The organism is Pseudomonas sp. HP_01 (genome assembly GCF_055284355.1).
This window is the reverse complement of sequence record NZ_JBTOPV010000034.1, coordinates 230,686-274,519: the sequence shown is the minus strand read 5'-3', so window position 1 is coordinate 274,519 and position 43,834 is coordinate 230,686. Positions and strand designations below refer to the sequence as shown.

At 61.5% G+C, this 43,834-nt stretch carries 32 protein-coding genes and 2 pseudogenes (1 of these 34 cut by a window edge); 15 read left to right on the top strand and 19 right to left on the bottom strand.

What is annotated here, in order from left to right:
• Positions 1-150: 150 nt before the first annotated feature.
• Entirely contained in the window at positions 151-1,440 is a 1,290-nt protein-coding gene (locus ACYAR8_RS18635; protein WP_463580693.1) for an MFS transporter, read from the bottom strand.
• A 337-nt stretch (positions 1,441-1,777) separates the two neighbouring features.
• Here ACYAR8_RS18635 and uxuA point away from each other — a divergent pair, with 337 nt between their 5' ends.
• Positions 1,778-2,821, top strand: a complete 1,044-nt coding sequence (gene uxuA, locus ACYAR8_RS18630; protein ID WP_463580692.1) for a mannonate dehydratase — start codon at positions 1,778-1,780, stop codon at positions 2,819-2,821.
• 248 nt (positions 2,822-3,069) lie between these two features.
• Here the strand turns inward: uxuA and ACYAR8_RS18625 are convergent, their stop codons facing one another.
• From ACYAR8_RS18625 to ACYAR8_RS18615, 3 genes are all read right to left on the bottom strand, one after another.
• Positions 3,070-3,777, bottom strand: coding sequence for a FadR/GntR family transcriptional regulator (locus ACYAR8_RS18625; protein WP_074883023.1), 708 nt, complete (start codon positions 3,775-3,777; stop codon positions 3,070-3,072).
• A 343-nt stretch (positions 3,778-4,120) separates the two neighbouring features.
• On the bottom strand, positions 4,121-5,251 hold the full coding sequence (locus ACYAR8_RS18620) for a mannitol dehydrogenase family protein (protein ID WP_463580691.1): 1,131 nt from the start codon (positions 5,249-5,251) through the stop codon (positions 4,121-4,123).
• 11 nt (positions 5,252-5,262) lie between these two features.
• The gene (locus ACYAR8_RS18615; RefSeq protein ID WP_463580690.1) at positions 5,263-6,273 is read right to left on the bottom strand and encodes a zinc-binding alcohol dehydrogenase family protein; all 1,011 of its coding nucleotides are present in this window, start codon (positions 6,271-6,273) and stop codon (positions 5,263-5,265) included.
• 289 nt (positions 6,274-6,562) lie between these two features.
• Here ACYAR8_RS18615 and ACYAR8_RS18610 point away from each other — a divergent pair, with 289 nt between their 5' ends.
• Positions 6,563-6,964, top strand: a complete 402-nt coding sequence (locus ACYAR8_RS18610) for a hypothetical protein (RefSeq protein ID WP_178086298.1) — start codon at positions 6,563-6,565, stop codon at positions 6,962-6,964.
• Between the two features lie 54 nt (positions 6,965-7,018).
• Here the strand turns inward: ACYAR8_RS18610 and ACYAR8_RS18605 are convergent, their stop codons facing one another.
• The gene (locus ACYAR8_RS18605) at positions 7,019-7,870 is read right to left on the bottom strand and encodes an urea carboxylase-associated family protein (RefSeq protein ID WP_463580689.1); all 852 of its coding nucleotides are present in this window, start codon (positions 7,868-7,870) and stop codon (positions 7,019-7,021) included.
• A 217-nt stretch (positions 7,871-8,087) separates the two neighbouring features.
• Here ACYAR8_RS18605 and ACYAR8_RS18600 point away from each other — a divergent pair, with 217 nt between their 5' ends.
• Positions 8,088-9,113 carry a LacI family DNA-binding transcriptional regulator gene (locus tag ACYAR8_RS18600; protein WP_463580688.1) on the top strand — a complete coding sequence of 342 codons (1,026 nt, stop codon included), beginning with the start codon at positions 8,088-8,090 and terminating at the stop codon, positions 9,111-9,113.
• Positions 9,114-9,171: 58 nt separating this feature from the next.
• Positions 9,172-10,170, top strand: a complete 999-nt coding sequence (gene iolG, locus ACYAR8_RS18595) for an inositol 2-dehydrogenase (RefSeq protein WP_463580687.1) — start codon at positions 9,172-9,174, stop codon at positions 10,168-10,170.
• Between the two features lie 56 nt (positions 10,171-10,226).
• On the opposite strand, the gene ACYAR8_RS18590 is transcribed toward iolG, so the two are convergent.
• From ACYAR8_RS18590 to ACYAR8_RS18555, 8 genes are all read right to left on the bottom strand, one after another.
• On the bottom strand, positions 10,227-13,328 hold the full coding sequence (locus tag ACYAR8_RS18590; RefSeq protein WP_463580686.1) for an error-prone DNA polymerase: 3,102 nt from the start codon (positions 13,326-13,328) through the stop codon (positions 10,227-10,229).
• Positions 13,325-14,752 carry a Y-family DNA polymerase gene (locus tag ACYAR8_RS18585; RefSeq protein ID WP_074883000.1) on the bottom strand — a complete coding sequence of 476 codons (1,428 nt, stop codon included), beginning with the start codon at positions 14,750-14,752 and terminating at the stop codon, positions 13,325-13,327. Before ACYAR8_RS18585 ends, ACYAR8_RS18590 begins: the two co-directional genes overlap by 4 nt.
• 7 nt (positions 14,753-14,759) lie before the next feature.
• Positions 14,760-15,377 carry a translesion DNA synthesis-associated protein ImuA gene (gene imuA, locus ACYAR8_RS18580; RefSeq protein ID WP_074883792.1) on the bottom strand — a complete coding sequence of 206 codons (618 nt, stop codon included), beginning with the start codon at positions 15,375-15,377 and terminating at the stop codon, positions 14,760-14,762.
• The gene (gene lexA / locus ACYAR8_RS18575) at positions 15,377-15,994 is read right to left on the bottom strand and encodes a transcriptional repressor LexA (RefSeq protein WP_074882998.1); all 618 of its coding nucleotides are present in this window, start codon (positions 15,992-15,994) and stop codon (positions 15,377-15,379) included. The genes imuA and lexA overlap by 1 nt, the downstream gene beginning before the upstream one ends.
• 108 nt (positions 15,995-16,102) lie before the next feature.
• Positions 16,103-16,906 (bottom strand): isocitrate lyase/PEP mutase family protein, encoded by an 804-nt coding sequence (locus ACYAR8_RS18570; protein ID WP_074882997.1) that lies wholly within the window; start codon positions 16,904-16,906, stop codon positions 16,103-16,105.
• Positions 16,907-16,997: 91 nt separating this feature from the next.
• Complete coding sequence (locus ACYAR8_RS18565; protein ID WP_463580685.1) at positions 16,998-17,537, bottom strand: methylated-DNA--[protein]-cysteine S-methyltransferase; 540 nt, start codon at positions 17,535-17,537, stop codon at positions 16,998-17,000.
• Between the two features lie 148 nt (positions 17,538-17,685).
• Positions 17,686-18,606, bottom strand: a complete 921-nt coding sequence (locus tag ACYAR8_RS18560) for a DNA-3-methyladenine glycosylase family protein (protein WP_463580684.1) — start codon at positions 18,604-18,606, stop codon at positions 17,686-17,688.
• A gap of 760 nt (positions 18,607-19,366) precedes the next feature.
• On the bottom strand, positions 19,367-20,002 hold the full coding sequence (locus tag ACYAR8_RS18555; protein ID WP_463580683.1) for a hypothetical protein: 636 nt from the start codon (positions 20,000-20,002) through the stop codon (positions 19,367-19,369).
• A 491-nt stretch (positions 20,003-20,493) separates the two neighbouring features.
• Here ACYAR8_RS18555 and ACYAR8_RS18550 point away from each other — a divergent pair, with 491 nt between their 5' ends.
• The 7 genes from ACYAR8_RS18550 to ACYAR8_RS18520 all read left to right on the top strand — a co-directional run bounded on the left by ACYAR8_RS18550 (position 20,494) and on the right by ACYAR8_RS18520 (position 28,646).
• A complete protein-coding gene (locus tag ACYAR8_RS18550; protein WP_108119399.1) occupies positions 20,494-21,480 on the top strand; it encodes an aliphatic sulfonate ABC transporter substrate-binding protein in 987 nt (328 codons plus the stop codon).
• Positions 21,477-22,349 (top strand): ABC transporter permease, encoded by an 873-nt coding sequence (locus ACYAR8_RS18545; protein WP_463580682.1) that lies wholly within the window; start codon positions 21,477-21,479, stop codon positions 22,347-22,349. Before ACYAR8_RS18550 ends, ACYAR8_RS18545 begins: the two co-directional genes overlap by 4 nt.
• A gap of 1,045 nt (positions 22,350-23,394) precedes the next feature.
• Positions 23,395-24,378 carry a LacI family DNA-binding transcriptional regulator gene (locus ACYAR8_RS18540; protein ID WP_108119511.1) on the top strand — a complete coding sequence of 328 codons (984 nt, stop codon included), beginning with the start codon at positions 23,395-23,397 and terminating at the stop codon, positions 24,376-24,378.
• Between the two features lie 106 nt (positions 24,379-24,484).
• A complete protein-coding gene (locus ACYAR8_RS18535) occupies positions 24,485-25,306 on the top strand; it encodes a sugar phosphate isomerase/epimerase family protein (protein ID WP_463580681.1) in 822 nt (273 codons plus the stop codon).
• Positions 25,299-26,264 (top strand): sugar kinase, encoded by a 966-nt coding sequence (locus ACYAR8_RS18530; protein WP_463580680.1) that lies wholly within the window; start codon positions 25,299-25,301, stop codon positions 26,262-26,264. The genes ACYAR8_RS18535 and ACYAR8_RS18530 overlap by 8 nt, the downstream gene beginning before the upstream one ends.
• 70 nt (positions 26,265-26,334) lie before the next feature.
• Positions 26,335-27,651, top strand: coding sequence for an MFS transporter (locus ACYAR8_RS18525; RefSeq protein ID WP_074889408.1), 1,317 nt, complete (start codon positions 26,335-26,337; stop codon positions 27,649-27,651).
• A 14-nt stretch (positions 27,652-27,665) separates the two neighbouring features.
• Positions 27,666-28,646 carry a 2-hydroxyacid dehydrogenase gene (locus tag ACYAR8_RS18520; RefSeq protein WP_463580679.1) on the top strand — a complete coding sequence of 327 codons (981 nt, stop codon included), beginning with the start codon at positions 27,666-27,668 and terminating at the stop codon, positions 28,644-28,646.
• A gap of 345 nt (positions 28,647-28,991) precedes the next feature.
• On the opposite strand, the pseudogene ACYAR8_RS18515 reads toward ACYAR8_RS18520, so the two are convergent.
• Both ACYAR8_RS18515 and ACYAR8_RS18510 read right to left on the bottom strand, forming a co-directional pair.
• Positions 28,992-29,591: pseudogene (locus tag ACYAR8_RS18515) on the bottom strand (methyl-accepting chemotaxis protein); the annotation flags it as partial.
• 255 nt (positions 29,592-29,846) lie between these two features.
• Positions 29,847-30,602: pseudogene (locus tag ACYAR8_RS18510) on the bottom strand (MCP four helix bundle domain-containing protein); the annotation flags it as partial.
• A gap of 424 nt (positions 30,603-31,026) precedes the next feature.
• Between ACYAR8_RS18510 and ACYAR8_RS18505 the strand changes: the two are divergent.
• Positions 31,027-31,290, top strand: coding sequence for a DUF1652 domain-containing protein (locus ACYAR8_RS18505; protein WP_425438869.1), 264 nt, complete (start codon positions 31,027-31,029; stop codon positions 31,288-31,290).
• 18 nt (positions 31,291-31,308) lie between these two features.
• Here the strand turns inward: ACYAR8_RS18505 and ACYAR8_RS18500 are convergent, their stop codons facing one another.
• The gene (locus ACYAR8_RS18500; RefSeq protein WP_463580702.1) at positions 31,309-33,750 is read right to left on the bottom strand and encodes a UvrD-helicase domain-containing protein; all 2,442 of its coding nucleotides are present in this window, start codon (positions 33,748-33,750) and stop codon (positions 31,309-31,311) included.
• Between the two features lie 373 nt (positions 33,751-34,123).
• On the opposite strand from ACYAR8_RS18500, the gene ACYAR8_RS18495 reads away from it, so the two are divergent.
• Entirely contained in the window at positions 34,124-34,819 is a 696-nt protein-coding gene (locus ACYAR8_RS18495) for a pirin family protein (RefSeq protein ID WP_108119513.1), read from the top strand.
• Positions 34,820-35,760: 941 nt separating this feature from the next.
• On the opposite strand, the gene pgm is transcribed toward ACYAR8_RS18495, so the two are convergent.
• The 3 genes from pgm to ACYAR8_RS18480 all read right to left on the bottom strand — a co-directional run bounded on the left by pgm (position 35,761) and on the right by ACYAR8_RS18480 (position 41,988).
• Entirely contained in the window at positions 35,761-37,404 is a 1,644-nt protein-coding gene (gene pgm, locus ACYAR8_RS18490; protein ID WP_463580678.1) for a phosphoglucomutase (alpha-D-glucose-1,6-bisphosphate-dependent), read from the bottom strand.
• Positions 37,405-37,578: 174 nt separating this feature from the next.
• Positions 37,579-39,849 (bottom strand): ATP-dependent DNA helicase, encoded by a 2,271-nt coding sequence (locus ACYAR8_RS18485; protein WP_463580701.1) that lies wholly within the window; start codon positions 39,847-39,849, stop codon positions 37,579-37,581.
• Positions 39,850-40,581: 732 nt separating this feature from the next.
• The gene (locus tag ACYAR8_RS18480) at positions 40,582-41,988 is read right to left on the bottom strand and encodes an aminotransferase class I/II-fold pyridoxal phosphate-dependent enzyme (protein WP_463580677.1); all 1,407 of its coding nucleotides are present in this window, start codon (positions 41,986-41,988) and stop codon (positions 40,582-40,584) included.
• A gap of 88 nt (positions 41,989-42,076) precedes the next feature.
• Between ACYAR8_RS18480 and ACYAR8_RS18475 the strand changes: the two genes are divergently transcribed.
• Complete coding sequence (locus ACYAR8_RS18475) at positions 42,077-43,225, top strand: tyrosine-type recombinase/integrase (RefSeq protein ID WP_463580676.1); 1,149 nt, start codon at positions 42,077-42,079, stop codon at positions 43,223-43,225.
• Positions 43,215-43,834, top strand: the beginning of a protein-coding gene (locus ACYAR8_RS18470) for a hypothetical protein (RefSeq protein ID WP_463580675.1). The gene runs 1,753 nt beyond the window's last position; the window shows 620 of its 2,373 coding nt (coding positions 1-620); its start codon is at positions 43,215-43,217; the stop codon falls past the right edge of the window. Before ACYAR8_RS18475 ends, ACYAR8_RS18470 begins: the two co-directional genes overlap by 11 nt.

The following is a 43,834-nucleotide window of genomic DNA, read 5'->3' as shown; positions in this document are numbered from 1 at the left end:
CTGGCCTCTTCCCGGCTAAAGCCAGTCCCACTAAAGCATCCGCGTGCATTCAATGGGACTGGCTGGAACGCCGACTTGTGGGACCGGCTTTAGCCGGGAAAGCGTCAGTGGGCACAGCACAGAAAGTGAGGCCCGCATCCGTTTCAACACTCAAGTGCGTTGGGCGACTGCCGACGCATCCAGCGGCGCGGCATCGTCCGGCGTGGTCGAAAACGGCTCGATCTTGCCGACAATGAACAGATAGCTGAACGCCCCCAACAGCGCAAACGCCCCGGCGGTGAGCAGCGGCGCGGTGAACGAGCCGTTGCCGATCACTAGCATAAAGCCGGTGAAGGTGGTGATGAAGATCCCGGCAGTGTTGGACGCGAAGTTCTGAATACCGCCGATCGACGCCACGTGGGCAGGCGACGGCGCCACGTCAGCTGGCAGGCACCAGATGCTCGCGCCGGCGAACGCCAGACTTGCATAGGCCAGACTGAAAAAGCCCAGCATCGCCCAGGTGCTATCCACGAACACTGACAGGGAAATGCTCGACGACATCAGCATGCCGCCAACGATGCAGGTCTTGCGCGCCGCAGTGAGGCTCCAGCCCCGGCGATACAGCGCGTCGGACGTCAGCCCGCCAATCCAGCCGCCGACGACGGACGCCACCGCCGGAATGGTGCCCAGCGTGCCAAGGGATTTCAGCGAGAAACCGCGTTCGGTGACCAGGTAGGTCGGAAACCAGGTGATGAAGAAATAGATCACGAAGTTCAGGCAGAAGAAGCCCAGCATCATCCCCCACAGGGTGCGGTGACGAAACAGCGACGCCCATTTCACTTTCGGCCGCGCGGCGAGTGTGGCCGCCTTGCCCGCTTCGTGTTGCTCGATGGCCGCAACGGCTTGAGGCTCTTTGTAGATCAGGAACCAGCCCACAACCCAGATCAGACCCACCGCGCCGGTGATGATGAACGACGCGCGCCAGCCCCACAGCTCGATGATCAGCGCCACCAGCGGGATGGACAGCGCCGAGCCGACCCGCGAACCGCTGTCGAAGATGCTGGTGGCAAAGCCACGCTCCTTCACGTCGAACCATTGGCTGACGATTTTTGCGCAGGACGGATAGGCCCCCGCCTCCCCCACGCCGAGCATCAGCCGGCAACCGAACATCGATGCCAGGCTGCTGGCCGCCGCCGTTGCCGCTGTGAACAGCGACCACCAGGCCACCGCGAGGGGCAGCGCGATGCGCGCGCCGACCTTGTCGACGAACCAGCCAAACGGCATTTGCATGAGTGCGTAGGTCCAGAAGAAGCCGCTGAGCAGCAGTCCCATTTGCCCTGAGCCAAGGCCGAGTTCTTTCTGGATGTAGGGGGCGGCAACCGCGAGGTTGGCCCTGTCGATGTAGTTGATGGCCACCGCGAGGAAGCACAGAAAAATTACCAACCAGCGCCCTTTCTGCATGGCGAGTCCTCCTAATTATTTTTATGAGTAAGACGTCGTTAGAGCTTCGTATAGCGCCCGGGCCCTGATTCACGCGCTGCTCGGCGAGGGATAACGCATCCCCTGGAGAACGGCAAAATTGGCCTGACCAAATATCCGAATGCAGCCGATACTAGACCCGCAAACCGGGTTAGGGAAATCGAAAAGGCGATTTATTTGCCAGTTTACGGCTCGACGGTCGGGGTTTGCATAATTTGGCCTGACCAATCTATGCTGCTGCGCACGCCATATCGGGCCGCTGGTGGTGAAGCACTGGCGGTCTCGAGCGGCCAGCCTCCATAACAACAAGGACTGCGCAATGAAGATGACCTTCCGTTGGTTCGGCGACAGCGATCCCGTCACCCTGCCCTACATCCGCCAGATCCCCGGGATGACCGGCGTGGTCTCGGCGATCTACGACATTCCGGTGGGCGAGGTCTGGCCGCTGGACAAGATCGCCGCTCTCAAGGCCACGGTGAATGCCCACGGGCTTGAGCTGGAGGTCATCGAGAGCGTGCCGGTCCACGAAAACATCAAGCGCGGCCTGCCTTCCCGCGATCAGTTGATCGACAACTACGGCCAGACCCTGCGCAACCTGGCGGCCTGCGGGATCAAAGTGGTCTGCTACAACTTCATGCCGGTGTTCGACTGGACCCGATCGACCCTGGCCATGGAGTTGCCGGACGGTTCGACCACCCTGGCGTTCGACGTGGCGGTGATCGAGCAGGCGAACCTCGATAACGGCATCACCCTGCCGGGCTGGGACGTCAGCTATGAGCCGCAAGTCCTGCGCGCGCTGATCAACGAATATGCCCAGGTCGATGAAGCCACTTTGCGCGAACGGCTGGCGTACTTTCTGGAGCGCATCATTCCGGTGGCCAAAGATGCCGGGATCAAGATGGCCCTGCACCCGGACGATCCGCCGCGTTCGATGTTCGGCATGCCACGGGTGGTGAAGAACCGCGAGGACCTGGCGCACATTCTGGCGATGGTGGATGACCCGGCCAATGGCTTGACCCTGTGTTCAGGTTCACTCGGCGCGGATCTGGGCAACGACATTCCCTCGCTCGTGCGGGAATTCGGCGGTCAGGGGCGCATTCACTTCGCCCATCTGCGCAACGTGAAGGTCAACGAAGCCGGTGATTTTTACGAGACCGCGCACCGCTCCGAAGACGGCTCGCTGGACATGGCCGAGATCGTCAAGGCATACGTAGAAACGGGTTTCGAGGGGTATTACCGCCCCGACCACGGACGCATGATCTGGGGCGAAACCGGCAAGCCGGGCTACGGCCTGTACGACCGTGCGCTAGGCGCGGTGTATTTGAATGGCTTGTGGGAAGGGATTCGCAAGACGATGGCGTGAGGCTCGTAGCTCAGGGCTCGCGATCCCGGATTGGAAACCGCCCTCAGAAGCGACACGACCTGTAGGAGCGCGCTTGCCCGCGAAATCGTAGGTACATTCGACGCATCTTCAGCGTCTGTACTCACGCGTTCGCGGGCAAGCGCGCTCCTACAGTTTGATCCGGATCACAGGTCATTCAGCGTTAAGCCAGAGTGAGAAGGCGTCCAGGGTGTCACGAAGCGCCGAGGGACTCGCCCGAGCCACTCGCTCTAACGCAACTCCGCATCCATCCCGTCCAGCCAGCGCGCTTCGGAGCGGCGGAGGTGTTCGCGCATGGCGGTCTGGGCGCCGATCAGGTCGCGGGTCTGAACCGCGTGCAGAATCGCTTCGTGCTCGGCCACGGCCATGGCCCAGGTTTCGGTGGTTTCGGAGTGTTCGCTGACGTGGGCGGTAAGCGGGCTGTAACGCTCTTCGAAAAGGGAGGTGATGATGCGCACGAGGGTCGAGTTGCCGCTCATTTTCGCCAGTCGCTGGTGGAATTTGCGGTCATCGTCCAGCGCCGGCACGCCTTTGAGCGCCCCTTCGCGCATCTTGTCGATGCACCCTTGCAGGTAGCGAAAATCAGCCTTGCTGCCGTGCAGACAGGCCAGCATCACACTCTCGCCCTCGATCAGCGCCCGGGCCTGCATCAGCTCGGAAGGGCTCTCGCCCAGCGTGCGGGTTTTGCCTTTAACGCCCAGCAGGTGCTCACAGACGTAGATGCCGGAACCCATGCGGATTTCGACGCTGCCTTCGATTTCCAGAGCGATCAGGGCTTCGCGCAGGGACGGACGAGAGACGCCGAGCAACTGCGCCAGATCGCGCTCGGGAGGCAGCCGCGCACCGGGGACGATGCCATGCTTGCGAATGTGCTCGCGCAAACGGTCGGCGGTGATCTGGTACAGGCGGCGTTCGGGTGCAGGGCTTGGCGCGGTCATCAATCACGTTCCATCAGGATGCGCCGGAGGATATCACAGGCATTGGGATGCCTTGCTGGGTGGCCTGCAGTCTGCGAACAACCTTAATTTATGATTCTTCCCCACGCTCCGCGTGGGAACACATCCCCTGACGCTCTGCGTCACACGAGGGGACGCTCTGCGTCCCGGGCGGCATTCCCACGCGGAGCGTGGGGACGATCATCAATGCATGCATCCCATTTAGTAGGACCGGCTTTAGCCGGGAAGAGGCCGGTGCGTTCACCCTCAATTTTGCGGTGCGCCAATTGCCGTCTTCCCGGCTGAAGCCGGTCCCACTATTTGGTGCGTGGTGTGCCAGCCGGCATCAATCGGCCAACGCACCCTTGAGCTTCGGCTGCTCCAGCCCGGCAATGCCCTGCCCCATCTCCACCACCGGCAAGAACCTGCGGCGTTTCTTCTCTTCGTGGTTCTGCGCGATGTCGGCAATCCGGTGCTGCAGAAACGGGTTGAGAAAACGGTCACGAACGCTGGCCAGATAATCCCGGGCCTGATCCCGTTGCCCCTTCGCTGCAAACACCGGCAGCACCTCCCGCTCCCACAGGTCCTCCAGACTCTCGCGCAGCAGCGGATCATTCATTGCCTGAAACACCGTCTCACCCTCAGGCCGGCCATCTTTCAACCAACGCTCCGCCAGCCAGGTGTGCCCGAGATTGAGCATGAACAGCTTGAACTGCTCGCACTGCTCCAACTCGTCCGTCACCACCAGGCAAGGGTGCGTACACGGCAGCACCAGCCCCGGCTGACGCTCAATCGCCCAGATCGCGTAAGGCTCGGCAATGGCACCCACCGGCTGGATGGGCTGCGAGACGATGCGATCGACCAAAGAATTCGCCCATCGACAGGTGTCGCGCAGATAGCGGGCAAATCCGGTGTCGATGCCCCACTCCGCCGCGAGCTGAATGATCAGGTCACGCAGCACGTCGCCGTTGCGTGAAACCAGCTCACAGGGAAACAGCGACAACGGCTCATCAGGATTCGTCTGCCAGCGGTCATGGAGCAACACCAGCAGTTTCGCCGGAAAACTCCGGGGCGTCGGCGCATCGGCAACCAGGCAAGACGCCGTGTCCGTCGCATCCAGCAGGTAGCCTCTGTCGCCCGTATTGGAAATCACCACCTGCACGTCGCGCCGTATCCCCTGACGTATAGCCGACCAATCGGGGCCGGCTTGCAGCGCCTCGGCAATCGATGTCGACCAGCGTTCTTCATCCACTGTGCGGCCGTTTTCTGCGCCTTGAATGCGCACCGGATAACCCGTGCCACCGGCCAGCGCCGCAACCCGCTGTGCGCTGTCGGCGCTGCCGGTGGTTTGCACGACGGTGATTCTGCCCAGCGCTTCGCCCTTCTCAAGGGCTTGGGAAATGAACAGGTCGGCATGGGCCTGAAGAAAACGGCTGGTACCGAACTGCAGGATGGGGGTGAACGGGGTTGCACTCATGCCCGCGTCTCCTAGCATTCGACGATGGCTTTGACGACGCGCTGCGCAGGGTCGAGCAGCGTGGTGAAGCGCTCGGTCACCTCGCTCAGGGCCATGCGGTGAGTATTCAGCGCGGCGTCCGGGATCAGGCCGTCGCGCAGGCACTGCTCGACGTAGCGAAAGTCTTCGACGGTGGCGTTGCGGCTGCCCATGAGCGTCGCTTCGCGCTTGTGAAATTCGGGGTCGGAGAAGCTGATGGTGTCGCGAACGATGGACACCAGCACGTATTTGCCACCGTGGGCGATGAACTCGAAACCGCGCTCCATGGCCTTGGCGTTGCCCGTGGCGTCGTACACCACATCGAAGAACTCGCCCTCGGTCAGTTGCTCCAGTTGCTGCTTGTCGTCTTCGCCAATCAGCACGGCCGAGTCGATCTGCAGGTGCTGTTTGCAGAACGTCAGGCGATCCTCGCGGGTGTCCAGCACGGTGACTTTGGCGCCCCGCAGGCGGGAGAAAATCGCCACGGCCATGCCGATCGGGCCTGTGCCGACCACCAGCGCGCGCTGGCCGGATTGCACGTCAGAGCGACGCACCGCGTGGGCGCCAATGGACAGAAATTCGATCATGGCCGCCTGATCCAGCGTGACCCCGTCGGCCTTGAGCACGAAGCCGTGGGGCAGGCTCAGGTATTCGGTGAATGCGCCGTCGCGGTGGACGCCCAGCACTTGAATGCGCACGCAGCAATTGGTCTTGCCCTGGCGACAGGCGATACAGTCGCCACAGGACAGGTACGGCATCACATACACTACGTCGCCAGGCTCAAGACCGCTGCCCGCCTCGCTTTGCTCGACGATGCCGGAGAACTCGTGGCCCATGACCCGGGGGTATTCGAGGAACGGCTGGTTGCCGTTGAAGATGTGCAGATCCGTGCCACAGACCCCGACCCGCTTGATGCGGACCAGCGTTTCGCCCGGTGCGCGTTCAGGTTTCGGACGGTCGAGGGCCAGCAGGGAACCGGGTTTTTCGCAGACGACGGTGAGCATCTTCTCTCTCCAGACCAGGCACGCCGACATTGCTGAAACGGCCAGAGCCGCAGGTTGCCGGGCAGTGATCTTGTTGTTGTGGGTGGCGGATGGATTCTGGAAGCACGGACCGCAGTTGCAATGGCGGGTCCGAGGGTGCAGGAAAAAACTACACAGCCCCACGGACATTGGCAAGACCAATTAGACAATTACAGCATTGGCCTTACCAGATCAGCGCTTCAACGTCTCGTCGCGATAGCCCACGCCATGGGCTGTAAATCCCCACGACCCATGGTTATGATCGCAGCCCATGACTTCCCCATTGCCGATCCGCTCGCCCTGCCCTCCCGGCGCCTGTAAATGCGACCGCGAGCGGCTGTTGGCGCTGGACGGTGCTGATGTGCGCATCCTTCGCCTGACCCGCCAGGAAGAGAAGCGGCTGCTCGAACGCCTGGAAAATATCGCCAGCCTGGAAGATCTGCAGCGCCTGCAAACGCGGATGTTCGACCAGCTCGGCATCCGCCTGGACATCGAGCCGGGCTTCAATGAGGTGCGCAGCATGCGCGGCATGGTCATCGATATCGCCGAACTGCCCGGCATGTGCCGCAAGACCCGCGCCGCCATCCCCGCCGCCATACGCCGGGGGCTCGAAAAGACCCCGGAGATCGCCTGGCGCCTGCTGGACGCCCACGACTTGTTTCGGGATGCCTGAACGCGGTGACCTGCCCGCAGGATCCGTCACTGCAAGACCCGCCTCACTACGGCCTCACTTCTCCCAGTCCGCCTTGTCGATCTTCAGGCCATGCAAGCCGTTGTAGGCAGCGCGTTTGGGCTGCTCCCAGCCTTGCAGCAGCGCCGCGTCAATGTCGTAGATCTCGACACCCAGCGGCCGGCAAACAGTCAGCGGGTCCTTGGCATCCGGGCCCCACATCGGCAGGGACAGGTCGCCGCCGGGGCACGTCGACAAGGCGCAGAGCAGGTCGATTTCGGCGAAGAACTCCAGGTAATCCCCTTGTTTTGCCGGGCAGGCTTTCATGAAATACAGGTCGTCGTGATTCAAGCCGGTGCATTGGAAGATATTCAGCACGTCGTGCACGTCAAATTCGGTCAGGCCATGGGGCAACACGGCGCGGGTCAGATTCGAATGGCAGTGGTGGTGAAAGTCTTCGCCGGTGAGCATCTTGTTGACGTAGGGATCGCAGCGCGTACCGAGCAGGTCATGCAGCCGACCGCCGTGTTCGTCGATGCCATAACTGGCGAGGCTGTCGTCGGTGATGGTGACCATCGGCCGCAGGAACGGCAGGTTCGACCACAGCCGGTCATGGGTGGTGACATGGGCGCCCTGCAATTGCCGGGTGCGCGCAGCCCACATGCGCTCGCGCGGATCATCGGCGCTCCAGACGTTGAAGTCGCCCACTTGCGGACCCACCGGAGTGGTCACGCGGAACACCTGTCCGGCCTTGACCTTCCACGCCCGGCCGGTGCGGATAGGCACTTCGAACTGCTCGACCAGGGTGCGGCTGTCCTGCGCCTCGCGGATGCGCTCATAAAACGCCGTGTCGACCTGAAGAGCCGAGCCTTTGCTGACCTGATACGCAGCGGGAAAGTCTTTGTACATAGGTGCTCCTGGCGAGTGAGTTTCATCTGACGAATTGAGCACAGCACAGCCCGTGCCAAGGGCATTGGGCGCTTCGATCAGCAGAACCACAGCCGGCTATTTGGAATTTAATTTCCATCTGTACAAGTAATAGAACAGCGATTAGCATTGCGACAGCCTCATCGAGGCCCCGAATCGACCTCAACAAGACCTCACCGAGAGGCTTCAGGGGATTCACATGCTCGACCGCGCCAGACGTTTCTCCATCAAGCAGATAGCGACTCAAGCCGGCGTCAGCAAGGCGACGGTCGATCGCGTCCTGCATCAGCGCGGCAGCGTGCATTACCAGACCCACCGGCGCATTCATCAAGCCCTCGAAGAACTCGAAGCCCAGGAAAAGTCCGGGCCTGCGGTGGGCCGCACCTTTCATATCGACGTCATCCTGCACACGCCCAAACGCTTCAGCGATGCGGTGCAGGAAGCGATTCTCGCGCAGCTCGGCAGTCTGGCGCCGTTTCGAATCTTTCCGCGCTTCCACCTGTACCAGGAAATCGGCACGCAGCAGATGTACGAGCTGATTCTGCGTTGCGTCGAAAAAGGCAGTCAGGGCCTGATCATCAAAGCGGCGGATGAGTTGCCGATCAACGAAGCGGTGAACGAAGCAACGGCAGCGGGCGTGCCGGTGGTGACGTTTGTTTCCGACCTGCCCCAGAGTGAGCGTATCGGTTACATCGGCATGGACAACCGCACGGCCGGGCAAACGGCGGCGTACCTGATGTCGCGCTGGCTGGACGAGCAAGCACAAGACGTGGCGGTGGTGATCAGCAGTGAGCTGTTTCGCGGCGAGGAAGAGCGGGAAATGGGTTTCCGCACCTGGCTGCGCAGCCGTGCGGCCCATCTGCGCGTCGTCGACGTCACCGGCGGGTTTGGCGTGCATGAGCCGACCTTTGTAAAAGTGACCAAAGCGCTGCGGGACAACCCGTCGATCAAGGCGATTTACAGCGTCGGCGGCGGCAACCGCGCAATCGTCGACGCCTTCGCCGCACTGGATCGCCCCCTGGATGTATTTATCGGGCACGACCTCGATCAGGAAAACCGACAACTGTTGGCGGAAGAAAAAATCGCCGCGATTATCGATCACAACCTGCACGTCGACGCCCGCAACGCGTTTCTGCACATCCTGCAGTTTCATCGCCTGTGGAAAGCGGTGCCGATTCCCGTTTCCCACGTGCAGGTCGTTACACCCTTCAATTTGACGCACTGATGTGCAGCCGCACCCGTTACGCCGATCACTCCATAACAACAATCCCGGAGATCCACCCATGCTACGCATCGCTGTCCTCGGCGCAGGCCGTATCGCCAACATTCACGCCGCCAACGTGGCCGCCAACCCCAACGTGCAACTGTCGGTGATCGCCGACCCATGGCGCGAAGGCGTCGACACCCTCGCCGGCAAGCTGGGCTGCGCTGCGGCCTACGATTGCGCCGAGGCCATTGCACGTGACGATGTGGATGCGATTGTCATCGGCACGCCGACCGACACCCACATCGATCTGATGCTGCGGGCGGTGAAGCTGGGCAAACCGGTGCTGTGCGAGAAACCCATTGACCTGGATTTCGCCAAAGCCGCCCGCGCAGTGGAAGAGATCGAGCGCCTGAACGGCAAGGTGATGCTCGGTTTCAACCGCCGTTTTGACCCGGACACCCTGCAGATGCGCAAAGCCATTACGCGGGGGGACATCGGCGAGGTGCGCCAGGTGGTGATCACCAGCCGTGATCCGGGGCTGGCACCGGTGGAGTACCTGACCCACTCCGGCGGCATCTTCCGCGACATGACCATTCATGACTTCGACACCGCACGTACGTTGCTCGGCGAAGAACCCATCGAAGTGATCGCCATCGCCAGCCGCCTCGTGGAGCCCGCACTGGCGCAGATCGATGACTACGACAGCGTGATGGTCTTGCTGCGCACCGCTTCCGGTAAACAGTGCCACATCAATTGCTGCCGCGAAGCGGTGTATGGCTACGATCAGCGCCTGGAAGTGTTCGGCTCAAAAGGAATGATCCTCAACGACAACCATCGCCCGAGCACCGTGCGCAGCTACAGCGCCACGCAAACCGAAGTGCGCGAGCCGCTGGAGAACTTCTTCCTCGAACGCTACGCCGCTTCGTATCGCATCGAACTGAACCAGTTCATCGATGCCGTGCGCGGCAATCAGACCCTGCCGACCAACGCCCGCGACGGGTTGAGGGCCTTGCATCTGGCCAACTGCGCCATCGAGTCGATCAAGACCGGTCGGGCTGTGAAGGTGGAGATCTGAATCCCAAGGTGTTCATCGCCGGTACCCGCTTGCCGGCACGATGAACGCCTTGCGGTTCACTTGAAATCCCGACTGCGCACGTCGAGCCCGGTGAGCATCGGCGTGAGGTCGAACAATCGCTGGGCGATGATGTGGCGCACGCCCTTCTGGAATTCGAACTTGCCGAACACCTGCATCAACTGCGACCCCACCAGCACCTTGCGTTGACGCTCGGCCAGATCACGCCAGACCACCACGTTGATCATGCCGTGTTCGTCTTCCAGGGTGACAAATGTAACGCCGCTGGCGGTGCCGGGCCGTTGTCGACCGACGACAAGCCCGGCGACGCTGAAGCTGCGGCCGTGCTCTTCATCCAGCAAATCCTTTGAACTGCGAAAACGCTTCGCCGCCAGTTTATGGCGCAGCAGGGCCAGCGGGTGCGGACCGAGTGTCGTGCCGAGGGTGTCGTAATCGGCTGCAAGGTCCTGGGCGACACTGGGCAACGGCAGCGCGACCTGGGCCTCTTCGCCAAAACAGTCGTCGCCGAACAACGGACGCTGCATCTCGACGCCGGCGATCTCCCAGCGCGCCCGATGCCGATGCCCCACCAGACCCCGCAGCGCGCCGGAATCCGCCAGCGCGGCACGGGCCCGATTGTCCAGTTCGGCGCGGATGCACAGATCGGCCACGTCCTTGAAATCACGTATGCCACGCGCCTGTTCGATACGCCTGGCGTCCTCCTCGCGGAAGCCGCGAATCATGCGCAGCCCCATGCGGATCGCCAGATTCTGGTTGTATTCCCGGCCAGCCACCGGTTCCAGCGAACAGTCCCAGTCGCTGTATCGCACGTCCACCGGGTGCACGTCGATCTGGTGGCGCCGCGCGTCCTGCAGCAGTTGATCCGGGCTGTAAAAGCCCATGGGCCAGCTGTTGATCAGCGCGCAGGTGAAAGCCGCCGGTTCGTGGCATTTGAGCCAGCAACTGGCGTAGGTCAACAAGGCGAAGCTGGCGGCGTGGGATTCCGGGAAGCCGTAACTGCCGAAGCCCTTGATCTGCTCGAAAATGCGCAGGATGAACTCGTCCGGGTAGCCCTTTTCCTTCATGCGCTCGCTGAGGCGAATGCGATGGGGCTCGAGCCCCCCATGGCGTTTCCAGGCCGCCATGGACCGGCGCAATTGATCAGCCTCGCCCGGGGAATAATCGGCGGCGACGATCGCCAGTTGCATGACCTGCTCCTGAAACAGCGGCACGCCCAACGTGCGTTCGAATACCACTTTCAGCTCTTCGGACGGGTACGTCACCGCCTCTTCGCCGTTCTTGCGGCGCAGGTACGGATGCACCATGCCACCCTGAATCGGCCCGGGGCGGACGATGGCCACCTCGATCACCAGGTCGTAGAACGTGCTGGGCTTCAACCGCGGCAGCATGGACATCTGCGCCCGTGACTCGATCTGGAACACGCCGATGGTGTCGGCGCGGCTGATCATGTCGTAGGTGGGTTTGTCCTCGGCGGGGATGGTCGCGAGAGTCAGGTCGTACCCTCGATAGCCCCTGACCAGATCGAAGGTACGGCGCAGTGCGCTGAGCATGCCGAGGGCGAGGATATCGACCTTGAGCAGGCCCACCAGATCGAGGTCGTCCTTGTCCCACTGAATGATGGTGCGGTCCGCCATGGCGGCGTTTTCCACGGGCACCAGGGTTTCCAGCGGATGCTCGGAAATCACAAAGCCGCCGGGGTGCTGGGACAGATGCCGGGGGAAGCCGATGAGTTCACCGGTCAAGGTCAGCACCCGGCGCAGAATCGGGCTGTCAGGCTCAAACCCGCATTCGCGCAGGCGTTCGGCGGGCGGCATGCTGTCGCTCCAGCGGCTGAAGCAGTCGGCCAAAGCGTTGATCTGGTCGGGCGGCAAACCGAGTACGCGCGCCACATCCCGGACCGCACCCGCACCGTGGTAGGTACTGGCAACCGCGGTGAGCGCCGCCCTGCCCCGGCCGTAGCGACGGAACACGTATTGCAGGACTTCCTCGCGCCGGTCGTGCTCGAAATCGACGTCGATGTCCGGGGGCTCGTCGCGCTCTTCGGAGATGAAACGCTCGAACAGCAGATTGCTTTTTGACGGGTCCAGCTCAGTGATGCCCAAAGCGAAACACACCGTCGAGTTGGCCGCCGAACCTCGGCCCTGGCAGAGGATGTGCTGTTCGCGGGCGAAGCTGACGATGTCGTGCACCGTGAGGAAGTAACTCTCGTACCGCTTGGCCGCGATGACCTTCAGCTCTTTTTCGATGTTGCTGCGGGCGACCTCCGGCACGCCATGAGGCCAGCGACGGCTGGCGCCCTGCTCGATCAGATGCCGCAGCCAACTGCTGGGTGACTGGTCAGGCGGCACCAGTTCGTGGGGGTATTCGTAGCGCAATTCACTGAGGTCGAAGGTGCAGCGCCGGGCGATGTTCAGGGTTTCAATCAGCAGGCTTGCCGGGTAAACCTCGCTCAATACCGAGAGCCGCCGCAGATGCCGCTCGCCGTTGGCAAACAGCCGATGCCCCGCTTCCGCCACGGTGGTGTGATGGCGGACGGCGCTCATGGTGTCCTGCAACGCCCGACGACCGCGGGCGTGCATGTGCACGTCGCCACTGGCGACGGTTGGAATCGCCATGGCCCGCGCCATGCCGAGCAAGGTATTGAGGCGCTTTCGGTCATCCGGACCGCAATGCAGCTCGACACTCAGCCACAGATTCTGCTGAAAGATCCCGCGCAGCCAGTTGCCTTGCTCCCGTCTGGTGGGGATGACCTGATCAAGATCCGGCAGCCACAGCGCCAAAAGCCCTGCGACTGGCTGCTGAAAGTCCTCGTGCAGCAAGCGGTATTCGCCTTTCTTGCTGCGCCGTCGGCCTTGGGTGATCAAGCGGCACAAGGCCTGGTAGCCGGCAAGATTCTCCACCAGCAAAACGATTTTCGGCCCGTTCTCGACGGTGATTTCGCTGCCGATGATCAATGGCAGCTCACATTCCTTGGCAGCCTGCCACGCACGCACGATGCCCGCCAGGGTGCATTCATCGGTGATGGCCAGCGCCTGATACCCATGGAGCTTTGCCCGCTCGAACAACTCCTTCGCACTCGATGCCCCGCGCTGAAAGCTGAAGTTCGACAGGCAATGCAGCTCGGCGTATCCCGCACTCATGCGAACCAGCCGTGCAGCAACAGGCTGCTGTCGCCAACGCTGCGGTACGCCCAGCCGCGCTGGCCGTTACGGGTTTCGACGAGGTAATAGTCGCGCCGCACGTCGCCGCCGTCCCACCAGCCCGACTCGATACGCTCAGGCCCGGCCAGCACGCGCAGGCCGGGCTCGGTCAGCAGTTCGGGCTCGGGCAATAGCCAGCCAGGACGCGGCACTTTATGGGTCAGCGCCAACGGTTTGCTCGGGGAAGCGGGCAACGAAGCGTGTTCCGGGCGATGGTCGGCATTGAAACCCAGGCCGGCCACCGCTTCATCCCCAAGCCGTGCACGCAGGCGCTCGCGCAACTGTTCCCACGGCATGGTCTGCTGCGGACGGTCGTCGAACAGCTCGCGGTGGGTGGGCACGAAGGCCGGCAGGTCCTTGGCCTGCAATCGCAACGCGCGTACCGGGGACGGCACTTCGACTTGCTCCAGACGCCCGCGCGCCAGCTCGAACAGCATATTGGCTTCGCGCTCGGCACTGAGCAGGCCGACGGGAATCTGCGTGTCCGGCGCAACGCTGCCCACACTCGGCACGTGCTCCAGATGAATCACGAAACGTTGCACGCCGCTGTCGCGCCCGGCCAGAAACACTGCCAGATCGGCAATCATGCGCTTGAGCGGGAACAGCAGCGCCTGGTGGGATTCGACGTCGAAGTTGAGCTCGATGCGCGTATCAAAACGGTCCGGCGGCACATAACACTCCAGCCCCATGGGCCTGCGCCCGAACAGCGTGTCGAGGTGTTGCAGCACGGCTGCCGGAAAACGCCGGGCCAACGTGTCACGGGGCAACGCCTGAACCTGCCGTACGCGATGCAGGCCCATGCGCGCCAGTGAGGTGGCCACCTCGGTTGGCAGGCCGATGCGGTTGACCGGCATCTCTGCCAGCACCTCATGCAGTGAGTCGCCATCGCACACGGCGAGACCATCATGGGCGTTGGCGAGCATGCGGGCCGCCAGCGGATTGGGCGCCGCGACGATGCGGTGGGTGAAGCCCAGCTCGGTCAGTTCCTGACGCAGAAGTGCTTCGAACACCGGCCACGGCCCGAACAGGCCAAAGCTGGATTCAACTTCCATCAACAGCACGCGCGGGTATTTGAGGCTGACATGGGAACTGAAACGGTAGGCCCAGGCCGCCAGCAGACGATGCCAGCGCTCGGTTTCGTCCGGGTCGTATTCGACGGTGGCGAATTCTCGGGTCATGGCATGGGCCGCGGTCAGAGACTGGCCGGCACGCAGGCCCATGGCGCGGGCGGCCGGGTTGACCGTCTGCAGCACCCGTCGCTGAGCGGTGCCGCTGATCAGCGCCAGCGGTTCTTCGGGGTTTTCGCGACGGCGCATGACGCCGTCCAGCGCCAGCTGCGGCAGGAGGACACAGGCCCAGAGCATGGCAACCTCAAGCGTCAGCGGTGAACGGAACGGGGGAGGACGGCGCCAGCCCGCCTCGACACTTGAGCACCCGCAACTGACTGGGGCGCGCGTCGATGGCAATACGCAGCGCGGCCGGAGACGGGTTGGCTGCCGCCTCATGCCCGCGGCAGGCAAAGGCCAGGGTTTCACCGGTTTCGGCGGCCACCTGCAACCGGCGCAAGGCACGGTCGTCGACCTTGGTCGGCCAGCACAACACCGCGCCGCAACTGCCCGAACGCAGGCATTGCTCGACCGCCCACAAGGCATCGCGCTCGCTGGCGTGAATGATGGACAACTGCCTCAGGTCGATGCCTGCCATCTGCCAGGCCTGGGCATAGGGCAAAAAAGGAGGCGCAACCAGCACGATGCGTTCGCCGCTGTCAGCGAGCCGGGCCAGGGTCGGCCACATCAGCCGCAGTTCACCGCTGCCGTTGGCCGCGACCAGCACTTCGGTCATCGCCGCAGGGGGCCAGCCTCCCATGGGCAACGCCGCATCAAGGGCGGCATGGCCGGTGGGCTGCGCGGCAACCGAAGGGACCTGCTGACGCCCCTTCCAGACGCGTCGCTCGTCCAGCAGCGCGTCGAGGCTGACCACCGCGCCCATCATTCCCGGCGCACCAGGCCACAGAACACGCCTTCGATCGCGAAGTCCTGATCGGGCCGAACAATGATGGGTTGATACGCCGGGTTGCGCGGCAGCAAGCGCAGCTGATCATCGCCGCGCTCCAGGCGCTTGATGGTCACTTCGCCGTCCAGCCGGGCCACGATGATCTGCCCGTCGCGGGCCTCGGCGCTTTGCAGGATGCCTACCAGATCGCCGTCGAAGATGCCGTCGTCGATCATCGAATCCCCGCTCACCCGCAACAGGTAATCCGGGACGCGCATGAAGGTGCGGCTGTCCAGGGTGAAGGTGTCGTGATTGTCGAGGTCGGGACCGATGGGTGCACCGGCGGCCACTCGACCGAGCACGGGAATGTCGAGCATTTGCGGCCGCGGACGGGTTTCCATCAGGCGGATACCGCGGGCCTGATTGGCGACGACTTCGATCAAGCCGGCGTCGGTCAGCGCCACGATGTGCTTGCGCGCAACGCTGCGGGAAGCAAAACCGAAGGCTTCGGAAATTTCAGCCAGGCTGGGAGGCTGGCCGTTGTGGGCGATGCGGTCACGAATGAACGTGAGGATGGCAGCGCGTTTTGGGGATAGGGTCGTCATGGAGCACATTTGTACTCTTTTCGACCAAACCTGACCAGCGCCTCCTGTCGATCCGGCTGCCATTTTTGTAACAGAGCGGCGAATCCCGGTAATTGCCACCCTGCTCAAAAGCCCTGCCTAGCGCTCAAACAGCGCCTGAATCTGCGGATACGCGAGGCTGGTCTCGATGACCGTTTCCGAACGCCCTTCCTCCAGAAAGCCCCTTGCGAGTTGCTCGGCCTGTCCCCACAAGGTCTGGGCGATGCTGGATCCGGCGCTCAAGCGGCGTACGCCCAGTTGCGCCAGCGCTTCGGCGGCAGGCAAGCCCTGTCGCGCCAACACATTGATAGGCAGATCAATGCCTGCAACGACGGCCTGGATCTGCTCGACGTCCACCAAGGCCGCCACGAACAGACCATCCGCCCCTGCTTCCCGGTACTTCTGGCCGCGCTTCAGGGTCTCTTCGACCCGCGCATGTTCAGGAACCAGACTCGCCAGATAAACGTCGGTGCGAGCATTGATAAAGACGTGCAGCCCGTTGCGGGCGGCCATGTTTTTAATCGCCTCGATCTTGCGGACGAGCAGCTCCGGCGCGTCTGAACCGTCTTCGATATTGATGCCGACCGCGCCGATATCCAGCACCCGCTTGACGTTTTCCGCGACGGTTTGCGGGTCGTCCGAGTAGCCGTTTTCGATGTCGACCGACAGGGGCACCTTGATCAGCCGCGCGATGCTGGCGGCGACGCTTACCGCGATGTCCACCGGAAACACCCGGCCATCGGCATAACCCTGCGCCCACGCGACTCCCGCGCTGGTGGTTGCGATGGCGGTGGCGCCAAGGCTTTCGAACAGTCGAGCGCTCCCCGCGTCCCAGGCATTGGGCAGGCGCAAAACGGTGGATTGGTGGTGCAGTGAGCGAAACGTCTGAGCGGAACCGGGCATGATCATCTCCATTGATTTAAGGGTCGGCCGTTGCGTACGTTTTCAAGCGGCGTGTTGCGTGAAGCTTTGCGTAAACCGTGAAGCGATTGATTCAGAACAGTGACGCCTGGGTCGAAGCCACCGCCTTGACGCGCTTGCCCCGCTGTACCGGCTGATAACCCTCAAGCGTCAGCAGCAGGTGCTTGGCGTCGAGGCCACCGGCAAAACCGGTCAGCGCACCGGAACTGCCGATCACTCGGTGGCACGGGGCAATGATGGAAATCGGGTTCTTGCCATTGGCGGCACCGACGGCGCGCACGGCGGCGGGATTGCCGATCTGCAGGGCTATGTCGAGATAACTGCGGGTTTCGCCGAAGGGAATAGTCAGCAGGGCCTGCCAGACTTTCTGCTGAAATTCAGTGCCATGAAATTCGAGCTCAAGCTCGAAACGCTGACGCTGCCCGGCGAAGTACTCAGCGAGCTGGCGCTCGGTCCGGTCCAGCACATCGCTGCCGGCGTCTTCACTCATCGCCCCGAGCAACACGCGGTTCGGGCGGTCGTTTTGCCAGAGCACGGCGGCCAGACGCGGGCCCTTGGCGATCAGCTTCAACTGACCGACCGGGGAATCAATAAAGCGGTAGGTGAAGGTCATCGTCTGGCTCCTGCTCTGTTTGTTGTTCTGGCTCTTGTCCGGGCAACTGCGCGCCGAGATCATCCGCGATCGTCCGGGCGCGCGAGTGACGACATACTACTCGCGCGCCCTGCACGAACCACCCGGTTCTTGCGCTCAAACTCCCCGGTCAGCCGCCCTTCTGCTTGCCCGCCACATCCGCCGCGGAATTCCAGATGTGAATCGCGGCGTAGGCGCGCCAGGGTTTCCAGGCTTCGGCCCGCGCCTTGTGCTGCGGCAGACGAAGCAGCGTCGGCTCCTGCAGGGTCATCAGATTCATCAGTACCAGGTCGGCGGCGGGCCAGGCGTCCGGGTCACGCCAGGCGCGCATGGCGATGTATTCCACGGTCCAGGGGCCGATGCCGGGCATGGCCAGCAACTGTCGCCGTACATCACCAATGTCGCCATGGCGAACGTCAAGGGACAGCTCGCCACTGGCCACCGACCCTGCGAGACGCTGCAGGGTCTCGACGCGTTTGCCGGGCATGCCGATCTTGTCCAGGTTCGCTTGCGCGAGGGCGTCTGGGGTCGGGAAGCGCCAGGCCAATTGTTCATGCAGACCTTCACTGACCTGAACTCCGGCCCGCTGGACGAGGCGACCGACAATCGTCGTCGCACCCTTGACGCTGACCTGCTGCCCGACGATCGTGCGCACGGCCAGCTCGAACCCGGAAAACGCCCCCGGCACGCGCATCCCCGGGCGACGCCGCACCAGTGAGGCCAGCCACGGGTCTTGGGAGAGGGCTTGGTCGATGATTTGCGGTTCGGCGTACAAATCGAACATGTGTGAAACCGGCGCGATCAACTGATCGATGTGCTGGCTCACCTCGCCGTGAGCGGTCGCCAGCAGATGCTGCCCGTCCGGCGCCAGTTCCACCGTCAAGGCACCTTGGCTGCCCTTGAACTCGATGTTGCGCATGTACACCCCATCGACCACCGCCTCCACACCCGCCGTCATCCGCGCCGCGAAGAAATCGAGCATGCGCTGCCAGTCAAACGGCTGATTGAAAGGGATCAGGCGCGAGGCGTGGGGCTGGAGAGGTTGAAGCATGGGCGAACCGCCGGCAGTCAGGGTCGGCTGACGCTAGCGTAATCAATGCAGGGGCACAAATTTTTCGGGCTGAAACGCAGATCGAGGGTGATCTGTCGGGCCTCTTCCCGGCTGAAACCGGTCCCACAAAGAGATCGCGTGCACTCAGCAAAACTGGATGTCTCCTCGACTGTAGCGACCGGCTTTAGCCGGGAAAGCGTCAGGGGTCACACCGCAAAATTGAGGTTGATCACACTGGCCTCTTCCCGGCTGAAGCCGGTCCCACATGGAATCGCGCTCTATCTGTAGGACCGGCTTTAGCCGGGAAAGCGTCAGGAGTCAAACCGCAAAATTGAGGGTGATCACACTGGCCTCTTCCCGGCTGAAGCCGGTCCCACATGGAATCGCGCTCTATCTGTAGGACCGGCTTTAGCCGGGAAAGCGTCAGGGGTCACACCGCAAAATTGAGGTTGATCACACTGGCCTCTTCCCGGCTGAAGCCGGTCCCACATGGAATCGCGCTCTATCTGTAGGACCGGCTTTAGCCGGGAAAGCGTCAGGAGTCAAACCGCAAAATTGAGGGTGATCACACTGGCCTCTCCCCGGCTGAAGCCGATCCCACCAAGAGATCGCGTGCACTCAGCAAAACTGGATGTCGCCTCGACTGTGGGACCGGCTTTAGCCGGGAAAGCGTCAGGGGTCACACCGCAAAATTGAGGGTGATCACACTGGCCTCTTCCCGGCTGAAGCCGGTCCCACTAAGAGATCCGATGGGTCCCCATCAGCTCGGGCAGCCCACGGCCCCGCCATCAAGGTTTTGCTTGTAGTTTTCATACTGCAGGGTGGCCTTGCCGTCGTTCCACTTGAGGGTCAGGACCAGCACTGAATCGAAGTCCCCGGCCATCCAGTCGTCAACCAGTTTGAGCTTCTTGCCCGACGCCTCCTCGGCGACTTTGTTGATGAGCTCCGGCAGGTAACCGTGGGACCACGCGGTGTAGATAGTGGCGTCGTGATATTTGTCGCGCATCAGCTCATCGGCCAGATCACCGGTGTCGTTGGCGGCGAAGTCGATATTGACCGGCAGACCCAGCTTGATCGCGCTAGGACCGACAGTCATGAGCGGGCGAAGGTAGCTGTAAGAATGATCGTGCTCGCCCTCTTCCACATGGCGGCTGGGGTTCGCCGCAAAGATAAAGTCGGCCTTGCCGAAGGTGTTCGGCAGCACAGTGGACAGGTCAATGGCGCGATTAAGGCCCTGGCAGTTCAACTGGCCCAGGCCGGTTTCGGGCTTTTCGGCGTGGCGTAGAAACACCAGCGTCTGGGTGCCGTTCTTGGGCTCGGCATGCACACCTTTACCCGCCGCGAACCAGAAAATAGCGGAAGCGATCAGCAGAGTCGGCAACAGAAAATAGGTCATGCGCTGCATCGCGCGGGACAACATAGGAGGCGTTGTAAGGCTCATATCGGCATGGAATTCTGATGGTTCGTGATGGGCGTGACGCCCGATGCAACGTCCTTGTCAGCGTGTGGCTCGGTGCAGTATGGCGAGCGAATATTTCCGTATAACGAATGCCAATCAGATCAGAAAACGCTCAAGAGGTTGCACGCAACCACCTGATTTGCCGAATTAATCGCCGAACGGTCAGAGACGTGTGTTCCTGAAGTTGAGTTGTGCAGAGCTTACATACCCCGGTGCGACTGTTTGGCCAGCAACATCGGATCAACAGACTGCTGTGTCATGCACAGCATCAAAAGCCATGAAGGCCCGTAAATCCGGCTCCCTACCGGCCCAAAGGCCATGGCACAAAGCCTGCAATATTCCAATCAAGCAGACCGATTCGCTCCGACTGCTGATTTCGTCATAAGCAGCCGTGTGCAGCTTCCACGCCCTTGATTGGACACTTACCCATGACCGCATTTTTCCGTCTGCCGACTTCCTTCAAACTACTCGCCGGTGCACTTGCACTGACGTTACAGCCGCTGGCTCATGCTGCCGAAGCGCCACCGGCCGAGGTGCACCTGGATTACGCCTATTACTCGCCGGTCAGTCTGGTGCTCAAGCACTTCGGCTGGCTCGAAAAAGCCCTGCCAAACAGCAAAGTCAGCTGGGTGTTCAGCCAGGGCAGTAACCGCTCGCTGGAATACCTCAACAGCGGCGGCGTCGACTTCGCGTCCTCCGCCAGTCTCTCCGCGGTGCTGGCGCGATCCAATGGCAGCCCGATCAAATCGGTCTACGTCTACAGCCGCGCCGAATGGACAGCGCTGGTGGTGCGCAAGGGCTCGACGCTGCAGAGCGTTGCCGACCTCAAGGGCAAGAAAATCGCCGCCACCAAAGGCACCGACCCTTACCTGTTTACCCTGCGAGCCTTGCAGCAGGCGAAGCTGACCAAGGACGACGTCGAGCTGCTGCATCTGCAACACCCGGACGGCCGTATTGCGTTGGAAAAAGGCGACGTCGACGCTTGGGCCGGGCTCGATCCGCACATGGCGGCGAGCGAAATTCAGGCCGGCTCGCGCTTGTTGTATCGCAACAAGGACTTCAACAGCTTTGGCGTCGTCAGCGTGACCGAGCTTTATGCGAAGGAGCACCCGGAAGCGATCAAAACCGTCCTAGGCGCGTACGAAAAAGCCCGGGAGTGGTCGCTGAAAAATCCGGACGAGCTGGCGCAATTGCTCGCCACCGAGTCAGGCCTGCCGCTGGATGTCGCCAAATTGCAGCTGACCCGCACTGACCTCGGCAGCCCTCTGCTGACCGACAAAGACATCACCGCGTCGAAGGCCGCCGCGCCGATTCTGGTTTCCGAAGAGCTGGTGCGCAAAGGGACGAACGTCGACCAGATCATCGATCAGTTGATCGACCCGAGCTTCGGCAACGCGGTCGTCGCCAAGCCATGAGCAAAGCGCGGGGCAGCGAAGCCAGTGGCGAGGTTAGCAGTGGCAGCGTCAGGGCGCAGGTGTTGAAGGACGAGGCATCTGACACGCAACCGTTTTTGCGGCGAGCACGTGGGAATTGGCGGAGCCGCTTGAAGGGCCTTGCCGTGCCGGTGGCCATTTTGCTCTTGCTGGAAATCGCCGTACGCGTGGGCTGGGTGCAGTCCTACCAGATGCCGGCGCCCAGCCAGATCGCGACGACCCTGACTGATCTGGCAGACGGCGCCCTGTGGAAACACATCGGCGCCAGTTTGACACGGGTGCTGTCGGGGTTCTTGATCGGCGCGGGGCTGGCGCTGGTGTTTGCGGCCTGGGTCGGGCTCAGCCGCGAGGCGGAAGCGTATCTGGAGCCGACGTTCGCCGGCCTGCGTTCAATCCCGAGCCTGGCCTGGGTGCCGCTGTTGTTGCTGTGGCTGGGGATTGGTGAGACTTCCAAGATTGTGCTGATTGCCATCGGGGCGTTTTTTCCGGTGTACCTGAACGGCGTCGCGGCCATCCGCAACATCGACCGCAAGCTGGTGGAGGTGGGCCAGATGTATCGCTTCAGTCGGTGGCAGATGGTTGTGCATGTCTTTTGGCCCGCCGCCTTGCCCGGCATCTTCACGGGCTTGCGATCGGGATTGAGTCTGGCGTGGATGTTTCTGGTGGCGGCAGAGTTGATCGCCGCGACGAAGGGGCTGGGGTATTTGCTGAGTGATGGGCGCGAGACGTCGCGGCCCGATATTGTGCTGACGGCGATCATTGTGTTGGCGGTGTTGGGCAAGTTGACCGATGGGGTCTTGGCGATGCTCGAACGGCGGTGTTTGGCCTGGCGGGATGCTTTTACAGGCTGAGATCAAGATCAAGATCAAAATCAAAATCAAAATCGTCGGCCTAACGGCCTCGGTTTCGCCTTCGGCGAGTTACTTGGAAAAGCACCCCAAGTAACCAAGGGTGCCTGCTCTCGGTTGGGCCCTTCGTTCCTCAGGGTTCCTTCACTCCGGTCCCGCTCCGTGGGCCCGCTGCCATCCGCCATCCATGGCGGGGGGCAGCTCTCGCCGCATCCATGCGGCTCGGCCCACTCCACGAGACCTCCGTTCAGCCTGCACCAAAGTCGCGTTGTGCGGTGTCTGAACTATCTCGGTTGAAGATCAAGATCAAAGGCTTCCCGGCTAAAGCCGGTCCTACGATTGGACCGCATGCTCTCGCGTGATGATCGTGCCCACGCTCCGCGTGGGTATGCATCCCAGGACGCTCCGCGTCACGTCACCCAGGCCTGAATGCGCGCTGTATTCGAGACGCGGAGCGTTCGGGGCGGCGTTACCACGCGGAGCGTGGGAACAATCAGAAATAGTGGCGGCGACCTCGACTGTAGGACCGGCTTCAGCCGGGAAGCCCTTGATCTGCTTTTGATGTGCTTTTGATGTGCTTTTGATCTTCGTACACAAAATGCCCAGACACCGCCAATCGCGACTTGGGTGCAGGCTGAGCGCAGGTCTCGCTCCGTGGGCCGAGCCGCATGGATGCGGCGAGAGCGCCGTCAGGACATGGATGTCCGTTCGGCGCGGGCCCACGGAGCGAGACCGGAGTGAAGGAACCCGACGAAGTCGGGCCCAACCGAGAGCAGGCACCCTTGGTTACTTGGGGTGCTTTTCCAAGTAACTCGCCGAAGGCGAAACCCGAGGCCGTTAGGCCGACGCCCTTGATCTAAAAAACGCCGCAGGCGAAATATCTGCCGTTAGGCAGATGCTCTAAACGCGATGTTGACGCAAGGCACCAATCTGGTGTCTCCTGAAACCGGTTTCAGAGCCAAAGAGCTCTCCCCATAAGCCTGCTGATAAATCCAATAAGGTCCAGGCCGTGAACAGCATCTCCACCCCGACGCGCACCCGCGTCACCATGAACGACGTCGCCGACCTCGCCGGCGTCTCAAAGGCAAGCGTCTCGCGCTTCATCGGCGATGACCGCCAACTGCTGTCCGAAGCCATCGCCAAACGCATCGAACAGGCCATCGACACCCTCGGCTACCGCCCCAACCAAATGGCCCGCGGCCTCAAACGCGGCCGCACCCGCCTGATCGGCATGCTCGTCGCCGACATCCGCAACCCCTACTCCATCGCCGTCATGCACGGCGTCGAAACCGCCTGCCGCAAGCACGGCTACAGCCTCGTCGTGTGCAACACCGACCGCGACGACGAACAGGAACGCCTGCACCTCGCGGCCCTGCGCTCGTACAACATCGAAGGCCTGATCGTGAACACCCTCGGCCATCACCTCGACGAACTGCGCGAACTGCACAGCGAACTGCCAATGGTGCTGGTGGACCGCAAGGTCGATGAACTGCGCAGCGACCTCGTCGGCCTCGACAACGTCGCGGCCGTCCGGCAGGCGCTGGATCATCTGCAGGACGCCGGTTACCGCGACGTGCTCATGGTCACCGAACCCCAGGACGGCACCAGCTCGCGGATTGAGCGGGTCGACGCCTTCAAACAACAGATCACCCAGCGCGCCGGCATGCGTGGCCAGGTCTGCGAAACCGGCGAACCACTGCGCGACCGGTTGCGTGACTTCCTCGCTCAGCAAGGCCCCGGCCCCAAAGCACTGTTCACCGCCAATGGCGTCGCCACCCTGATCACCACCCGTCAACTGCATGAGCTGGGCTGCCACCTGTTCGACGATATCGGCCTGATCGCCCTCGACGAGCTGGACTGGTACCCGCTGGTCGGCAGCGGCATCACCTCCCTCGCGCAGCCCACCCACGAAATGGGGATCACCGCCTTCGAGTGCCTGCTCAACCGACTGCGCGGGGATCAGGAGCCAGTGCGGCTATATGACTTCCCCGCGCAACTGATCGCCCGCGGCTCGACCCGACGACAGACCTGACATCCCCCTGACAGATACCGCAGGTCAACCCTTGCGCCCCGACGCGAACTATTACTCGATTCGCTCGTTCGAACAAAAATGTAACCGGTTTCAGAGGACAATAATAATGACCCTACCATCCGTTGCCATCAGCCTGGGCGCCTACGGTGCCGATCATGTACGTGGGCAAGGCCAGGCCAGTTTCATCCCGCTGCTGGCCAATGCTGGCGTCAAGCGCATCGAGCTGCGGGAAGAGCTGTTCAGCCCCAGCTTCCACGATCAAGACTACCCTGCCCTCGCCCGTGCCATTGCGGCTCAGGGCCTGGAATGCCTGTACTCGGCGCCCCTTGAGTTGTGGCTCGAAGGCGACACGCAGCCGAACCCTGAACTTCGACCGACCCTTGAGCGCGCCACCGCGTGCGGTGCGTTCTGGCTCAAAGTATCGCTGGGACATTTTGGCGAGCACTGCAACGTCGCCGCGCTGGCCGATCGTCTTGCGCCTTACGACGTTCACTTGCTGGTGGAAAACGATCAGACCGAACAGGGTGGCCGCATCGAGCCCTTCGTGGAGTTCTTCGCGCAGATCAACGCACTGCAAATGCCCATCGGCATGACCTTCGACATCGGCAACTGGCGCTGGCAGGAACAGTCCGCCCGCGACGCCGCGCAGCAGTTGGGCCGATACGTCGAGTACCTGCACTGCAAGGCGATCAGGGTCAATGCCGCAGGCAAACTCATCGCCGTGCCGCCAGCGCCGGCCGACCTGCAACAGTGGGAGCAGCTCATCCATCACATGCCGGTGAACCTGCCCCGCGCCGTTGAATACCCGCTGCAAGGCGATGATCTGCTGCAGGTGACCCGCGAACAGGTTGCCCTGCTCGCCCGCCTCGGCCAGTCGCGATCCACTCAATCCAACGCGACGGAAACGGAGGCGCTGAGCCATGTCTGAGATCGATATTCTCTCCTTCGGCGAAACCATGACTATGCTGGTGGCCGAGCAAACAGGTGACCTGGCCCAGGTTCGCCACTTCGAGAAACGCATCGCCGGCGCCGACAGCAACGTGGCGATTGGTCTGTCGCGGCTGGGCTTCAAGGTCGCGTGGCTGAGCCGGGTCGGCAACGACTCCATGGGCCGCTTCGTCACCGACAGCCTGCAACAGGAAGGCGTCGACTGCGCTCACATCACCGTGGACGCCTCGCACCCTACCGGTTTTCAGTTCAAGTCCCTGGAGCTGGAAGGCGCGGACCCTGTGGTCGAGTACTTCCGTCGCGGCTCGGCGGCGAGTCACCTGTCGGTCAACGACATCGTTCCCGAGCTGCTCAAGGCCCGGCATCTGCACGCCACCGGCATTCCTGCGGCGCTGTCCGACACCTGCCGGGAGCTTTCCCACGTGCTGATGACGCAAATGCGCGAGGCCGGTCGCAGCGTGTCGTTCGACCCCAACCTGCGGCCTTCGCTGTGGTCGAGCCAGGCGACGATGATCCGCGAAGTGAACCACCTTGCCAGCCACGCCCACTGGGTCATGCCGGGGCTGGCCGAGGGTGAACTGCTCACCGGCTTCGACACCCCGGCGGACATCGCCCGTTTCTACCTGGACATGGGCGTCGAGGCGGTGATCATCAAACTCGGCGCCAAGGGCGCGTATTACCGCACCCAGCTTAATGAAGCGTTCTTGCCCGGTGTGCCGGTGACCAAGGTGGTCGACACCGTGGGCGCAGGCGACGGCTTTGCGGTCGGCGTGATCAGCGCGCTGCTGGAAAACCTCGGGTTCGAACAGGCCACTGCCCGCGGCAACTGGGTCGGCAGCCAGGCCGTGCAAAGCCGTGGCGACATGGAAGGCCTGCCCTGCCGCGCCGCCCTCGATGCGGCCAACGTCTCGGCAGGCACGCGACGACAGAGCGCCTGAACCTCACTTTTATACACACCGAACCTCCATCACCTGCTGCGACAAAAACAACATGCTCAGGGAGCCTGAAATGGACAAGCTGCTCGAATCCGTGAAACACGCCGGCCTTAAACGTCGCTGGCTATTGATCATGCCCATCGTCTTCATCACCTACAGCCTGGCGTACCTGGACCGCGCCAACTACGGCTTCGCCGCTGCCTCGGGGATGGCCGAAGACCTGAATATCACGCCGGGCATGTCGTCCCTGCTGGGGGCGCTGTTCTTTCTCGGTTACTTCTTCTTCCAAGTGCCTGGCGCGATCTATGCGCAGAAGAAGAGCGTCAAAAAACTCATCTTCGTCAGCCTGATTCTGTGGGGCGGCCTGGCCACACTGACCGGCATCGTCTCCAACGCCTACATGCTGATCGGCATCCGGTTCATGCTTGGCGTGGTCGAAGCGGCCGTGATGCCGGCGATGCTGGTGTACCTCTGCTACTGGTTCACCAAGGCCGAACGCTCGCGCGCCAACACCGTGTTGATCCTCGGAAACCCGGTGACGATGCTGTGGATGTCGGTGGTGTCCGGCTATCTGGTGGCGCACTTCAGCTGGCGCTGGATGTTCATCGTAGAGGGCCTGCCGGCGGTGATCTGGGCATTTATCTGGTGGCGTCTGGTGGACGAGCGTCCAGCCCAGGCCAAATGGCTGACGGCTGAAGAGAAGACCGAACTGCAAGCGCGCCTCGACGCCGAACAGGTCGGCATCAAGCCGGTAAAAAACTACGCCGAAGCCTTCCGCTCCCCGCGGGTCCTGCTGCTGGCCGCGCAGTATTTCTGCTGGAGCATCGGCGTGTACGGCTTTGTGCTGTGGCTGCCGACCATCATCAAGAAAGGCATGCAGATGGACATGGTCGAAGCGGGCTGGCTCTCGGCCCTGCCGTACCTTGCGGCGGTGATCGGCATGGTCCTGGTGTCGTGGGCGTCGGATAAAACCCAGAAGCGCAAAGCCTTTGTCTGGCCGCCGCTGCTGCTGGCTGCCGTCGCGTTCTACGGCTCGTACGCCTTGGGCACCGAGCATTTCTGGTGGTCCTACTCGCTGCTGGTCATTGCCGGCGCCTGCATGTACGCGCCCTATGGTCCGTTCTTCGCCATCGTCCCGGAAATCCTCCCGGCCAACGTCGCGGGTGGCGCCATGGCATTGATCAACAGCCTCGGCGCGCTGGGTTCGTTCGCCGGTTCCTACCTCGTCGGCTACCTCAACGGTGTCACCGGGACGTTGAGCGCGTCGTACCTGTTCATGAGCGGCGCGCTGCTGGTGTCGGTGGTGCTGACGCTGCTGCTCAAGCCGGACAGCAAGGCCCGGCCTCTGAGTGACAAACCCGGCGTTGGTCCTGCGCCTGCCCATTCCTGATCCGGAGCCTTTCGATGACTCACCATGTTGTGCTCTACAAGAAACTATCGGCGCCGTTGATGCAGCGCCTCCAAGCCCAAGCCGAGGTCACGCTGATCGATGATCCGAAATCCAGCGCAGGCCTGGCCCGCCTTCGCGACGCCCTGCCCCACGCCGATGCCTTGCTCGGCGCGAGCGTGAAACTGGACGCCGAACTGCTGGACCTGGCGCCGAAGCTGAAAGCGGTGTCCAGCGTTTCGGTGGGGGTCGATAACTACGACATCGCCTATTTGACGCGGCGCGGCATTCTGCTTACCAACACCCCGGATGTGCTCACCGAAACCACCGCCGACACGGGCTTTGCACTGATCATGGCCACGGCCCGCCGCGTGGTGGAACTGGCGAATATGGTTCGCGATGGCCAGTGGAAACAGAACATCGGGCCGCCGCATTTTGGTTCCGACGTGCATGGCAAGACGCTGGGCATCATCGGCATGGGCCGGATTGGCGAAGCCGTCGCGCAGCGGGGTCATTTCGGGTTCGGGATGCCGGTGATCTATCACAGCCACTCAGCGAAGCCGGCGGTGGAAGCGCGGTTTGATGCCCGCTATCGCAGCCTGGAAGACTTGTTGCGCGAGGCTGATTTCGTCTGCCTGACCGTGCCGCTGACCGCTGAAACCGAGGGGATGATCGGTGCCGAGCAGTTCGCGCAGATGCGCCCGGAGACGATCTTCATCAACATCGCCCGGGGCAAGGTGGTGGACGAACAGGCGCTGATTGCCGCGCTGCAGAAGGGCCAGATCCGCGCGGCGGGTCTGGATGTCTTCGAACAGGAGCCGGTTAGCCCGGGTTCGCCGCTGTTGAAGATGGACAACGTCGTGGCAACCCCGCACATGGGCTCGGCAACCCACGAAACCCGTGAGGCCATGGCCCGCTGTGCCGTGGACAACCTTCTGGCGGCCCTGGCGGGCGAGCGACCGAAGGATCTGGTCAACCCCGCTGCGTGGCGCGGTTGAAGATCCAGACGGTAGGAGACGGCTCGAACATGGGCACAAAACTGTAGGAGCGCGCTTGCCCGCGAAAGCATTGGGTCAAACAACGCCGATGTCACAGATCCGCCGCCTTCGCGACCGTCGTAACCTCCGATTGCTCCTACAGGAGCGTTCGACGCAGTGAAAGGGTGAGCCGAAGATCCCACCCGAAGCCGGCTTGCTGCGGGCCGCGATCGGACGAATGCGATGGGTCAGGCTAAATGGCTGGCGCTGGCAGATCCCATTCGCGGGCAAGCGTGCTCCTGCCATGGATCTCGGCAACCCACGCAATCGTCGGCGCACACAAAATCCCGGCGCGCACCGTCTGCGTTAAACCACAAACCGCGCCACCATCGCTTTCAGATCAACCGCCAGCCGCGACAGCTCATGGCTGGCTGCGCTGGTCTGGTGGGCGCCCGCCGCCGTTTGCGCGGCAAGGTCGCGGATGTTGACCAGATTGCGGTCCACTTCCCTCGACACCTGCGCCTGCTCCTCCGATGCACTGGCGATCACCAGGTTGCGCTCGTTGATCTGCGCAATGGCTACGGTGATCACCTCCAGAGCATCACCCGCCGAACCGGCCAGACTCAACGTGGTGCGGGTGCTGTCGGTGTTGCGCGACATCGATTGCACGGCGTCGCCGGTACGGGTCTGAATCCCCGCGACCATCTGTTCGATTTCCTTGGTCGATTCTGCGGTGCGGTGGGCCAGTGCCCGGACTTCATCGGCGACGACGGCAAACCCGCGACCCGCCTCCCCCGCCCGCGCGGCCTCGATGGCGGCGTTGAGCGCCAACAGATTGGTCTGCTCGGCAATCGATCGAATCACGTCCAGCACCTTGCCGATATCACGGCCCTGGGCCGCCAGACCTTCGACCAATCCGGAAGTGGTCTGGATCTGCCGGGTCATGTCCTGAATAGACTTCACCGTCTCGATCACCCGATCACGGCCCTCACGCGCAGCCTGATTGGACTGCTGTGACGCCTCGGACGTCGACACCGCGTTGCGCGCGACTTCCTCGACCGCCGCCGTCATCTCGTTGACCGCCGTGGCCGCCTGCTCGATCTCGTTGTTCTGCTGCTGCAAACCGCGGGAGGACTCTTCCGTCACCGCGCTCAGTTCTTCGGCCGCCGACGCCAGTTGCGTGGACGAGCCGGCAATCAGCTCGATGGTCTGGCGCAGATTGCGTTGCATCGTCGCCAGGGCGCGCAACAGCTGGGTTGCTTCGTCCTTGCCGTCGACGTCGATGGGACGGGTCAGGTCGCCCGAGGCAATCCCTTCCGCGGCGCGAACCGCCCGGGTCATCGGGTTAACAATACTTCGGGTGAGCAACCACGCCAGCATGATAGTCAGCAGGACGGCAACCCCTGAAACAGCAATCATGCTCAGGTTGGCGCTTTCATATTCAGCTCTGGAGATCTCCCCCGCTTCATTGGCGCTTTTGGTGTTCAGGGCGATCAACTGGTTGATCTGCACACCCATGAGATCAGTGGCTTCTTTCATGCGGGTATTGATCAAGGCGCGCATGTCTTCAACCTTATCTTGACGCGACAAGTCCAACACGTTGGCCTGAATGTCGAGGAACGTTGCCAGCGTCGCTTCAAACTGGTTATACACCGTCAGCTCCTCAACCTCGGCCGGCAGCGCGGCATAGGCTTTTTTGGCGGCCTGCAACTTGCCGATCAATTCGGCAATACGGCCTTCGACCTCTCGCAGGGAGGCGGGCTCACGGTTAACCAGTGTGCGGAATGAGGTGATGCGCAAGCGAAGGCTGTTCTCCAGCATCCCGCTCAGGTAGCCAATGCTTGGCAGCTGGTTGGACTCCATGTCGATGGTGGCCTGGCGGATCTGCGCCATTCGGTGGATGGAGAACACGCTCAAGCCAATGACCAGCGCGGCAATGAAAGCGAATCCCAGGAATGCGCGAGGCGCAATGTTCATGTTTCTTATCGACATGGATGATCTCTCTGGAAGGCTGATACTGCGTGGCGTCTTTTTATTGCCACTCGTCCTGTTATCGGCAACACCTTAACTTTCATGCGAGCGCACTAAACGTTTATAGAGATTTATTTATGCTCTCTTACTTCATACAAGAGCTTTTAGATAGCTATAACGATTCAGCCTATGTTTAAACATGCACCTGGATATAAGCGATTTATGACCAGGATCAACTAAAGATGAAATTTTTTATGGGCGAGGATTTATTTACCGACACTGCCAGGACTCGGTGCTACCTTTACCTGACTCGTGGTCTGCGGGCCAGGCTTCCTCACGCGATGCGTCGATCGCCGCCGAAACCTGGACAGACCTGCCGTTTTCCTACCCTGCGGAGCTTGTGAAGTGCTCGATTGAACGAGGTGGGCTCATGAATAAAGTGACGTTCCCGAACGCCTGCCAGCTGATGCGCTGGCATTTTCATCCGGTGGGCTTCGAAGCCAACATGGATGCGCCCGGCAGCATGGTGGCCCGCCTGTTCGACAGGGCCAGCGGCGAGACGGTGATCGCCATCGCCGCCATCCCCTGCGCCAGCGTGATGAATGCGGCAGACGTGGAACGCATCATTGAGGCCATTGAGCTGGAGGTGGAAACTTTCATTCCCAGGCGCTCCCTGTACCTGAATCGGGCCTGAGCGCCTGAGCTTCCTGCCCTATTCGACTGAAGTGCCGAGTGAAGTGCTCAACGAAGTGCTGAGTGAAGCAGCGCCTCGGCGATCGTCGAAAAACGGCTTGTCCCCTGCAACCCGCGCCGATGCGCGCGGAATATTGGCATCGTCGTTACCCGCTGCGTCGATGAACCAGTAGCAGTGGCGAACGGCGCGGGTGATCGCCACATAGGCCAGGCGCAACACCTCATCCTTCTGCGCGTTGTCGAACGCTTCCAGATCCCCTTCCCGACCCAGACCCGCCAGCTGATAGACCTGATTCTTGTACGGCGACTGCGTCAGATGCTGGCAGTCACCGAGCAGAAACACCGCGTCTGCCTGCAGGCCCTTGGCGCTGTGGTAGGTCAGTTGCTTCAGGCGTCGCTCCTGGGGCGGCAGCCTGTAATCGGCATCGGCGAGGGCCTGCAAGGCTTCCGGCAGGCGGCTGCGTTCACTGCCTTTGCGGTACAGCAGCAGCACCGAGTCGCCGGCGTTGTAATGTTGCGTCAGGCTGGCCAGCAAACGGTCATCGTCGCGGTCCAGTACGGTCACCGGCACCAGCTCCTGCTCAGCGCCGCTGGCGCGGGCCTTTTTGCCGCTGATCGCCGGCGCAGCGCGCACGATATGTTCGGCGGCGTCGATGATGTGCTGATGGCTGCGGAAGTTGTCGCTGAGCATGACCTTGGTGGTCGCGGGCGAGGAAAACTCCTTGGCAAACTCCATGAAGAATTTCGGCGAACTGCCGCGCCAGCCGTAGATCGATTGCCAGTCATCGCCCACGCACAACAGCGATGAACGCTGCGCGCCGCGCCCGACATGCAGCGCCGGCCCGCGACTGCGGATCTCGCGCAGACTGGCGCGGATCCACGACACGATCTGCGGCGAGACGTCCTGAAACTCATCAATCATCAAATGCGACAGCGGTCGCAAGCCTGCATCGCTGACCAGCTTGAGGTTCTCCGGCGAGTTTTCACCGAACAGCGAGAACATCCGGTTATAGGTCATCACCGGCGGTGACTGGTCCAGCAAGTGATTCTCGAAGGCCTTCCAGAACAGGCTCAGCGCCTCAAAGAAAAACCGGTCAGGGTCCTGATCGGAAAAGCTCATCTGCGCCACGGCGTCCGGTACGTCCAGTCCGAGGTTTTCGATGAAGCTGGCGGCGGCGACAAAACAATCGAGCAACGGCGCCGCGCTGAGCTCGCCTTTGACTTTGTAATCGAAGCCCGGACCCGCCACGGCCGCGCCGGACAACGACTGCATCATGCCCCGGGAGGCCTGGTAGTTTTCCAGCCAGATGACCGGCTTGCGGCAGAACGCCTGAAACAGCGTACGCTTGATCACCCACTCGGCCCACACCGGCAACTTGGCGTCCGGGCGGCGCAGGTGCTGGTCTTCGCTCGGGTCGAAGCCAAGGACAATCCAGGCATCCAGCTCGGCGGCATATCCGTGTACGTGAAAGGTCAGGCCGCTGACTTCGACGGTCTGGCGCATCGGCTCGACGCCCTGAATCGGCCACGCGCCGGCGCGAATCCACAGGTCTTCGATGACGTCACACAGTTCCTCGTCGCGCTTGGACGACAGGCCCATCACGGTGATGCGCTTCTGCACGTCCGGATGATCGCGGTCCAGTTCCTTCAGTTGCAGGGACTGCCGGTACAAAGGCGCCATGACGTCACGAAAACGAGGATTGGCGGCGTACAAATCCCGGTAGCACAGGTTCAACTGTTGGCGCTGGGCGTCATTGATGCGCAGGTCGAAGGGGTTGCTGTCGGCGCTGTCGTCTAACAGCTGGCCGGACTGGCTGCTAAGGTTCTCGAACGCCTGCAACTGCTCGAAACCCGGGAGGCTGCGCACCAGCGGCAGGATGCGCGAATGGAAAGTGCGCACCACCTCGCGGGCCTGACGCAGGGTCAGCTCATGCCCCCACAGCGCCATGATCTCGATGAGCTTGTTGATGAAATCCTTGCGCGACTCGCGGGTAAAGGTCACCACGGTCATGGCGTCCAGCTCGAAGCCCAGGTAATGGTTCAGCAGCAGCACGCGCAACACCAGCGACGTCGACTTGCCCGCCCCCGCGCCGGCGATGACATAGGTCGAGGGTGTGTCGCTGAAAATCATCTTCCACTGCACGGCGGTGGGTTGCGCGTGAGCGGGCAGCTTCTCGGCGACGTCCGCCTTGATGCGTTTTTTCAGCTCATTGGTCAGCGGCAGGCGCCAGTCGTCGAACAGGTGGTCATCAACCCTCGGGCCACGGTGCTCAAGGGGCCGGGTGTCGCGAATCACCAGGACCTGACGGCCTTCTTCAATGCCATCCAGATGCCCCTCGGCGTAGCCTTCGTTCATGCCTTCGGCATGGCCGTTGAGGTAACCGTCGGCGTGGCCCTGATGCCAAGACGGCACATGCTGCGCCTGCATGCGCGACAAGCCGCCGCCCATCATGCGGGCCATGAGCCGTTTGAAGAACGGCAGGCGTTCAGGGGTATTCAGGTCGGGCGGCAGCGGGTTTGGCTCGGTGGGTAGCTCGGCGGAAAAATCGTGCGGCACGCGGGCTCCGGATATCAACATTTTCGACAGGGCGCCTATGGTCGCCCCATTCGTCGTTCAGCTCCAGTGAAATGCTTTGCGGTCAGGGAGTTAGCCGATAAAGGGCACGTTCTTTATCGCCTGCACACGCCGAATAACATCGAATTAACCGATTGCATTCATGCAGAACTTACGCTTTTTATCGATAATTAGTTGATAGATCATTGCCCCATCGACTGACAAGTCATCACCAGCGGCGCCCTGCCACAGGCCCGGCCCTGCTACGGAGGAAGTGATCATGCTGCAACTTCGACCTTTCAAATCCCTTGGCGGCGCAGACCACGGCTGGCTGAACGCCCATCACCATTTCTCGTTCGCCAGTTATTACGACGAGAGCCGCATGAACTGGGGCCAGCTACGGGTGTGGAACGATGACGTGATTGAAGCCGGCACGGGCTTCCCACGTCACCCGCACCGGGACATGGAGATCATCACTTATGTGCGTGAGGGCGCCATCACTCATGAGGACAGCCTGGGCAACCGTGGCCGTACCGAAGCCGGCGATGTGCAGGTGATGAGTGCCGGCACGGGTGTGGCGCACAGTGAATACAATCTGGAGTCGAAGGAGACGCGCATTTTCCAGATCTGGATCATGCCGGACGAGGTGGGTGCTCCGCCGTCCTGGGGCGCCAAGCCGTTTCCGAAAGGCGACCGCGAAGGTTTCGTGACGCTGGCAAGCGGCAAGGCGGATGATGATATCGAGCTGCGGATTCGGGCGAACGCCCGGTTGGTGGCGGCGAATCTGAAGGCCGGTGAGACGGCTGAATACGTGCTGGATGCGGGCCGCCGGGCTTATCTGGTGCCTGCGACGGGCGTTATCGAGGTCAACGGCGTTCGTGCTGAAGCGCGGGATGGTGTGGCGGTTGAGGATGAGCGTGTGTTGCGGGTGACGGCCCTCGAAGACAGCGAAATCGTCCTCGTGGATGTGGCTTGAAAAGCGGTAGATCAAGATCAAGGGCGTCTGCCTAAGGGCAGACTGTTTCGCCTTCGGCGACTTACTTTTGAAAAGCACCAAAAGTAAGCAAAAGTGCCTGCTCCTGGTTTGGCCCCTCGCTCCTCGGGGTTCCTTCACTCCGGTCCCGCTCCGTGGGCCCGCCGCCATCCGCCATCCATGGCGGGGGGCGGCTCTCGCGGCAGCCATGCCGCTCGGCCCACTCCGCGAAACCTCCGTTCAGCCTGCACCAAAGTCGCGATAGGCGGTGTTTGGGATTTTTGTGTTCAAAGATCAAGAGCAGATCAAGGGCTTCCCGGCTAAAGCCGGTCCTACAGTGGAGATCGCCGCCGCTCTTTCTGATCGTTCCCACGCTCCGCGTGGTAACGCCGCCCCGGACGCTCTGCGTCCTGCAGACGACGCGCGTCCAGTTTGGAGAACTGACGCGGAGCGTCACGGGATGCATCCCCACGCGGAGCGAGGGAACGATCAAACCATAAGCTGACACGCCGCGCCCTTGTAGGACCGGCTTCAGCCGGGAAGCCTTTGATCTGCACTTGATCTTGATCTTGATCTTCTGCCGCGATGGCTCAAACACCACAAATCGCGACTTGGGTGCAGGCCGAACGCAGACGACGCGGAGTGGGCCGAGCGGCATGGATGCCGCGAGAGCGCCGCCAGGACATGGATGTCCGTTCGGCGCGGGCCCACGTAGCGTCGTCGGAGTGAGGGAACTCCGACGAAGGAGGAGCCCAACCGGGAGCACAAGCCTTTGGTTACTTGGGGCTTTATCAAGTAACTCGCCGAAGGCGAAACGTCTGCCCTTAGGCAGACGCTCTTGATCTTCGTACGCCACAGCGCAGGTTTAACCGGGGACAGATTAATTTACGGTGGAGCGCTGTAAATAAATCAGTCCCCTACACACTTTAGTCCCCTACACACTTTCAAGGCGCTATCGCGCCGTCAACGAGCACTTGCGCCTCTTCGACCAAACGCTTGAGGTGATCCTCGCCCTTGAAGCTCTCGGCATAGATCTTGTAAATATCCTCAGTCCCCGACGGCCGCGCGGCGAACCAGCCGTTCTCGGTAATGACCTTCAGGCCACCAATCGCCTGATCATTGCCCGGCGCCTTGCTCAGTATGCTTTCGATCTTCTCCCCCGCCAGCTCCGTCGATGTCACCTGCTCCGGCGACAGTTTGCTCAACAGCGCCTTCTGCTCGAAGTTGGCCTTCGCCTCGACGCGGGTCGAGACCGGCTCGCCCAACGCATCGGTCAACGCCTTGTACATTTCGCTCGGGTCACGGCCTTTGCGCGCGCGGATCTCTGCGGCCAGCAATGCCGGGATCAGACCATCCTTATCCGTCGTCCAGACCGTTCCGTCACGACGCAGGAACGACGCACCGGCGCTTTCCTCACCGCCAAAGCCCAGCGAACCCTCGAACAAGCCTTCGGCGAAGAACTTGAAGCCCACCGGCACTTCATACAAACGGCGGCCCAGACGCTGGGTCACGCGATCAATCATGCCGCTGCTGACCACGGTCTTGCCGACGGCCGCATCAGCGCGCCATTCAGGACGGTTCTGGAACAGGTAATCGATGGATACCGCCAGGTAATTGTTCGGCGCCAACAGGCCACCGGTTGGCGTGACGATGCCGTGGCGGTCGTGGTCAGGGTCGCAGGCGAAGGCCACCTGGAAGCGATCTTTCAGACCGATCAGGCTCTGCATCGCGAAATTGGACGACGGGTCCATACGGATCTTGCCGTCCCAGTCCACGCTCATGAAGCGGAAGGTAGGGTCGACAAATTTGTTCACCACCTCGAGATTCAGGCCGTAGTGCTCACCGATCGCCGACCAGTAATTCACGCCCGCCCCGCCCAGCGGATCAACGCCCAGGTGCAGGTTGGCGCCACGAATGGCGTCCATGTCGATGACGTTTTTCAGGTCCGCCACGTACGTGTTGATGTAGTCATGGCGATGGGTGGTGTCGGCGCGCAGGGCTTTTTCGTAGGTGATGCGCTGGACATTGACGATGCGCTCGGCCAGCAATTCGTTGGCTTTGTTCTCGATCCACTTGGTGATGTGCGAATCAGCCGGGCCGCCGTTGGGCGGGTTGTACTTGAAGCCGCCGCTTTCCGGCGGATTGTGCGAAGGGGTGATGACGATGCCGTCGGCCAGACCGGTCGTGCGCCCGCGGTTGTAGCAGATGATGGCGTGGGAAATCGCCGGCGTCGGGGTGTATTCATCACCCTCGGAAATCATCACGTTGACGCCGTTGGCCGCCAGCACTTCCAGCGCCGAAGCGGCCGCCGGGGTCGACAGCGCGTGTGTGTCGGCACCGAGGAACAGCGGGCCGTCGATGCCGTTGGCCTGGCGGTACAGGCAGATCGCCTGACTGATGGCCAGCACGTGCCATTCGTTGAAGCTCAATTCGAAGGAGCTGCCGCGGTGCCCGGAGGTACCGAAGGCAACACGCTGGGTCGCCACCGACGCGTCGGGCTGACCGGTGTAATAGGCCGTCACCAGACGAGGAAGATCGACCAGCAATTCTGCAGGCGCCAGTTTGCCCGCGAATGGACTGATACTCATGCGAAACCTCCGTGGATGAAAAATAGGGAAATGACAAGAAGAAAAGGTCCCGACGAGGCGGGAAACAACCTGAAACGCCGCCTGAAATGACCATGCCGCGGCAGTTTACTGGCAGTTGGACCGTGGCGCTCGGCTATTGATCCGTAACGTCCTGAGACAATTAACAGACGCTGATCAGAGTTGCCACCACGCCGGCAACAGCTGCTGAATCTTGCGCTCGGCGAAACGATCGTCGATCAGCACGACTACGCCGCGATCCTCAACACCGCGAATCACCCGACCCGCCGCCTGCACCACTTTCTGCATGCCGGGGTAGAGATAGGTGTAGTCGTAACCGGCGCCGAATAACAGGCTCATGCGCTGCTTGAGTTGCTCGTTGACCGGGTTTATCTGCGCCAGACCCAGAGTGGCGATGAACGCGCCGATCAATCGCGCGCCCGGCAGGTCGATGCCCTCGCCGAACGCCCCGCCCAGCACCGCAAAACCGATGCCCTGACTGGCCGGCGTAAAACGTTCGAGAAAGGCCTGACGTTCGGTTTCCGCCATGCCCCGGGATTGCTTCCAGACGGGCACATCAGGGTGGCTGCGCTCCATCAACTCGGCCACTTGCTGCAGGTAATCGAAGCTGCTGAAAAACGCCAGATAATTGCCCGGACGCGCCTCGAACTGCCGCGCCATCAGCTCGACGATGGGCGCCAGCGATGCCTGCCGATGGGTGTAGCGGGTGGAAATGCGGCTGACGATTTCCACGTCCAGCTGCGAGCGCTGGAACGGCGACTCGACGTCGACCCACGCCGTGGTGTCGGGCAGGCCCAGCAAGTCACGGTAGAAATGCCGTGGATTGAGGGTCGCGGAGAACAGCACCGCGCTGATCGCAGCGGTCAGACGGGGACGCACGAAACCCGCCGGCACGACGTTGCGCAGGCACAGCCGGGACAGCGACTTGCTGCCCAGCTCACGCTTGCTGATGTCGAACAGGAAGTGTTCGTCGAACAGCTCGGCAATCCGACCGAACTGGATCGCCTCGAAATAGAAGCTTTGCAGCTCGCCGTTGGCGGCGTGGGGGTGCTCGTTGAAATAGTCGCCGAACGCCGTGATGCACAAATTGAGGCTATTGAGAAATTTAGCCGGTGTGGCGGCGTAGGCCTGGTAAGGCGCGACTTGCTCCTTGTGCAGGGCATTCCAGTCGCGGTTAAGCCGCTGCAAGGCTTTTTTCACCGGTTCCGGCGCGCTCTGCCTTACCTGATTCATGCTGTGTTGATCGAGGGTCGCGCTGTACATCGACCGCGCCCGCTCGACCATGTTGTGGGCCTCGTCCACCAGCACCGCGACGCGCCACTGATTGAACTGACTGAGCCCGAACAGCATGCCGCTGAGGTCGAAATAGTAGTTGTAGTCGGCGATCACCACGTCCGACCAGCGCGCCAGTTCCTGGCTCAGGTAATACGGACAGACCTGATGGCTCAGCGCAACCTCACGAACCCCCGCTTGATCGAGCCACGGCTTGATCATTGCCTGGCTCCGCGCTGCGGGTAGCCGGTCATAAAAACCCCTGGCGAGCGGACATGAATCCCCGTTGCAGGCCTTGTCCGGGTATTCGCAGGCCTTGTCCCGCGCGACCATTTCCAGCACGCGCAGGCTCAACTCCGGCGCACTTCGCCCGATTACGCTCAGTGCATCCAGCGCCAGCTTGCGCCCCGGGGTCTTGGCGGTCAGGAAAAACACCTTGTCCAGCTTGCGCGTTGGCGCGGCCTTGAGCATCGGGAACACCGTGCCGATGGTCTTGCCGATGCCAGTGGGCGCCTGGGCCATCAAGCAGCGCCCGGTGCTGACCGCCTTGTACACCGACTCAGCCAACGCCCGCTGTCCGGTACGAAAACCGGCGTGGGGAAACTTCAGAGCGCTGAGGCCATGGTCGCGGGCGTCGCGATGGGCCAATTCCTGCCGCGCCCACTGCAGAAAGATTCCCGCCTGAACTTCGAAAAACGCCTGCAACTCGGCTGCCGTGAAACGCTGCTGAATGAGGGTTTCCTGCTCACTGATGATGTTGAAATACACCAGCGCCAGATTGACCTCGGCCAGCTGCAACTGCTGGCAAAGCACCCAGCCATAGACCTTGGCCTGGGCCCAGTGCAGCTGTCGGTGGTTGGCGGGCAGGCTGCTCAACTCGCCGCGATAGGTCTTGATCTCCTCCAGCTGGTTCAGCGCAGCATCGTAGCCGTCCGCCCTGCCCCGAATCCTCAGTTCATGAAACACCCCGCTCAACGCCACCTCGGACTGATACTGCGGCCCACGCCGCGCCGCCACCGTCCGATGCCCGGCAATCCCCTCCTGCGCCGTGGGCGACGGGGTAAACCGCAAATCCAGATCCCCCGCCTTCGCCGTGAACTCGCACAACTCCCGCACCGCCACCCGATACCCCGTTTCCGGATCGACAGCCGCCACCGCCGCAGGCTCGACGGAAGCTGCGCGGGTATCGGGGGAAATGCCGGGAATGGAAGTCACTGAAAAGGCTGGCCGTCGATCGGAACACTGGACGGACGTACAGATAACAGCTCAACGCAGTCGAGGCAAACGGAAATGGATTGGCGGACGGATTTCGGCGCAGAGCGCCAGGGGATGCATTCCCACGCGGAGCGTGGGAACGATCAATAAGCCAGCTTTGGTGATCAAAATTGATAGTGCATGAACTGGCCTCTTCCCGGCTAAAGCCGGTCCCACTAAAAAGCAGCGCGTGCAGTCAGTGAGAGTTGCGGCGACCTCGACTGTGGGACCGGCTTCAGCCGGGAAGCTCTTGATCTGCGCAGCGCTTTTGATCTTGATCTTCCTACGCAAAACGCCCAAACGACACCAAACGCGACTTTGGTGCAGGCCGAACGTAGACGACGCGCAGTGGGCCGAGCCGCATGGATGCGGCGAGAGCGCCGTCAGGACATGGATGTCCGTTCGGCGCGGGCCCACGGAGCGTCGTCGGAGTGAGGGTATTCCGACGAAGGAGGAACCCAACCGAGAGCAAGCACCCTTGGTTACTTGGGGATGGTGCGACTTTCAACTTTTCCAAGTAACTCGCCGAAGGCGAAACAGTCTGCCCCCAGGCAGACGCTCTTGATCTTAAGGATCTTGATCTTGATCTTGATCTTGATCTTGATCTTGATCTTGATCTTGATCTAAAGGGACCTATCCCAACCGCTCTTGAACCAGCGCATTGCGAATAATCACCAGCATTGACTCAATATTCTGATCCCAATCCACCGTCCCGCTGATCCGCAAACACTGCTGATGCAACCCCCGCACACTGAACAACTCCCCCGGCGCCACCACGATCCGCTGCTCCAGCAACCGATTGAACACCCGCGCCGTATCCACCCGATGCACACTCTCCAGCCAGATCGACGCCCCACCCCGAGGACGCACAAACGTCACCTCATCCCCCAGATACGCCTCCACCCCGCTCGCCAACTCACCGACCCGCTGCTCAAGACAACCACGCAACTCACCCATATGGCGATCCAGTTGCCCCGACGCGTACAACCGCGCAATCGCCTTCTGCCGAACCGGCGGCAAACGAAACGAGCGCAACAGCCACTGCTGATGCAACAGCGCCCGCGAATGCCGGCTCAACAGATACCCGAACGGCGCCTCCAGCCCGATCATCTTGTCAAACGCACCCAACACCAACAGCCGCTGCGGATCAATCAAATCCCGAAACGGCGAACGGTGGTCCTCAAAACACAACGCGCCATGGGTATCGTTCTCCAGCACCCACAGCCCGTGCAGGTTCAGCACCTCCGCCATCCGCGCACGCTGGGCGGATGGCATCACCTGCCCACGAACCGGGTCCATCTGCGACGACACAATCGCCATCTTCACGCCTTCCCGCTGAATCACCGCACCCAGCTCATCGACATCAATCCCCCCTTGTGCGTCGGTGCAGACTTCGATCACCCGAATCCCGTACGTCTGCAGCGTGCGCAGGATGCTCCAGCCGCACGGCGACTCCACCAGCACGGCGCCGTCGCGCAGTTGCAACGCTTCGATCACGGTTTTCAGCACGCCGGTCTTGTCCGGCCCGATGAACACGTTGTCCGGGTGCCAGCAATGCTCGGTAGACGAGGTGTAGTCGCCGGCCAGGGCCGTGCGCAATTCGACATCGCCGAAGGGCTGAAAACGCGGGTCGGGCTGGCAGGGATAATGACGCATGAGGTCGCGCTCAACGCTCAGCAGTGCGCCGTGAAGGGACACCAGCAGCGTTGGCTCGTCGGCGCCAAAGACGAACATGTCAGGGCGCCGGGCGCTGGCATGAAAGCGTGTGAACACGTCACCGCCTTCCAGCGGCAGATCGTTGCAGGGGTTGGGCAGCGCGAAATAGCCGGATTTGGGCACGGAGCAAATGCGCCCTTCCTTCTCGAGAAGGCTGTAGGCGTTCTGCACCGTGGAAATAGACACGCGCAGCCGTCGCGCCAACAGCCGCAACGAAGGCAGGCGCACAGCCGGCCCGGCCGACAGTTCGTTGGTCAGCCTGAGCAGGTAGCGGTAAACCATCTGGTAGGCGAAGTCGGTCTTGTTTATCCAAGAGAGCATCATTTTAGAGAAACGTTGACACATTCCAACACCTTGATTAGCTTATAGTTAAGTAAGGCGTGAGAGCCGGAGGTCAACCAGGAAGCGATCAGTGAGAATCAGGTACGTAGAAGGCATCAGATGGTCAGGGGGAGAGATCGACACCTATGTTGTCGTGAATGATGGCCCACTGGAAGGACAGAGCATTGTCCCTGCCCCCACCCCCTTCCTGATCCACATGGCCCAGATCGGCAGACAGAAAAATTCGATCCGCGCCAGTGCGAATGACCTAGCCGGTTTCTTCGAGGCACTCCAGACCTATGGGCAGGACTGGCGCAAGCTCACAGACCGAGACATGTCGGGTTACCTATATGGTTATCTGCGGGTTGCCAAATCCTGTACCAAGGAAACCATCGAGCGAAACGTATCTACACTCAGATCGTTTTACGCCAACGCTTGGGAAACTGGCTTTCTCGAAAATCCACCAACGTTCACATACACCTATGTGACCGGCGCGGAGAAAGTTCAAGGTTACGGAAAGAGAAAGATCGACTTCGACCTTTTTAACAACTACATCGAAGCTAGTGTCTTCGAACACTTGCTAAGCAATGTTAAAACCCAGTCTCCATTCGAGAAAGAACGCGACGAAACTGTCCTGTATCTTGGGTACCATCTGGGACTTCGTAACGAAGAAGTAACAGACTCCCGCAATCTTCGAACAGACGTTCTTACTCAACTGATATCGGATGCTGAGAAAACTGGCAACCTTACAATCACGGTTCCTATCTACGGAAAAGGAAACAAGCTCCGTAAGATCGACGTACCTCCGAAAGCTTTCTTGAAGATTAAATCATTCCTCGTAGGAAGGAGGCGTGGAATACCAGTCGGGCCTTTAATCTGCAAAAAGGATGGCGGCACCCTGTACACCGGCCATGCCACAGATCTATTCAAGGCCGCGAAGATTGCAGCGAGCCTGAGCATAGACTCAGTGCTGGCGGAGCTCTATGAAAAGTGCCCACACCTGCACTTCGTGACGAAAAGGTCGTTCGAAAATTTATCGTTTCACGCCCTGAGGCATACGTACGCTACAAACTTGGTGGACTTCTGTTACAAGCACGGATATGACCCCTGGCAGTACGTTCCGGAACAGATGGGACATGAAGACAAAGCAACAACCAAGGAATATGTACTCTTCGACGGCAAACTGCATCGTAGAGAAAAAATTAGGCAATCACTAAACGATGACTTCAATGACGACTGATACCTCCATAGATGAAGTGGACGCTCCGGCGGGCCTGGCGGCGCTGGCACCCCTTGACCTCGCTATCGAGGACGTTCACGTCACTCAAGATGAGCCGTCAGAAAAAGCCCAGAAAGCTGAGAAAGCTCGGCGACCCACGAGGCCGGCAAAGGCAAACAAGCCTGTGCATGCCCATCAATCAAGCCATGCTGCCCAGGCGAAAGAGCCCGAAAAAATCGCTGGCAGCCCCCCTCTTGCGCCAAAGACGCTGTCCTCCCTCGCCCCTGAGGCGATACCTCAGATCAGCGATTCAGATGTCTTTGCGATGGTGCAGATGCAGGGGGGAGTGCTCAGTCAGGTTGAGTATCGCAGAGTCGAGATCCCAAAACAGTTCCAGTCCTGCCCGATTTATCGTGCATTGTTATATTCGTTCAAGACTGAAAAATCTGCAGCAGCAAATCCAATGATAAATTACAGGAAAGCACTTCGGTTTGACGTGCTGGGTGCTTGGGCGTCCGTAGAGTATCCAAATGCGCAGCATCTTCCCAACGCCGTTTTTCAAGATTACGCTCGCCACCTTCGCCAGGTGCGCGAACTACAGCAAAATAGTATCTGCATTTACATGTCTGG

Excerpts from the sequence above, each read along its gene's own strand:
- ACYAR8_RS18635 (WP_463580693.1), bottom strand. The coding sequence starts at position 1,440 with ATGCAGAAAGGGCGCTGGTTGGTAATTTTTCTGTGCTTCCTCGCGGTG.
- uxuA (WP_463580692.1), top strand. The coding sequence starts at position 1,778 with ATGAAGATGACCTTCCGTTGGTTCGGCGACAGCGATCCCGTCACCCTG.
- ACYAR8_RS18625 (WP_074883023.1), bottom strand. The coding sequence starts at position 3,777 with ATGACCGCGCCAAGCCCTGCACCCGAACGCCGCCTGTACCAGATCACC.
- ACYAR8_RS18620 (WP_463580691.1), bottom strand. The coding sequence starts at position 5,251 with ATGAGTGCAACCCCGTTCACCCCCATCCTGCAGTTCGGTACCAGCCGT.
- ACYAR8_RS18615 (WP_463580690.1), bottom strand. The coding sequence starts at position 6,273 with ATGCTCACCGTCGTCTGCGAAAAACCCGGTTCCCTGCTGGCCCTCGAC.
- ACYAR8_RS18610 (WP_178086298.1), top strand. The coding sequence starts at position 6,563 with ATGACTTCCCCATTGCCGATCCGCTCGCCCTGCCCTCCCGGCGCCTGT.
- ACYAR8_RS18605 (WP_463580689.1), bottom strand. The coding sequence starts at position 7,870 with ATGTACAAAGACTTTCCCGCTGCGTATCAGGTCAGCAAAGGCTCGGCT.
- ACYAR8_RS18600 (WP_463580688.1), top strand. The coding sequence starts at position 8,088 with ATGCTCGACCGCGCCAGACGTTTCTCCATCAAGCAGATAGCGACTCAA.
- iolG (WP_463580687.1), top strand. The coding sequence starts at position 9,172 with ATGCTACGCATCGCTGTCCTCGGCGCAGGCCGTATCGCCAACATTCAC.
- ACYAR8_RS18590 (WP_463580686.1), bottom strand. The coding sequence starts at position 13,328 with ATGAGTGCGGGATACGCCGAGCTGCATTGCCTGTCGAACTTCAGCTTT.
- ACYAR8_RS18585 (WP_074883000.1), bottom strand. The coding sequence starts at position 14,752 with ATGCTCTGGGCCTGTGTCCTCCTGCCGCAGCTGGCGCTGGACGGCGTC.
- imuA (WP_074883792.1), bottom strand. The coding sequence starts at position 15,377 with ATGGGCGCGGTGGTCAGCCTCGACGCGCTGCTGGACGAGCGACGCGTC.
- lexA (WP_074882998.1), bottom strand. The coding sequence starts at position 15,994 with ATGTGCTCCATGACGACCCTATCCCCAAAACGCGCTGCCATCCTCACG.
- ACYAR8_RS18570 (WP_074882997.1), bottom strand. The coding sequence starts at position 16,906 with ATGCCCGGTTCCGCTCAGACGTTTCGCTCACTGCACCACCAATCCACC.
- ACYAR8_RS18565 (WP_463580685.1), bottom strand. The coding sequence starts at position 17,537 with ATGACCTTCACCTACCGCTTTATTGATTCCCCGGTCGGTCAGTTGAAG.
- ACYAR8_RS18560 (WP_463580684.1), bottom strand. The coding sequence starts at position 18,606 with ATGCTTCAACCTCTCCAGCCCCACGCCTCGCGCCTGATCCCTTTCAAT.
- ACYAR8_RS18555 (WP_463580683.1), bottom strand. The coding sequence starts at position 20,002 with ATGACCTATTTTCTGTTGCCGACTCTGCTGATCGCTTCCGCTATTTTC.
- ACYAR8_RS18550 (WP_108119399.1), top strand. The coding sequence starts at position 20,494 with ATGACCGCATTTTTCCGTCTGCCGACTTCCTTCAAACTACTCGCCGGT.
- ACYAR8_RS18545 (WP_463580682.1), top strand. The coding sequence starts at position 21,477 with ATGAGCAAAGCGCGGGGCAGCGAAGCCAGTGGCGAGGTTAGCAGTGGC.
- ACYAR8_RS18540 (WP_108119511.1), top strand. The coding sequence starts at position 23,395 with ATGAACGACGTCGCCGACCTCGCCGGCGTCTCAAAGGCAAGCGTCTCG.
- ACYAR8_RS18535 (WP_463580681.1), top strand. The coding sequence starts at position 24,485 with ATGACCCTACCATCCGTTGCCATCAGCCTGGGCGCCTACGGTGCCGAT.
- ACYAR8_RS18530 (WP_463580680.1), top strand. The coding sequence starts at position 25,299 with ATGTCTGAGATCGATATTCTCTCCTTCGGCGAAACCATGACTATGCTG.
- ACYAR8_RS18525 (WP_074889408.1), top strand. The coding sequence starts at position 26,335 with ATGGACAAGCTGCTCGAATCCGTGAAACACGCCGGCCTTAAACGTCGC.
- ACYAR8_RS18520 (WP_463580679.1), top strand. The coding sequence starts at position 27,666 with ATGACTCACCATGTTGTGCTCTACAAGAAACTATCGGCGCCGTTGATG.
- ACYAR8_RS18505 (WP_425438869.1), top strand. The coding sequence starts at position 31,027 with ATGAATAAAGTGACGTTCCCGAACGCCTGCCAGCTGATGCGCTGGCAT.
- ACYAR8_RS18500 (WP_463580702.1), bottom strand. The coding sequence starts at position 33,750 with ATGGCCCGCATGATGGGCGGCGGCTTGTCGCGCATGCAGGCGCAGCAT.
- ACYAR8_RS18495 (WP_108119513.1), top strand. The coding sequence starts at position 34,124 with ATGCTGCAACTTCGACCTTTCAAATCCCTTGGCGGCGCAGACCACGGC.
- pgm (WP_463580678.1), bottom strand. The coding sequence starts at position 37,404 with ATGAGTATCAGTCCATTCGCGGGCAAACTGGCGCCTGCAGAATTGCTG.
- ACYAR8_RS18480 (WP_463580677.1), bottom strand. The coding sequence starts at position 41,988 with ATGATGCTCTCTTGGATAAACAAGACCGACTTCGCCTACCAGATGGTT.